Origin of the sequence: Streptomyces sp. NPDC058198 (genome assembly GCF_042882605.1) — a bacterium.
Classification (GTDB): Bacteria; Actinomycetota; Actinomycetes; order Streptomycetales; family Streptomycetaceae; genus Streptomyces.
The window spans coordinates 547963-602787 of record NZ_JBHVVP010000004.1; the positions used below are offsets into that span (position 1 = coordinate 547963).

Annotated in this window: 60 protein-coding genes (1 of these 60 only partly in view); 29 read left to right on the forward strand and 31 right to left on the reverse strand. The window is 70.2% G+C overall.

Features of this window, described 5'->3' with window-relative positions:
- Positions 1 to 698 precede the first annotated feature (698 nt).
- Positions 699 to 1040, forward strand: a complete 342-nt coding sequence (locus ACFVWW_RS18630; RefSeq protein ID WP_386878541.1) for a hypothetical protein — start codon at positions 699 to 701, stop codon at positions 1038 to 1040.
- A 19-nt stretch (positions 1041 to 1059) separates the two neighbouring features.
- On the opposite strand, the gene ACFVWW_RS18635 is transcribed toward ACFVWW_RS18630, so the two are convergent.
- Together ACFVWW_RS18635 and ACFVWW_RS18640 are read right to left on the reverse strand one after the other, a co-directional pair.
- The gene (locus ACFVWW_RS18635; RefSeq protein WP_386878540.1) at positions 1060 to 2187 is read right to left on the reverse strand and encodes a hypothetical protein; all 1128 of its coding nucleotides are present in this window, start codon (positions 2185 to 2187) and stop codon (positions 1060 to 1062) included.
- A gap of 137 nt (positions 2188 to 2324) precedes the next feature.
- A complete protein-coding gene (locus tag ACFVWW_RS18640; RefSeq protein ID WP_384185243.1) occupies positions 2325 to 3119 on the reverse strand; it encodes a TetR/AcrR family transcriptional regulator in 795 nt (264 codons plus the stop codon).
- A 135-nt stretch (positions 3120 to 3254) separates the two neighbouring features.
- On the opposite strand from ACFVWW_RS18640, the gene ACFVWW_RS18645 reads away from it, so the two are divergent.
- Complete coding sequence (locus tag ACFVWW_RS18645; protein ID WP_384185240.1) at positions 3255 to 4220, forward strand: ATP-binding cassette domain-containing protein; 966 nt, start codon at positions 3255 to 3257, stop codon at positions 4218 to 4220.
- 82 nt (positions 4221 to 4302) lie between these two features.
- The gene (locus ACFVWW_RS18650) at positions 4303 to 5028 is read left to right on the forward strand and encodes an ABC transporter permease (protein ID WP_384185237.1); all 726 of its coding nucleotides are present in this window, start codon (positions 4303 to 4305) and stop codon (positions 5026 to 5028) included.
- A 4-nt stretch (positions 5029 to 5032) separates the two neighbouring features.
- Here the strand turns inward: ACFVWW_RS18650 and ACFVWW_RS18655 are convergent, their stop codons facing one another.
- The 3 genes from ACFVWW_RS18655 to ACFVWW_RS18665 form a co-directional block, all read right to left on the reverse strand.
- The gene (locus ACFVWW_RS18655; protein WP_386878539.1) at positions 5033 to 6286 is read right to left on the reverse strand and encodes a GNAT family N-acetyltransferase; all 1254 of its coding nucleotides are present in this window, start codon (positions 6284 to 6286) and stop codon (positions 5033 to 5035) included.
- Between the two features lie 66 nt (positions 6287 to 6352).
- Positions 6353 to 7315, reverse strand: coding sequence for an asparaginase (locus ACFVWW_RS18660; protein ID WP_384336714.1), 963 nt, complete (start codon positions 7313 to 7315; stop codon positions 6353 to 6355).
- Positions 7316 to 7378: 63 nt separating this feature from the next.
- Entirely contained in the window at positions 7379 to 8005 is a 627-nt protein-coding gene (locus ACFVWW_RS18665; protein ID WP_384185229.1) for an ABC transporter substrate-binding protein, read from the reverse strand.
- 167 nt (positions 8006 to 8172) lie between these two features.
- On the opposite strand from ACFVWW_RS18665, the gene dtd reads away from it, so the two are divergent.
- On the forward strand, positions 8173 to 8610 hold the full coding sequence (gene dtd / locus ACFVWW_RS18670) for a D-aminoacyl-tRNA deacylase (RefSeq protein WP_384185225.1): 438 nt from the start codon (positions 8173 to 8175) through the stop codon (positions 8608 to 8610).
- Positions 8611 to 8641: 31 nt separating this feature from the next.
- On the opposite strand, the gene ACFVWW_RS18675 is transcribed toward dtd, so the two are convergent.
- From ACFVWW_RS18675 to ACFVWW_RS18700, 6 genes are all read right to left on the reverse strand, one after another.
- Positions 8642 to 9622, reverse strand: a complete 981-nt coding sequence (locus ACFVWW_RS18675) for a YgfZ/GcvT domain-containing protein (RefSeq protein ID WP_384336712.1) — start codon at positions 9620 to 9622, stop codon at positions 8642 to 8644.
- 10 nt (positions 9623 to 9632) lie between these two features.
- A complete protein-coding gene (locus ACFVWW_RS18680) occupies positions 9633 to 10070 on the reverse strand; it encodes a Fur family transcriptional regulator (protein WP_386878538.1) in 438 nt (145 codons plus the stop codon).
- Positions 10071 to 10092: 22 nt separating this feature from the next.
- Entirely contained in the window at positions 10093 to 10665 is a 573-nt protein-coding gene (locus tag ACFVWW_RS18685) for an FABP family protein (RefSeq protein ID WP_384185217.1), read from the reverse strand.
- 321 nt (positions 10666 to 10986) lie between these two features.
- Positions 10987 to 11979 carry a hypothetical protein gene (locus tag ACFVWW_RS18690; protein ID WP_386878537.1) on the reverse strand — a complete coding sequence of 331 codons (993 nt, stop codon included), beginning with the start codon at positions 11977 to 11979 and terminating at the stop codon, positions 10987 to 10989.
- Positions 11976 to 12884: a hypothetical protein gene (locus ACFVWW_RS18695; protein ID WP_386878536.1), complete on the reverse strand. Its 909-nt coding sequence runs from the start codon at positions 12882 to 12884 to the stop codon at positions 11976 to 11978. Before ACFVWW_RS18695 ends, ACFVWW_RS18690 begins: the two co-directional genes overlap by 4 nt.
- Positions 12881 to 13648: a hypothetical protein gene (locus tag ACFVWW_RS18700; protein WP_386878535.1), complete on the reverse strand. Its 768-nt coding sequence runs from the start codon at positions 13646 to 13648 to the stop codon at positions 12881 to 12883. Before ACFVWW_RS18700 ends, ACFVWW_RS18695 begins: the two co-directional genes overlap by 4 nt.
- 131 nt (positions 13649 to 13779) lie before the next feature.
- On the opposite strand from ACFVWW_RS18700, the gene ACFVWW_RS18705 reads away from it, so the two are divergent.
- Entirely contained in the window at positions 13780 to 14148 is a 369-nt protein-coding gene (locus ACFVWW_RS18705; protein WP_384185206.1) for a DsrE family protein, read from the forward strand.
- Between the two features lie 45 nt (positions 14149 to 14193).
- Here ACFVWW_RS18705 and ACFVWW_RS18710 read toward each other — a convergent pair whose 3' ends face one another.
- From ACFVWW_RS18710 to ACFVWW_RS18745, 8 genes are all read right to left on the reverse strand, one after another.
- Entirely contained in the window at positions 14194 to 14508 is a 315-nt protein-coding gene (locus tag ACFVWW_RS18710; protein WP_384185203.1) for a DUF3099 domain-containing protein, read from the reverse strand.
- A 122-nt stretch (positions 14509 to 14630) separates the two neighbouring features.
- Positions 14631 to 14918 carry a DUF1416 domain-containing protein gene (locus ACFVWW_RS18715; RefSeq protein ID WP_014047432.1) on the reverse strand — a complete coding sequence of 96 codons (288 nt, stop codon included), beginning with the start codon at positions 14916 to 14918 and terminating at the stop codon, positions 14631 to 14633.
- Between the two features lie 29 nt (positions 14919 to 14947).
- The gene (locus ACFVWW_RS18720; protein ID WP_384185200.1) at positions 14948 to 15787 is read right to left on the reverse strand and encodes a sulfurtransferase; all 840 of its coding nucleotides are present in this window, start codon (positions 15785 to 15787) and stop codon (positions 14948 to 14950) included.
- Between the two features lie 135 nt (positions 15788 to 15922).
- On the reverse strand, positions 15923 to 16003 hold the full coding sequence (locus tag ACFVWW_RS18725) for a putative leader peptide (protein WP_350203226.1): 81 nt from the start codon (positions 16001 to 16003) through the stop codon (positions 15923 to 15925).
- A 270-nt stretch (positions 16004 to 16273) separates the two neighbouring features.
- Positions 16274 to 17023 (reverse strand): DUF2993 domain-containing protein, encoded by a 750-nt coding sequence (locus ACFVWW_RS18730; RefSeq protein ID WP_384336702.1) that lies wholly within the window; start codon positions 17021 to 17023, stop codon positions 16274 to 16276.
- A gap of 180 nt (positions 17024 to 17203) precedes the next feature.
- Positions 17204 to 18544, reverse strand: coding sequence for a hypothetical protein (locus ACFVWW_RS18735; protein WP_386878534.1), 1341 nt, complete (start codon positions 18542 to 18544; stop codon positions 17204 to 17206).
- Between the two features lie 10 nt (positions 18545 to 18554).
- Positions 18555 to 18809: a MoaD/ThiS family protein gene (locus ACFVWW_RS18740; protein WP_383914363.1), complete on the reverse strand. Its 255-nt coding sequence runs from the start codon at positions 18807 to 18809 to the stop codon at positions 18555 to 18557.
- An 88-nt stretch (positions 18810 to 18897) separates the two neighbouring features.
- Positions 18898 to 19737: an alpha/beta hydrolase gene (locus ACFVWW_RS18745; protein WP_384336698.1), complete on the reverse strand. Its 840-nt coding sequence runs from the start codon at positions 19735 to 19737 to the stop codon at positions 18898 to 18900.
- A gap of 276 nt (positions 19738 to 20013) precedes the next feature.
- On the opposite strand from ACFVWW_RS18745, the gene ACFVWW_RS18750 reads away from it, so the two are divergent.
- The gene (locus ACFVWW_RS18750) at positions 20014 to 20853 is read left to right on the forward strand and encodes a winged-helix domain-containing protein (RefSeq protein WP_386878533.1); all 840 of its coding nucleotides are present in this window, start codon (positions 20014 to 20016) and stop codon (positions 20851 to 20853) included.
- A gap of 24 nt (positions 20854 to 20877) precedes the next feature.
- Entirely contained in the window at positions 20878 to 21900 is a 1023-nt protein-coding gene (locus tag ACFVWW_RS18755; protein WP_386878532.1) for a LacI family DNA-binding transcriptional regulator, read from the forward strand.
- A 34-nt stretch (positions 21901 to 21934) separates the two neighbouring features.
- On the opposite strand, the gene ACFVWW_RS18760 is transcribed toward ACFVWW_RS18755, so the two are convergent.
- The gene (locus tag ACFVWW_RS18760; RefSeq protein WP_386878531.1) at positions 21935 to 22477 is read right to left on the reverse strand and encodes a GntR family transcriptional regulator; all 543 of its coding nucleotides are present in this window, start codon (positions 22475 to 22477) and stop codon (positions 21935 to 21937) included.
- A gap of 125 nt (positions 22478 to 22602) precedes the next feature.
- On the opposite strand from ACFVWW_RS18760, the gene ACFVWW_RS18765 reads away from it, so the two are divergent.
- From ACFVWW_RS18765 to ACFVWW_RS18775, 3 genes are all read left to right on the forward strand, one after another.
- Entirely contained in the window at positions 22603 to 23655 is a 1053-nt protein-coding gene (locus tag ACFVWW_RS18765) for a S1C family serine protease (RefSeq protein ID WP_386878530.1), read from the forward strand.
- 111 nt (positions 23656 to 23766) lie between these two features.
- On the forward strand, positions 23767 to 24579 hold the full coding sequence (locus ACFVWW_RS18770) for a response regulator transcription factor (protein ID WP_386878529.1): 813 nt from the start codon (positions 23767 to 23769) through the stop codon (positions 24577 to 24579).
- Positions 24576 to 25988, forward strand: coding sequence for a sensor histidine kinase (locus tag ACFVWW_RS18775; RefSeq protein ID WP_386878528.1), 1413 nt, complete (start codon positions 24576 to 24578; stop codon positions 25986 to 25988). Before ACFVWW_RS18770 ends, ACFVWW_RS18775 begins: the two co-directional genes overlap by 4 nt.
- 81 nt (positions 25989 to 26069) lie before the next feature.
- On the opposite strand, the gene ACFVWW_RS18780 is transcribed toward ACFVWW_RS18775, so the two are convergent.
- Both ACFVWW_RS18780 and ACFVWW_RS18785 read right to left on the reverse strand, forming a co-directional pair.
- On the reverse strand, positions 26070 to 26984 hold the full coding sequence (locus ACFVWW_RS18780) for a phosphatidylinositol-specific phospholipase C (protein WP_386878527.1): 915 nt from the start codon (positions 26982 to 26984) through the stop codon (positions 26070 to 26072).
- Between the two features lie 191 nt (positions 26985 to 27175).
- Complete coding sequence (locus ACFVWW_RS18785; protein WP_386878526.1) at positions 27176 to 29002, reverse strand: bifunctional metallophosphatase/5'-nucleotidase; 1827 nt, start codon at positions 29000 to 29002, stop codon at positions 27176 to 27178.
- Positions 29003 to 29580: 578 nt separating this feature from the next.
- Here ACFVWW_RS18785 and ACFVWW_RS18790 point away from each other — a divergent pair.
- The 12 genes from ACFVWW_RS18790 to pstB all read left to right on the forward strand — a co-directional run bounded on the left by ACFVWW_RS18790 (position 29581) and on the right by pstB (position 41697).
- On the forward strand, positions 29581 to 29799 hold the full coding sequence (locus ACFVWW_RS18790) for a hypothetical protein (RefSeq protein ID WP_386878525.1): 219 nt from the start codon (positions 29581 to 29583) through the stop codon (positions 29797 to 29799).
- Positions 29800 to 29957: 158 nt separating this feature from the next.
- Complete coding sequence (gene mshD, locus ACFVWW_RS18795; RefSeq protein ID WP_386878524.1) at positions 29958 to 30878, forward strand: mycothiol synthase; 921 nt, start codon at positions 29958 to 29960, stop codon at positions 30876 to 30878.
- Between the two features lie 147 nt (positions 30879 to 31025).
- Positions 31026 to 31424, forward strand: a complete 399-nt coding sequence (locus tag ACFVWW_RS18800; protein ID WP_384185158.1) for a GntR family transcriptional regulator — start codon at positions 31026 to 31028, stop codon at positions 31422 to 31424.
- Positions 31421 to 32338, forward strand: coding sequence for an ABC transporter ATP-binding protein (locus tag ACFVWW_RS18805; RefSeq protein WP_386878523.1), 918 nt, complete (start codon positions 31421 to 31423; stop codon positions 32336 to 32338). Before ACFVWW_RS18800 ends, ACFVWW_RS18805 begins: the two co-directional genes overlap by 4 nt.
- The gene (locus ACFVWW_RS18810; RefSeq protein ID WP_386878522.1) at positions 32335 to 33273 is read left to right on the forward strand and encodes an ABC transporter permease; all 939 of its coding nucleotides are present in this window, start codon (positions 32335 to 32337) and stop codon (positions 33271 to 33273) included. Before ACFVWW_RS18805 ends, ACFVWW_RS18810 begins: the two co-directional genes overlap by 4 nt.
- Before the next feature lie 233 nt (positions 33274 to 33506).
- Positions 33507 to 35735, forward strand: coding sequence for an RNA degradosome polyphosphate kinase (locus tag ACFVWW_RS18815; RefSeq protein WP_384185150.1), 2229 nt, complete (start codon positions 33507 to 33509; stop codon positions 35733 to 35735).
- Positions 35722 to 36741, forward strand: coding sequence for a CHAD domain-containing protein (locus ACFVWW_RS18820; RefSeq protein ID WP_384185148.1), 1020 nt, complete (start codon positions 35722 to 35724; stop codon positions 36739 to 36741). Before ACFVWW_RS18815 ends, ACFVWW_RS18820 begins: the two co-directional genes overlap by 14 nt.
- 20 nt (positions 36742 to 36761) lie before the next feature.
- Positions 36762 to 37187 (forward strand): NUDIX hydrolase, encoded by a 426-nt coding sequence (locus ACFVWW_RS18825; RefSeq protein ID WP_384185145.1) that lies wholly within the window; start codon positions 36762 to 36764, stop codon positions 37185 to 37187.
- Between the two features lie 353 nt (positions 37188 to 37540).
- Complete coding sequence (gene pstS, locus ACFVWW_RS18830; RefSeq protein WP_384185142.1) at positions 37541 to 38674, forward strand: phosphate ABC transporter substrate-binding protein PstS; 1134 nt, start codon at positions 37541 to 37543, stop codon at positions 38672 to 38674.
- A 124-nt stretch (positions 38675 to 38798) separates the two neighbouring features.
- A complete protein-coding gene (pstC, locus tag ACFVWW_RS18835; protein ID WP_384185140.1) occupies positions 38799 to 39791 on the forward strand; it encodes a phosphate ABC transporter permease subunit PstC in 993 nt (330 codons plus the stop codon).
- Positions 39788 to 40867, forward strand: a complete 1080-nt coding sequence (pstA, locus tag ACFVWW_RS18840) for a phosphate ABC transporter permease PstA (RefSeq protein ID WP_386878521.1) — start codon at positions 39788 to 39790, stop codon at positions 40865 to 40867. The genes pstC and pstA overlap by 4 nt, the downstream gene beginning before the upstream one ends.
- 53 nt (positions 40868 to 40920) lie before the next feature.
- Positions 40921 to 41697 (forward strand): phosphate ABC transporter ATP-binding protein PstB, encoded by a 777-nt coding sequence (gene pstB, locus ACFVWW_RS18845; protein WP_386878520.1) that lies wholly within the window; start codon positions 40921 to 40923, stop codon positions 41695 to 41697.
- 156 nt (positions 41698 to 41853) lie between these two features.
- Here the strand turns inward: pstB and ACFVWW_RS18850 are convergent, their stop codons facing one another.
- Both ACFVWW_RS18850 and ACFVWW_RS18855 read right to left on the reverse strand, forming a co-directional pair.
- Positions 41854 to 42852: an anion permease gene (locus tag ACFVWW_RS18850; RefSeq protein WP_384185132.1), complete on the reverse strand. Its 999-nt coding sequence runs from the start codon at positions 42850 to 42852 to the stop codon at positions 41854 to 41856.
- Between the two features lie 5 nt (positions 42853 to 42857).
- Positions 42858 to 43478, reverse strand: a complete 621-nt coding sequence (locus ACFVWW_RS18855) for a DUF47 domain-containing protein (protein ID WP_384185130.1) — start codon at positions 43476 to 43478, stop codon at positions 42858 to 42860.
- A 199-nt stretch (positions 43479 to 43677) separates the two neighbouring features.
- On the opposite strand from ACFVWW_RS18855, the gene ACFVWW_RS18860 reads away from it, so the two are divergent.
- The gene (locus ACFVWW_RS18860) at positions 43678 to 44031 is read left to right on the forward strand and encodes a metal-sensitive transcriptional regulator (RefSeq protein ID WP_384185127.1); all 354 of its coding nucleotides are present in this window, start codon (positions 43678 to 43680) and stop codon (positions 44029 to 44031) included.
- A 61-nt stretch (positions 44032 to 44092) separates the two neighbouring features.
- Here the strand turns inward: ACFVWW_RS18860 and ACFVWW_RS18865 are convergent, their stop codons facing one another.
- Both ACFVWW_RS18865 and ACFVWW_RS18870 read right to left on the reverse strand, forming a co-directional pair.
- Positions 44093 to 44311 (reverse strand): hypothetical protein, encoded by a 219-nt coding sequence (locus ACFVWW_RS18865; RefSeq protein WP_384185124.1) that lies wholly within the window; start codon positions 44309 to 44311, stop codon positions 44093 to 44095.
- A gap of 139 nt (positions 44312 to 44450) precedes the next feature.
- On the reverse strand, positions 44451 to 45278 hold the full coding sequence (locus ACFVWW_RS18870; RefSeq protein WP_384185121.1) for a hypothetical protein: 828 nt from the start codon (positions 45276 to 45278) through the stop codon (positions 44451 to 44453).
- Positions 45279 to 45406: 128 nt separating this feature from the next.
- Here ACFVWW_RS18870 and ACFVWW_RS18875 point away from each other — a divergent pair, with 128 nt between their 5' ends.
- From ACFVWW_RS18875 to ACFVWW_RS18890, 4 genes are all read left to right on the forward strand, one after another.
- Entirely contained in the window at positions 45407 to 45595 is a 189-nt protein-coding gene (locus tag ACFVWW_RS18875; RefSeq protein WP_384185119.1) for a hypothetical protein, read from the forward strand.
- Between the two features lie 47 nt (positions 45596 to 45642).
- Positions 45643 to 47235 (forward strand): FAD-binding oxidoreductase, encoded by a 1593-nt coding sequence (locus ACFVWW_RS18880; RefSeq protein WP_386878519.1) that lies wholly within the window; start codon positions 45643 to 45645, stop codon positions 47233 to 47235.
- 138 nt (positions 47236 to 47373) lie between these two features.
- Positions 47374 to 48219 (forward strand): hypothetical protein, encoded by an 846-nt coding sequence (locus ACFVWW_RS18885; protein WP_386878518.1) that lies wholly within the window; start codon positions 47374 to 47376, stop codon positions 48217 to 48219.
- Positions 48220 to 48263: 44 nt separating this feature from the next.
- Positions 48264 to 48890 carry a sortase domain-bontaining protein gene (locus ACFVWW_RS18890; protein ID WP_384185111.1) on the forward strand — a complete coding sequence of 209 codons (627 nt, stop codon included), beginning with the start codon at positions 48264 to 48266 and terminating at the stop codon, positions 48888 to 48890.
- 9 nt (positions 48891 to 48899) lie between these two features.
- On the opposite strand, the gene ACFVWW_RS18895 is transcribed toward ACFVWW_RS18890, so the two are convergent.
- From ACFVWW_RS18895 to ACFVWW_RS18915, 5 genes are all read right to left on the reverse strand, one after another.
- Positions 48900 to 49628, reverse strand: a complete 729-nt coding sequence (locus ACFVWW_RS18895) for a phosphatase PAP2 family protein (RefSeq protein WP_384185108.1) — start codon at positions 49626 to 49628, stop codon at positions 48900 to 48902.
- A 279-nt stretch (positions 49629 to 49907) separates the two neighbouring features.
- Positions 49908 to 50888 (reverse strand): NlpC/P60 family protein, encoded by a 981-nt coding sequence (locus ACFVWW_RS18900; RefSeq protein WP_386878517.1) that lies wholly within the window; start codon positions 50886 to 50888, stop codon positions 49908 to 49910.
- Positions 50889 to 50994: 106 nt separating this feature from the next.
- Positions 50995 to 51609 carry a hypothetical protein gene (locus tag ACFVWW_RS18905; RefSeq protein WP_386878516.1) on the reverse strand — a complete coding sequence of 205 codons (615 nt, stop codon included), beginning with the start codon at positions 51607 to 51609 and terminating at the stop codon, positions 50995 to 50997.
- On the reverse strand, positions 51606 to 53462 hold the full coding sequence (locus ACFVWW_RS18910) for an alpha/beta hydrolase (protein WP_386878515.1): 1857 nt from the start codon (positions 53460 to 53462) through the stop codon (positions 51606 to 51608). Before ACFVWW_RS18910 ends, ACFVWW_RS18905 begins: the two co-directional genes overlap by 4 nt.
- A complete protein-coding gene (locus ACFVWW_RS18915) occupies positions 53459 to 53920 on the reverse strand; it encodes a hypothetical protein (protein ID WP_386878514.1) in 462 nt (153 codons plus the stop codon). The genes ACFVWW_RS18910 and ACFVWW_RS18915 overlap by 4 nt, the downstream gene beginning before the upstream one ends.
- Before the next feature lie 289 nt (positions 53921 to 54209).
- On the opposite strand from ACFVWW_RS18915, the gene ACFVWW_RS18920 reads away from it, so the two are divergent.
- Both ACFVWW_RS18920 and ACFVWW_RS18925 read left to right on the forward strand, forming a co-directional pair.
- On the forward strand, positions 54210 to 54638 hold the full coding sequence (locus ACFVWW_RS18920) for a hypothetical protein (RefSeq protein WP_386878513.1): 429 nt from the start codon (positions 54210 to 54212) through the stop codon (positions 54636 to 54638).
- Positions 54635 to 54825: the 5' portion of an alpha/beta hydrolase gene (locus tag ACFVWW_RS18925; RefSeq protein ID WP_386878512.1), read on the forward strand. The gene runs 1702 nt beyond the window's last position; 191 of the gene's 1893 nt are visible here — the first part of the coding sequence; it begins with the start codon at positions 54635 to 54637; the stop codon falls past the right edge of the window. The genes ACFVWW_RS18920 and ACFVWW_RS18925 overlap by 4 nt, the downstream gene beginning before the upstream one ends.

A 54825-nucleotide genomic window follows, 5' to 3' on the forward strand; every position in this document is an offset into this window, starting at 1 on the left:
GTTGGACACCCTGCTGCCGATGTGGAGGTACGAGTTGGACCGGCGACGCTTCCTCTCGGCCTCCGCCTACTCCGTGGCCGCGGCCGCCCTGCCCCTCTCGTACGTGCGGGAGATCGCCGGCCGGACGGCGGCCGCCCGCACCGGCCGGACCGTGGGGATGGCCGAGGTCGCCGCGGTCCGGGACATGGTGCGTGTCTTCTCCGAGATGGACGAACGCCACGGCGGGCAGCACGGACGCACCGCCCTGATCCAGTACCTGCGCGACGACGTCGCGCCGCTGTGCCGGGGACGGTTCCGCACCGAGGAGGCTCGCCGTCTGATGCTCTCCGCCGCCAGCCGCGGCGTGCATCTGGCCGGGTGGAAGGCGTACGACGTCGGTCAGCAGGGCCTGGCCCAGCGCTACTACCTGCAGTCGTACGCGCTCGCCGTCGAGTCCGGCGTCACGGGTCATGACGGGTTCGTGATGCGCACGATGGCCATGCAGGGCCTCAAGCTGCACCGGCCTGAACCTGGCCAAGGGCAAGGTCGACACGCAAACCGAAGCCCTCTTCCGGGTCGTTCACGCGCACACGCTGGCCAAGGCCGGGCACCGGAAGGCCGCCGTCGCCGAGGCCGACCAGGCGCGCGCGCTGCTGGCTGCCGATCGTGGGGACGAGGTGCCGTTCTGGGCTCTTGCCTGGGGGCCGCCGACCGCGTCGGTGCATTCGCGGACCGCGAAGGTTTTCGAGACCCTGGGCGATCACCGGGCCGCGGCCGAGCAGTACGCGCGCGCTGCGGCATCCCGCCCCGGCGACACCTACGCGCGGATCGTCGCGCTCGATCTGGTCGCCGGGGCCGAGATGCAGCTCAAGCGCGGGAGCATCGAGGAGGCGTGTGCCACCTGGGGGCGGGCCATGGACCACGTGGACGGCGTGCGGTCCGTCCGTACCCGCAAGGCCGTCACCACCATGCGCGCCGAGCTCGCCCGCTTCCGGGCCCGCGGGGTGCGGTGTGCGGGCGAGCTCGACCGGCGGGCTGTTGACTTCCTCGCCGGGGTCTGACGCGCTTCGGGTGGGGTCGTCAGTGCGGGGTCGTCGTGGGGGAGACCGTTGTGGAGCGCTCGATCAGGCCGTTGACCGTTTGGTCACCGTTTCCGTTCATCGGCGTGGAGTAGTCGCCGACGGCCCAGAAGTCACCGGAACTGCCGACCGGTGCCAGGTCGTAGAAGGAGTAGCTCGGCCACTGGGTGGCGCCGTCGGGCGCTGTCGCTCCGGGCTCCTTGGTCCAGGTGGTGCCGTCGTAGTGCCAGAAGACCGGTCCGGAGTCGACCGGGGAGGTCTTGTCGGTGCCCGTGACCCACAGACCTCCGCGGCCGTCGGAGTTGATCGCGTGGAGGTAGAGGTCGGTGAGCGAACCGGTGACGTCGGTCCAGGCCGTACCGTTCCAGTGCGCGACGCTCGGGATGGGCGGGTCGGCGTCGGGGCCCTCGGCCCACCCGGCCACGTACACGCTGTCCGGCGCGTCCACCGTGATCTTGGCGGTGTCCGTACCGGCGCGCACCGGGGGCTGGTCCATCAAGGTCCAGGTCGTCCCGTCCCAGTGGTAGGTCACCGGGTGGCCGCCGCGCACCGGGTACTTCATGCCGGTCGCATAGGCGTCGTCCGCCGACAGGGCGTCGATGTCCCGGATGTCGACGAGGTCCGGCAGCGAGAAGGTCTGCCATGCGCCGTCCGCGTAGGTGTACAGGGCCTTGCCGCCCTTGAAGAGCCGCCCGGGGACGGCGTCGAGCGGGACCTCCGGCCAGGAGTCGTCAAAGGCGCCGGTGGTGGGAACGGTGGTCCAGCGTGTGCCGTCGTAGTGCACGAGAGCCTGGCGCCTTTCCACCGTGCCGTAAGCCCAGACGTCGTCGGCCGAGACGGCGCTGACCGCCGACCACTCCCACACGTCGGGGAGCCCCGGGGCGGTGTCCTTGCTCCATCTCTCGCCGTTCCAGCGCATGATGACGCCGTGTTGGGCCTTTCTGCCGACCGCCCAGGCCAGATCCTCATGGACGGAGGAGATCGACTTCAGGGATCCCACCGGGGTGTTTCCGGAGAGGGAGACCTCCCAGGTGGTCGTGGTGGCGGCCTCGGCGCCACTGGCTGTGAACAGGGTGGCGGCGAGAGTCAGCGAGGTAGCGGCCGTGCGCAGCAGGTGCCGTGCGTGCATCGGTGCGTTTTCCTTCACAGTGAGAGCCTCTGCCCTGGTGAAATCCGTACAGACGGAGGGCAGTTGGACGACGAGCCAGACTCTCGGCAGCGTTGGATGGTTGTGTGCCCGGGGGCCATTGGGGCCGTTGGGGCCGTTCAGGCGGTTCCCGCGCCGCCACCGCAACCGCCCGGGTCCGCGCCGGCCCGCCTTCGTACCAGCACTTCCACGCCGTCCAGCAGACAGTCCAGGCCGAAGGTGAACTCCGCGTCCGGGGCGTCCTGTTCGTTCATCACGCCGGCGCTCAGCAGTTCGGCGACCGCCGGGTAGCGGGCCGGGTCGGCGAGCCTTCGTAGGGTACGGCCGTAGCCGGCCATCACCTCCTGGGCCGAGGCGCCGCTCGCCTCGATGGCCGCGGCCATGTCGGCCATCAGCGTTGCCTCATTCCGTACGTAGCCGCTGACCAGCAGAATCACCGAGATCTTGGCGCCGTCGTCCAGCCCGGTGCCGGCCAGGGCCATCAGCCCGCGCTCCCACCACGCCACCGAGTTGGGGGTGGCGGGCGGGCCCGAGATCGGGATGCGCAGCGCCCACAGATTCCGGTGGAACACCACGCGCTGCGCCCACGCCCACTGCGCCAGCGCCTCGCGCCAGCCGGTGCCGGGCTCCGGCGGGGCGGGCGGTTCGCCCACGGCCTCTTCCTGCATCAGGATGTACAGCTCGTCCTTGGCCGCGACATACCGGTACAGCGACATCGTGGAGACACCCAGCTCCTTGGCGACCCGCCCCATGGAGACCGCGCCGAGGCCCTCGGCCTTCGCGACGCCGACCGCCGCGTCCACGATCCCCCGCAGGCTCAGTCCGGGCTTCGGCCCCTTCGCCGTGCGTTCGCGCAGCCCCCAGGCGGCCTCGATGCTGGCAGGCAGCCCCGTACCGCCGCTGTTGTCCGTCATCGTCTCCGCCTTTCGCCCGCGCCCCACTTGACGCCCATCCTAGTAATGCGTAACCCTTACGCAATAACGCGTATGACATACGCAGTAGCGGAGCGGCAGGGTCCGCGTATGACGACAAACGAAGGAGCGGCGGCCATGACCACACAGCCGGCCATCGAGGCCACCGGCCTCGAAAAGTCCTACGGAAGCGGAAAAGCGCGGGTGACAGTCCTGCGCGGGATCGATCTCCGCGTCGAACGCGGCAGCGTCTTCTCCCTCCTCGGCCCCAACGGCGCGGGGAAGACGACCACCGTACGGATCCTCGCCACGCTCGCCACCGCGGACAGCGGCTCCGCCCGGGTCGCCGGGTACGACGTCGCCGCCGACCGGAGCCGGGTGCGGGGCGCCATCAGCCTGACCGGACAGTTCGCGGCCGTCGACGAGAAGCAGACCGGCGAGGAGAACCTCCGCATGATGGGCCGCCTCGGCGGCCTGTCCAGGACCGGCGCCCACCGCCGCGCCGCCGAACTCCTCGACCGGTTCGACCTCGCCGCCGCCGGCCGCCGCCTGGCCGGCACCTACTCAGGCGGCATGCGGCGCCGCCTCGACCTCGCCGCCGGCCTGGTCGGGAACCCCGAGGTCGTCTTCCTCGACGAGCCGACGAGCGGCCTCGACCCGCGCAGCCGCCAAGAGCTCTGGCAGGTCGTACGGGACCTCTCCGCGCAGGGCGCCACGGTCTTCCTGACCACCCAATACCTGGAAGAGGCAGACCAGTTGGCTGACCGGATCGGGGTCGTCGATCACGGCCGGCTGGTCGCGGAGGGCACGGCGGACGAGCTGAAGAGGCAGGTCGCGGGCCATCGGCTCGATCTCGTACTCACGGACGCGGCGGCCTATCTGCGCCTCGCGTCCCGGGCCGTGCACCACTCCCCCGAGACCCTCACCCTCGGCCTGCCGACCGACGGAAGCGCCACCCATGTACGCGCCCTGCTCGACGAGATCGACCCGGACGGTACGGACGTGACGCGCTTCGCCGTCCACAGCGCCACGCTCGACGACGTCTTCCTCGTGCTGACAGGCGAGCGCCGCGGGGACACCACGAAGGAGCCCACCCATGTCTGATGTCTCCGCCGTCCCTGCCCCCTCTGCCGTCTCCGGCGTCTCAGGCGTATCCGGCGTGTCCGGCGTGTCTCAGGCGCTCACGATGGCCGGCCGCAGCATCCGCCTCAGCCGGCGCAACACCGACGCCGTCATCACCTCGATGATGCTGCCGGTCATGCTGATGCTGATCTTCGTCTACTTCTTCGGCGGGGCCATCGACACCGGTACGGAGTACGTGACCTACGTCGTCCCCGGCGTCCTGCTCCTCTGCGCCGGCTTCGGCTCCTCCACCACCGCGGTGAGCGTCAGCGAGGACATGAAGGGCGGCATCATCGACCGCTTCCGCTCGGTGGACATCGGCGGCGGTCCCATCCTCGCCGGACACGTCACCGCGAGCGCCGCCCGCAATCTCGTCTCCACGGCGCTCGTCCTCGGCGTCGCCTTCCTGATCGGCTTCCGCCCCTCGACGACCCCGGCCGCCGCACTCGCGGCGGCGGGCATCCTGTTCGCCTTCATCGTCGCGATCTCCTGGCTCTCGGCGGCGGCCGGACTGCTCGCGAAGACCCCCGAGGCGGCGGGCGGGTTCACCTTCTTCATGATGTTCCTGCCCTACCCGAGCAGCGCCTTCGTCCCGATCGACACCATGCCCGGCTGGCTCCACGGCTTCGCCGACCACCAGCCGGTCACTCCGGTGATCGAGTCCCTCCGCGGCCTGCTCCTGGGCATGCCGGTGGGCTCCACACCCTGGGTCGCACTCGCCTGGTGCGCCGGGATCCTGGCCGTGGCGCTGGGAATGTCCGGCGTGCTGTTCCGGATCCGGACGGCGTGAGCGCTCAGAAGGTGTCCGGGCACCAAGGGCGGCGCGGCGTACGGAAGAGCGCGTCCGCGACCGCCGCGGCGCCCGGCCGCTCCTCGGTCACGGTGCCCAGCGCCACCAGCCGTGCCGCCGACTCGTCGCCCAGGTACAGCGTGCCCAATTCCCTTACGTCCAGGGCGAGACCGGGCGCGTCCGTGGTCGGGGTGCAGGTGGCCCCCGCCGGCGAGGCGTCGAGGCGGAAGCGGCCGCCCGCCAGGCCGGCGCCATCGTGGATCTCCAGGACCAGGGCGCCGGGGACGGCGTACGTACGGGCCTCCAGGGCCCGTACGGTGTCGAGGATCCGCACCCACAGGAAGTCGGCGGCCGTCACGATCCGGGCCGCGCGGGGGTCAGGAAGCAGCTGCGGCAGCAGATCGTCCGGGGCGCGGTATCCCGACCTGACCGTCGTGATCCAGTCGATCGAGCAGACGAAGTGCCACAGGGCGCGCTCCGCGGCCGGGGTCACCGCGGTCAGCCATCGCACGGACGCGGTGTTCATCGGCTGCTTGCCGTCGCCCCACGTGCTGTCGGCGGTGTAGGAGACCAGGCCCTCGACTTCGCCCGCCGCCGAGCGGTACGCGGCGTGGAAGGGCTCGGTCCGGGGGAGGTCGCTGGGCGCCCGGCCGGTGCTCCGCTCCCACCAGCGCTCGTCGCGGTTGATCGCGCCGGGCTGGAGCACCCGGAACCGGTCGTGGAACTCGGCGCCGAGTTCGGGTACGTCCGCGATGTCGACCAGGTCGATCCGTCCGCCGCACACCGGGCCCGCCCAGCGCGGGTCGAGGCCCGCCCGCGTCACATCGACCGCCCACTCGGTGGTCCAGGTGGCGGGGCCGAAGCCGTACCTCCCGTAGATCGGGTACTCCGCCGAGATCAGCGTGGCGACGGCGTCACCGCGCTCCTTCGCGACCGCCAGATCCGCGGCCATCAGCCGGCTGAGCAGCCCGCGCCTGCGGTGCGTGGGCGACACGGTCACATTGGAGATCCCGTCCGCGCTCAGCACAGCGCCGCCGGGCACCGTGAGCTCCTGGGCGAGGGACCGGAAGGTCGCGACACAGCGGCCGTGGTCGAACGCCCCCCACGTACGGTCCAGATCGGTGGAGGCGAGCCGGTACGCCAGCACCTGGTCCGAGGTGACGGGCGGGCGCAGAAAACCGGTGTCCAGCGCGCGGGTCCAGTCGGGAAACTCGGATTCGGTGATGGTACGGACCTCAAGGCTCCTGGTCATGGTCATCACGCTATGCCGTGCCCTGGCCCGGCCGCACGCGCGTTTTCCACCCGCGCCCCGACCCCCCCACTCTCAGAACGCCGCGCGGATCCCGCCGACCTCCACGCCGCCGCCCAGCAGCGGCGCCCGCCCGATCCGGAACAGCGCCTCGGCCTCGACGCCCAGCAGTTGGAGCGCACGCGCCAGCACCGGGCCCAGCGCCCGCACCCCGCCGTCGTCGATCTTGAAGGCCAGCGCACGGCCGTCCGCCAGTGCCACCGCCTGGACGCCCTCCGCGCCCATCTTGGAAAGCGTGCCCGGCACCTCGCTCATCAGCCAGGTGTCGATACGGCGCGTGCCCGCCACATACTCGGGGTGCTCGCGCATCGCGTCCGCCACCCGCCGCTCCGCCGTACCCGGCGCGGCGAGCACGAAGTGGCGGAAGGAACGGGCGAGTCCGGTGAGGGTGAGCGCCATCAGCGGGGCGCCGCAGCCGTCCGTACCGACCGCGGGAACCCGCTCCCCCGCCGCCTCCTCGACCACCATGCGGACGAGTTTCTGCAGCGGATGGGCCGGGTCCAGATAGCTGTCCTTGGGCCAGCCGTTCAGGGCGCACGCCGCCAGCATCGCCGTGTGCTTGCCCGAGCAGTTCATGACGACCCGGTCGCGCACCCCGCCCCCCGCGAGATACGCCTCCGCCTCGACCCGGTCCAGCGGAAGATCCGGCGGCGTCCTGAGGTCGTCGGCCGTCAGCCCGTGCTCGGCGAGCATCTCGCGTACGAGAGCGAGGTGGAAGCCCTCGCCCGAGTGGCTCGCGGCCGCCAGGGCCAGCCGCTCCCCCGACAGACCGAGACCGGCCCGCAGCACGGCGGCCGCCTGCATCGGCTTGTTGCTGGAGCGGGGGAAGACGGGCACCTCGGGATCGCCGAGCTCCAGTTCCACACTGCCGTCGGCCGCGAGCAGCACCAGCGTCCCGCGGTGCAGGCCCTCGACGAATCCGGACCGTACGACCTCCGCGAGAACCGGAGACACGGCGGCGCTACCTGAGGTCATCATCAGCCTTCCGGGGCGGGACGACCCGCTCCGGAAGGCATCAGCGGCATAGGGCGTGTCCGGCCGTTACGTGAGCAGGTCGTCTACTTGTGCTTCACCTTCACGGTACCTGCGGGTGATCTCGGCGCTGCAATCGTCGACGGTCCGTTGCAGCTGGTGACGGCGGCGCGAGATCTGCTGCTCATTGCCGACCAGCCGTGCCATCGCCGAGCCCAGCTCCTCGTCCGTACGGGCCTCCAGGTCCGACAGCTCCACCTCGGCGAGCGTCTCCGCGGCCAGCTGCCGGTACTCCTCGCCGCGCGGCGTGGAGAGCGTGACATGGCGGGCGGAGGAGCGGTGCCGCGAAGGGGCGTCGGTGAGGATCTCGGAGAGCCGGTGGACCACCGGCGTCTCGGGGGCGGTACGGCGGGCCAGCTCGGCCCGCAGGATGTCGATACGCCCCTGGAGCAGCCGGCGCAGATAGCTGAGATCGGCCTCGTCGCGCTGCGAGTCACGGCGCAGCGTGCGCAGCTCGGGCAGTTCCAGCACCCCGAAGTCGTACGGCCTGGGCGCGGGCAGCGACCCCTCGGCGCCGAGTCGCTGGACGGGTGGCCGCTTCCCCGCGGGGCCCGCCGCGGCGCCGCTGCCGGTTCCGCTGGTCGTACGGGTCGTCGGTACGGGTCCGGGCGGTTGCCCGGCGCCAGATGTGGTCATCGCGTGTACTTCCCCTCACTCCGCTGGGGAGACCCCGTCCCTCGCTCCGCTGGGAACCCCCATCCCTCGACCGGTGCGCGAACGCACCGCCTCCGTGCATCGTGCCACTCCCGCACCCGCGCAGGGGGGCACTCTGCACCCGTTCGGCCCCCGATAGGTTGGTCTGTATGCGTGCAGTGGTGCAGAGGGTCGACGGCGCGAGCGTCGTCGCCGTGACGGAGTCCGGGACCGAAACCGTCGGGGAGATCATCGGGGAGGGGCTGTGTGTACTGGTGGGAGTCACCCACGAGGACACGAAGGAACAGGCCGAGCGGCTCGCCCGCAAGCTCTGGTCGATACGGATGCTGGCGGACGAGAAGTCCTGTTCAGAGGTGAACGCCCCGCTCCTGGTGATTTCGCAGTTCACTCTCTACGGGGACGCCCGCAAGGGGCGCCGCCCCACCTGGAACGCGGCCGCGCCCGGCCCGGTGGCCGAGCCGCTGGTCGACGAGGTGGTGGCGCGGCTGCGCGCGCTGGGGGCGCATGTGGAGACGGGCCGGTTCGGAGCGGACATGCGCGTCTCGCTCACGAATCACGGCCCGTTCACGGTGCTGCTGGACATGTGACGCGCGCGTCACATGTCCAGGACCTGGTCTCTCAGGCCTCCACGACCACTTCCTGCGCCGCCGCCGTGTCCCCCGCCAGCAGTTCCGCGTCCAGCGGCACATTGCGCTTGACCAGGGCCAGTGCGATCGGACCCAGCTCGTGGTGGCGGGCCGAGGTGGTGATGAAGCCCAGCTGGCGGCCCTCTGCGCCGTCCGCCGCGAGACGGACCGGGGTGCCGTGGCCCGGCAGATGGACGTCGCTGCCGTCCAGATGCAGGAAGACGAGCCGACGCGGCGGCTTCCCCAGATTGTGGACGCGCGCCACCGTCTCCTGGCCGCGGTAGCAGCCCTTCTCCAGATGGACCGCCGTGCCGATCCAGCCCAGCTCGTGCGGGATGGTCCGGTGGTCGGTCTCGAAGCCGAGGCGCGGCCGGTGGCCCTCGATGCGCAGGGCCTCGTACGCCAGGATCCCCGCCAGCGGCCCGTGCGCCGTGGCGTACGACTCCAGGTCGGCGCGGGGCAGGAAGACATCCCGGCCGTACGGGGTCTCCCGTACGACGACGCCCTCGGGCGCCTCGGTGATGGAGCCGGCCGGCAGATGGACGACCGCGAAATCGTCCGTACGGTCCGCGACCTCGACCTGGTAGAAGAACTTCATCGACTCCAGATAGCCGATGAGCGCCTCCTGCGTCCCCGGCTCGACATGCGCCCAGACCGTCTCGCCGTCGTCCACGAGATACAGGGCGTGTTCGATGTGGCCGTGCGCGGAGAGGACCAGTGCCTCGGTGGCCTGTCCGGCGGGCAGCTCGCTGACATGCTGCGTGAGCAGCAGATGCAGCCAGCTCAGCCGGTCGGGGCCGGTGACGGTGACGACCGCGCGGTGCGAGAGGTCGACGAGACCGGCGCCCTCGGCGAGGGCGCGCTGTTCACGGAACAGGTCGCCGTAGTGCGCGGCGACACCTTCGTCCTGGCCTTCGGCGGCGACGGCTCCGGGCTGGGAAAGCAGAGGGCTGATCGTTGAATGTCGCTGCATACCGATCAGCCTACGACTCGCCGTTCGCCGCGCGGGCGGTGCAGCTCCCGCAGCGGCCGAAGATGGCGAAGTGCTTCATGTCCGTCGTGAAGTCGAAGGTCTCGCGCAGCTTGGCGGTGAACTCCGCGGCGATCTCGATATCGGCCTCGATGACATTCGTACAGTCCCGGCAGACCAGGTGGATGTGGTGGTGGCGGTCGGCCAGGTGGTACGTCGGGGCGCCGTGCCCGAGATGGGCGTGGGAGACCAGCCCCAGCTCCTCCAGCAGCTCCAGCGTCCGGTAGACGGTGGAGATGTTCACCCCGGAGGCGGTCCTGCGCACCTCGCCGAGGATGTCGTCCGGAGTCGCGTGTTCCAGGGAGTCGACGGCTTCGAGGACAAGCTGGCGCTGCGGGGTCAGCCGGTAGCCGCGCTGCCGCAGATCGCTCTTCCAGTCGGTGCTCACCACGCCCCCAGTGTAGGCAGGCGACCTACTTGAAGAAGGCGATTCCGTCGTCCGGGAGGTCACCGAGGTCCTTGGCCCATGCCGCGACCTGATCCGGGGAGACGACCTTCTTCAGATGCGCCGACATGTACGGGCGCAGCGGGACCTCCGGGGTGGCCTTCTCGCCCACCCACATCAGGTCGCTCTTCACATAGCCGTAGAGCCGCTTGCCACCGCTGTACGGACCGGAGGCCGCGGTACGCGCCACCGCGTCGGTCACCAGGTCGATCTGCGGCTTCTGGGCGGCCAGCTCGCCGTACCAGACCTCCACGACGCCCTGGTCGCGGACCATCACGACCTCGACCTTGCGGTCCTTGTCGATCCGCCAGTAGCCGGCCTCGGACTCGATCGGCCTGATCTTCTGGCCCTCGGCGTCGAGCGCCCAGGTGTGCGAGACGTACTCGATGAAGTCCCTGCCGTCATGGCTGAAGGTGACTTCCTGGCCGAAGTTGGCCTTCTCGTCACCGGGGAAGTCGAAGACGCCGACGCCCTCCCACTTGCCGAGGAGAAAAAAGAGGGGGACAAGGTCCGGGTGCAGGTCGGACGGAATCTCGATCATGAGAGCAGCTCAGGCGATCTGTAGGGGTGAGGTGACCGGCGTGACGGACTGGCGCTGGCCCTGGTACTAGCGCTGGCCCTGGTACAGCTTCTTCACGGTCAGACCGGCGAAGGCGAGCGTGCCGACACAGACGAGGACCAGCAGGGAAGTGAAGAAAGCCTCAAGCACGGGGTGCTCCTCGGATGAGCGGGATGAGCGGTAAGGGCCGGGCCCCAGCCTAATGGGTGGGAGCCCGGCCCTCTCGGTGAGGTGCTCGCGGGCGCTTGCCGCCCCTTCGCGGGCACTCTCCGTCGCTTCCGGCCGCTGCCGGCCGCTTCCCGCTCAGCCGAGCAGCTGGTTCTGCAGGGTCAGCGTCTGATGGAAGGCGACACGGGACGCGCCGCCCTTCTTCTCGTGCACGACCAGCGCGAGGGTGTCACCGGCCAGGACGTACGCCTGACGGACCTGCGTCGCGCCGTACGGCTTGGGCTCCGTGAACACATACGTCGAGGTCTCCGGTACGCCCCCGGAAGAGGAGGCCGGCCAGCTCTCGTCCAGCTCGGTCGTGGGAGCGCCGGCCAGCGGGGCGCCCGCGGTCAGCCCGGCGAGGATCCCCCTGTCCTTGAAATCCTCCGCCAACGCGACCGACTGGAAACGCAGCAGGTAGACGCGTGAGGTGGTGCCGTCCGGCATCGTCCAGCCGCGGGCCGCGATATGGCGTACGGCCTCGTCGCGCAGGCCCTGCCGCAGATCGGAGCGCCTGTCCTCGGCGTACTCGGACAGATACTGGTCGGTGCTCACCCAGCCACCGGTCAGCTTCTTGTCGGCGGTCGCTCCGGCAGGGGCGGGCAGCAGCAGCTCGCGCAGGTCGGCGTGGTGGATCTCCGCCGCGTTGCCCTCGGTGAAGGGGCGCGGTGAGCCGGCCGGCAGGGCGGGCAGGGAGAGCCGCGGATACTCCCAGCGGCCGTCGCTCTGGGTGGCGAGCCCGGGTACGTCGGTGCGCTCCATCGCGCTGATGCCGTAGGCCGTGCCGGCGCCGAGGCCGCCGCAGACGAGCACGGCGACGGTCCAGCGGGCGACCGCGCGCAGCACCCGGCGGGGCGGCCGGGGCTGCTGGGGCATCAGCGGGGGCTGGAGGGGTGCGTGGGGAAGGCCGGCGGGCGGTGCCTGCCACGGGTTGTCCGACGACGGCATGGCGGACGGCATGGCGGGCGGCTGCTCGGGCGGCGGCGGCACGGCAGATGCCGCGGGTACGGGCGTGGGCTCCGGCGCAGGCGTGGGCGTGGGTGCGGGTGCGGGCGTGGGCTCCGCCGGAGGGGTGGTCTGCTCGGTCATACGTACTTCCCCGGGGATGCGATGTGGCCGAGCTGATCCTTCATCAGTTCGGCTACGGCGGACGAGTCGAACGGCTTCGGGCCGTGCGCGATGACGTTGACGGTCAGCTCACCGTCGTACGCCACGCACTCCATCGCTTCGAGATCGACCTTGCTGTCCTTGGGCGCCAGGAAGCACTTGGCCTTCTTGTGGCCCTCGACGGCCGGTCCCTTGCGGGCGCCGGGACGCTGCGACTGCGTCTTGTACCAGTTGTGGACGGCCTCGCGGTCCGTCATCCGTACGAGATAGACCTCGACGACGAGATCGTTCGCGTCGGCGGTGTACGAGCGCGCGGCGAGGCCCTTGATGCCGAGCTTGTCGATCTCCTTGTTCAGCGCGCGGCGCAGCTTGCCCGAGAGGCCTTCGCCGACGGACTTCATGAGCGCCGTCGCCTGCTTGGAGGTCAGCTCACCGTCGTTGCCGAACTCGGCCGTGTCGGGGCCGAGGCGGTAGCCCTCGGGCACCGGCAGCAGCTTCCGGCTGAGATCGGTGTTCGTACGGCCCTTGCCGATGTCCCCGGCCGGATCCTTGCCCGGCTTGGCGTCCGTCTTCTTCCACACGGTGGTGGGAGCGGTCTTGTCGGCCGCGTCGACGGTGGTCTTGGTGTACGCGATCCCGCCACCGATGGCGCCGAGGACGAGGACGGCGGGCAGTACGGTGCCGAGGAGCCGGCGCGCGAGAGTGCTGCGCGGGGCGGCCGGGGCCACGGGCGTGGTCTCTTCCGCAGACGTTGTCTCTTCCGCCGACGTGGGCTCTCCCGCGGGCGGCTGTTCCGCCGTCAGCTCCGGTGCCTGACCGGCCGTCGGCTCCGGCGCCTGACCGGTCGTCGGCTCCTGCGGCGTCGGGGTGTTCGGGTCGTCGTTCACAGGCGCTCCAGCTGCCGCTCGGCCAGCGTCCGGATGTCCTTCTTGCTGATCGGCTTGACGTCGAAAATGTTGATGTCGACCATGACGTCGCCCCGCTGGGCGATGGCACGGGCCCGGTAGAGCGGCATGTAACCCGCCTCCCGCTTGACCTTGTACAGGTAGTAATGGCCGTTGCCGCTGCCCTTGATCGGCTCGCCGTTGTTACCGGCGCCGTCCTCCGCGTCCGGCATGTAGGAGTGCTGGCTGTCCGCGTGATCGAAGGCGCCCAGGCTCGAGTTGGCCTGGAACTGGACGAGCGTGATGTTCGTGTCGCGGTACTGGCCCTGTGTCCAGGCCACGGCCGCGACCCGGCGCAGATCGGTCCTCGCCAGCTCCTCGAACATGTAGTCCTCGCTCTCGAAGTCGAGGGCATAGGAGTTGAGCGAGACCCATCCGTCATTGATCCAGGGCGCTTCGGTCTTCCGTGCGCCGGAGGGCTTGCCGACCAGCAGCTTGCGCAGATCACCGTCCGTCTTGACCCGGCCGTCCTCCTTGGCGGACAGCGGCTCCACGCCCTTCCCCTTGGGCAGGGACTTGGCGGGATACGCCAGGCCCGGCTGGGACAGGGCCGCCAGCGGCGTCGGCGGGCGGTCGGCCTGGATCGTATAGCCGGTGGCGATCCCACCGACGATCCCGAGCACCGCGGCCGCGGCGATGATCAGCGTCGTACGGCCACGTCTGCGCGGCGGCCGGGCCGCGGCCGGCTGAGGCTCCGCAAAGCCCACCGGCTCCGGAGATGGCTGAGTTTCCAAAAAGTCCCCCCACGAGACCTGAGGCGCAGATTCCGTTACCTGCGCACACACCTGACCCATGAGAGGAGGGGGTGGTTGTACCGCGGCGGATTACAGTTCGGCATATGCAATCGGCGAAGAAGCTCGTGATCAAAGTGACCGCCGGGGCCGACGCTCCCGAGCGGTGCTCCCAGGCCTTCACGGTGGCGGCGGTCGCCGTGGCCAGCGGAGTGGAGGTCTCGCTGTGGCTGACGGGTGAGTCGGCGTGGTTCGCGCTGCCGGGCCGCGCGGCGGAATTCGACCTGCCGCATTCGGCTCCGCTGCCGGATCTCATCGAGTCGATCCAGGCCGGGGGCCGGATCACGCTGTGCACGCAGTGCGCCGCCCGCCGCGACATCGCGGAGAAGGACGTGCTCGACGGGGTGCGTATCGCCGGCGCGCAGGTCTTCGTCAGCGAGATCATGGCGGACGGCGTCCAGGCACTCGTCTACTGATCCCGCCACCGGATCCCGGCTACGGACCCCAGTTACAGACCCCGGCTAGAGATCCCGGTGCCGGTGTTCATCGGTGGGCGGCTGAGGCGGCCGGGGCGGCGGCTGGGGGCGCTTCTTGCCGTCCAGCTCGTCCCACCACTCGTCGGACTTGGGGTCTCCCGACGGATCGTCCCACCAGCGGTCGTCCTTGCCGCGCGCATTGCCCACCATGGCCGCGATCGGCGGAATGACCATGGCCACCACGCACAGCGCGACCGCGGCCGGGACCGACCAGAGCCGTACGAATGCCCACGCGGAGATGAAGAGGAAGAGGCACCCGCTCATCAGCACGAAATAACGGCGACGGCGTCGCGTGTACATGCCTCCAGCGTACGACTTTCCCGGCCCCCGGCACCCGCCCCCGGACGGCGCGAAGGGCCGCACCCCTTCCAGTGAGCGTCCAACCCCCTGGGGTGCGGCCCTTCGGCCGGTGAGAAACGGACTCAGACCGCGATGGCGACCTCGGAGAGGCCTCCGGTCTGGGCGACGACCGTGCGGTCCGCCGTGCCGCCGGGGACGAGCGCGCGGAGCGTCCAGGTGCCCTCGGCCGCGTAGAAGCGGAACTGTCCGGTCGCCGAGGTCGGGACCTCCGCGGTGAACTCGCCGGTCGAGTCCAGCAGGCGTACGTAACCGGTGACGGGCTCGCCGTCACGGGTCACGGAACCCTGGATGGTGGTCTCACCGGGCTTGATCGTCGAAGCGTCGGGGCCACCGGCCTGTGCTCCACACATACTGTTCAGTCCTCCAGGTCGGGGCGTGATTACTTGTTGGCGCCGAGCTCGATCGGCACACCGACGAGCGAGCCGTACTCGGTCCACGAGCCGTCGTAGTTCTTGACGTTGTCGACACCGAGCAGCTCGTGCAGCACGAACCAGGTCAGCGCGGAGCGCTCACCGATGCGGCAGTACGCGATGGTGTCCTTCGCCAGGTCGACCTGCTCGTCGGCGTAGAGCTCCTTGAGCTCGTCGTCCGACTTGAAGGTGCCGTCGTCGTTGGCGTTCTTGGACCACGGGATGTTGCGGGCGGACGGGATGTGGCCCGGACGCTGCGACTGCTCCTGCGGGAGGTGCGCCGGAGCGAGCAGCTTGCCGCTGAACTCGTCGGGCGAGCGCACGTCGACCAGGTTCTGCGTGCCGATCGCGGCGACCGCGTCGTCACGGTAGGCGCGGATCGAGGTGTCCTGGGCCTTGGCCCGGTACGAGGTGGCGGCGCGCTCCGGGACGGCCTCGACCAGGTCGCGGGAGTCGAGCTCCCACTTCTTGCGGCCGCCGTCGAGCAGCTTGACGGAGTCGTGCCCGTACAGCTTGAAGTACCAGTAGGCGTAGGACGCGAACCAGTTGTTGTTGCCGCCGTAGAGGACGACGGTGTCGTCGTTGGCGATGCCCTTGGCCGACAGGAGCTTCTCGAAGCCCTCCTGGTCGACGAAGTCACGGCGGACGGGGTCCTGGAGGTCGGACTTCCAGTCGATCCTGACGGCGTTCTTGATGTGGTTCTTGTCGTAGGCCGAGGTGTCCTCGTCGACCTCGACGATGACAACCTTCGGGTCGTCGATGTGGGCCTCGACCCAGTCGGCGTCTACCAGGACGTCACTGCGGCTCATTCTGTTCTCCTCCGGGGCAGTATGCGGCGGGATGATGCGGGGGCGGCTTCCTGGCACGGCGGGAGGCCTGCGTACGTCGCGGGGTGGCCCTGAGATACTCGAAGGGCCGGGAAAAACGGGACGCGAAAGTCCCGCTCAGACAGTGCGACAGAGCATGGCGGCGACGCGGCACAGGTCTACTGCCCGCCGCTTCGTGAGGTCCGCCTGTCGCTTCATACGTCCGATCGTAGGGACGTCCCGGCGAACATGTCACCGGTGTGTCGCATGGTGAGACGCGATCATCCACGAGGTGAGACGAAAGTATGGTCGGCCCGGTATTCACCGGCCGTACGCGTGCCCCCGCCCCGCATTCCAGCTGCGGAACGGACGCCGCCGTCTCACCATCCGGCCGTACGGCGTCCCGAGCTACGGAATCGCCCCGTTTCCGCGCGACTTTCTCCCGCCTCTTTCCGCCGCCCGGAACCGTCCGTGGCGCGGTGGGTCGCCTCAGCCCGCGAGCGAGACGTCCGTCCCCGTGCCGGAGAAGCGGAGACCGTCCTTGCCCGCGACGACCTTGTCGAGCTTGATGCTCGACGGCAGTCCGTCGATCTTGAGGTCGTAGTTGATCAGGTCCCGCACCTGGTCGTTCAGACCCGGCACCGGCAGCTCGGGAAGCGACTCGGCCCGCAGCCGGACCGTGTCCGCGCCGTCCAGCGTCACCGAGCTGTACGCGGTGACGTTCCGGCCCTCCAGCAGGACCTTGACGGTGGCGGGCACCTCGATGCCCGCGCCCTCCAGCACGTCCGCCAGCGGGCCGGAGACCTTGACCTGCCCCTTGGCCGCCCGGTCAGGTCCCGCGTAGCCGACGGTCGCGCCCTTCGGCGCCGACTGGGCCAGATCCGCGTACGAGATGTGCGCCGAGCCGCTTGCCCGCGCGGCGGTCGCGGACGAGAAACTGCTGTTGATCTTGACGTCCTTGAGCTCGGCCTTGACCTCGCTCACCCGGACCGCGTGGCCGTCCGCGCTGGCGCTGACACCGTCGAGGCTGATGTCGACCTCGTCCAGCGAGGATGCCAGCACCTGGGTCAGGAAGGGGAAGCCCTTGATGGAGACCTCGGGCGGGGAGCTCAGCCCCTGGCTCGACCTGACCTTCTCGGCGACCTGCCCCTCGGCGAAGTACACCGCCGCCCGGTCGGCGGCGACGAACAGCCCGCCGAGGACCACGACGAGTATCAGCAGTATTCGCAGTGCGCGCATTGCTCGGTGTCCCCACCCTGGTCGTTCCGGCCCCCTGACGACCGTGAGCGTAACGCCAGTGGGGATGCCGCGTGGCGGAGTGATCGACGTTCGGCGGAGGCGTACGGTTCCCGGCCCCCGCCGTGCTCCCGGTCACCACGCGGGTCGCGGCGCCGGTAGAAGCGCCGGTCGGAGCGCCGGTCAGGACAGCACGCGGCCCAGCAGATAGACGGCGGGCGCGGCGGCCGTGAGCGGCAGCGCCACCCCGGCCGTCATGTGCACGAAGCGCGACGGATAGTCGTAGCTCGCCGCCCGCAGCCCGATCAGCGCGCAGACGCCCGCGCCGATGCCCAGCAGCGCGCCCTGGGCGCCCAGGTCCGTCAGTCCGCCGGCCACGAACCCGGCGCCCGCGCCAGCCAGCAGGGCGACGACGACGGACACGATCCCCGGCAGCGGCAGCGCACGCGCCACCGTCGCCGCCGCGACCGCCAGCGCGCCGACGACCATCGCGTCCGGCACGGCCGCCAGATGTCCGGTGGCGAGGATCGCGAGCGCCGCGGAGGCGACGGTGGCCATCAGGCCCTGCATCCGCTCGTCGGCGCCGGCGCGGCTGCGCAGTTGCAGGACGACGGTGAGCAGCACCCACACGCCGAGCGTGCCGATGATCGCGGCGGGGCCGTTCTCCTCGCCGACGGCGAGCAGGGCGATATCGGCGGCGATCCCGCCGAGGAAGGCGAGCGCGATGCCCTGCCTGGCCGGCCACATCCCGTTCAGCCGGAACCAGCCGGCCGCGGTGACGGCCTGGAGCAGGACGAGCGGGACGAGCAGCGCGTAAGGACCGATGGCCGCGCCCCCGGCCAGCAGCAGGCCCAGCACGGCGGTCAGCCCGGCCGGCTGCATGCCCGGCGGGATGATCGGCGACCGGCCCTCGGCGCGGGCGCGCTGGGCGTCGGTGATGCGGGCGTTGCCCATGGTGGTGGGCGCGTTGTACCCGTCGACGGGGGCGGCGGCCTGCGCGGCGGCCGGTGCCGGGGCTTCGTACGGAGGCTCGTGCGACGCGGTCACGGGGGCCGGTACCTCCGGGGGCAGCGGATAGGCGCCCTGCGGCGGCAGATACGCGGCGGGGGCGGCGGCGGACTGCTGCCCGTGCCGGGCCGGAGCCTGGCCCTGGGGCTGGGACGGCTGCTCGTGGTACGGCACCTGCTGCTGGTACGGCACCTGCTGCGGCTGCTGCTGGTACGGCACCTGCTGGCCCGGCTGGAACTGCACCTGGGGCTGGTACTGGGTGTCCCAGGTCTGGCCCTCCCAGGTCTGCGCACCGGCGTCCTGGTGACCCTGTCCCGAGTGCGCGGGCTCGGACCAGCCCTGGGACGCGCCCGCGTCCTGGTACGCGTCGTAGGGCGACGGCTGCTGCGGCCGCCCGTACTGGTCGTACTGGCCCTGCTGCTCGCCCTGCTGACTCTGCCGGCCCTGCTGACCGTGGTCCCCGTGCTGACCGTGGTCCCCATGCTGACCGTACGGATACTGCTGATCGTTGCTCATGCTGTGCGGTTCACCCTCCTGCGAACGGCGGGAGCACCTCGACCGTGCCGCCCTCGGCAAGCCGTACGGTCTCATGGCCACGGGTTCCCACAGGGTCACCGTCGACGAGGAACGAACACCTCTGGAGTACGCGGACCAGCTCGCCCGGGTGCCTCACCCGCGCGGCGTCCAGCGCGCCGGCCAGATTCTCCGCGTCGTACGGCTCCTCCGCGATCCCCGCCGCGGCCTTGGCCGCGGCCCAGTAGCGGATCGTGCCCGCTGCCATAGCCGCACTCCTTTCGTCGGCTCCCATGATGGCCGACGCCCCGCGCGGCCCGGAGACCCCCCGGGCCCTCTGTGCCCTCCGTGCCGCGTCAGGCCCTCTGAGCCGCGTCCACCAGCCAGTCCGCGAGACGGGCCAGCAGCGGCTCGTCCGCGGCGTTCTCCGCGTGGCCCATGCCCGGCTCCAGCCACAGCTCCGCCGCTCCGGCCGCGGCCAGCATGCGCGGATGGTCCAGCGGGAAGTACGGGTCGCGGTCGCCGTGCACGACGAGCAGCGGCGTCGGCGCTATCAGCGGGACCGACTCGACCGGCGAGAGCGGCACCGGATCCCAGTCCCGGTCATGGATGCGGGTACGGAATCCGTACCGCCCGACGAACCGTCCGGTGGGGCGGGTCACGACCCAGTGCAGGCGCCGCATCGGAGCCGTCCCCCGGTAGTACCAGCGCGCAGGGGCGCTCACGGACGCCACCGCGTCGGTTCGCGCCTCTGTGCGCCCCCTGTGCAACGCCGCGTGGCGCAGCGCCACCGAGCCGCCCATGGAGAACCCCACCGTCGCCACACCCGGATGGCCCAGGGAGCGCGCCCATTCCACCGCCGCCGCCAGATCGAGGACCTCACGGTCCCCGACCGTGGAGCGGCCACCCGAGCGGCCGTGCCCGCGGAACGAGAACGTGACGACGGCCGCACGCTGCGCGAAGACCCTCGCGGCCCGTCGTACGGCGGGCCGGTCCACCGATCCGGTGAAGCCGTGGGCGACCACGATCGCGGTGCCGCCGGCCGCCGGGGAATTCCCCGCGAAACCCGCCGTACACGGCTCGTACACCGCCTCGACAAGGACGCCGTCCGCGGTCCTCAGCACCCGGCGCAGGGCGCCCGGTGAGAAAGTGGAAATGGGTGATCTGCGGGATTGACCCTCTGACGCGGAGCACATGTGGGTTATTCTGCTGCGAAGAGGATCCGGGCACCGTAGCCCCCGGGTCCTTTTGTGTTTCCCGTCCGTTGTTACAGACAGATGACACAGACGGAAGACACAGACAGAAGGAACAGAAGGTAAACGCGGACCCCAGGGACGGGGCCCCGTAAGCATCACCGCAGTACAGCAGTGCAAGCAGTGCCGCATACGTCCTCGCAGGGACCGAGGAGGAACCGACGTAATGGGCAAGCGAACCGTGTACGACCACAGCCCCACCCAGGCAGGTGAGCGGCGATGAGTTCTCTGCTGCTCCTGACCAATGCCCTCCAGCCCTCGACGGAGGTGCTTCCCGCGCTCGGGCTGTTGCTCCACAACGTGCGGGTGGCCCCCGCCGAAGGGCCCGCTCTCGTCGACACCCCTGGTGCCGACGTCATTCTGATCGACGGCCGGCGCGACCTCCCCCAGGTGCGGTCGCTCTGCCAGCTGCTGCGGTCCACCGGACCCGGCTGCCCACTGCTCCTCGTCGTCACGGAGGGCGGCCTCGCGGCCGTCACCGCGGACTGGGGCATCGACGACGTGCTGCTCGACACGGCGGGTCCTGCCGAGGTCGAGGCACGGCTGCGGCTCGCGATGGGCCGCCAGCAGATCTCGACCGACGACTCCCCGATGGAGATCCGTAACGGCGATCTGTCGGTCGACGAGGCAACGTACAGCGCGAAGCTCAAGGGACGGGTCCTCGACCTGACCTTCAAGGAATTCGAGCTGCTCAAGTACCTCGCCCAGCACCCGGGACGGGTCTTCACCCGGGCCCAGCTGCTCCAGGAGGTCTGGGGCTACGACTACTTCGGCGGTACGCGGACGGTCGACGTCCACGTACGGCGGCTGCGCGCCAAGCTCGGCCCCGAGCACGAGTCTCTGATCGGGACCGTACGGAACGTCGGCTACCGCTTCGTCACCCCGGAGAAGCCCGACCGGGGCGCCGAGGAGGCCAAGGCGAAGGCCGTCTCCGGGGCGCACCGAACGGACCCCCGGCAGGACGCCCGGCCGGAGAATGCCAAGCAGCCGGAGGACGACCGGACGGCCGCCGGACTGGACGCGGCACACGAAGCCGCCGGGCGGCCTACCAAGCGGTAGATCACCACGCGTAGACTGCCGCGCGTGGCCAAGGTGACGCGGGACGATGTCGCACGACTGGCGGGTACGTCGACCGCTGTTGTCAGCTATGTCATCAACAATGGACCCCGGCCGGTCGCACCGGCCACGCGCGAGCGGGTGGTCGCCGCGATCACGGAGCTGGGCTATCGGCCCGACCGGGTCGCTCAGGCGATGGCTTCGCGGCGGACCGACCTCATAGGGATGGTTGTGCCCGACGCCAGGCAGCCGTTCTTCGCGGAGATGGCGCACGCGGTCGAACAGGCCGCGGCCGAGCGCGGGAAAATGGTCCTCGTCGGCAACTCGGACTACCGCGACGAGCGCGAGGTCCATTACCTGCGGGCCTTCCTCGGCATGCGGGTCTCGGGGCTGATCCTGGTCAGCCAGGGTCCGAGCGAGCGCGCGGCCGCCGAGATCGAGGCCTGGGACGCGCGGGTCGTGCTGCTGCACGAGCGGCCCGAGGCGATCGACGACGTCGCTGTCGTCACGGACGACATCGGCGGCGCCCAGCTCGCCACCCGCCATCTGCTGGAGCACGGCCATCCGTACGTTGCCTGCCTCGGCGGAGTCGAGTCCACGCCGTCGGTGGGCGACCCGGTGGCCGACCACGTCGAGGGCTGGCGACGCGGAATGCTGGAGTCCGGGCGGTCCGTGGAGGGCCGCCTCTTCCAGGCCCCGTACAACCGCTATGACGCCTATCTCGTCGCGCTGGAACTGCTCGCGGGCCCCGACAGGCCCCCGGCGATCTTCTGCTCCACCGACGACCAGGCGATCGGCGTACTGCGGGCCGCGCGCGAACTGCGGCTCGATGTCCCGGGCGAGCTGGCGGTGGCCGGCTTCGACAACGTCAAGGAAGCCGGCCTCACGGACCCCCCGCTGACCACGGTCTCCTCCGACCGGCCGGCGATGGCCCGGGCGGCGGTGGACCTGGTGCTGGACGAAGGCCTACGAGTGGCGGGCTCACGCCGGGAACGGGTGAAGCAGTTCCCGTCCGCACTGATCGTGCGCAGGTCGTGCGGCTGCGCTTAGGCCCTGTCCGGCCCGTCTTCGTGGGCCGGGGTCGTCATCCGATCCTCATCTCGTAGCGCAGCCGCTGCCGGTGTGCGGGCATGGTCATCTTGTCGAGCTGGATGGGCCGGTCCTTCAGGTCGAGAGTGACGCGGGTCAGGCGAAGCACCGGCTCGCCGGGCTCGATGCGCAGGGCTTCGTGCTCTTCCTCGCCGGGCATCCGGGCGGACACCTCCTCCCGGACGCGTACACCGACGTATCCCAGCTCGGCGAGGAGCGTGACGGCTCCACCGGGGATCTTCGCCGTCCCGGCGAGACGTGTGCCGCGCGCGATGGACGTGGGGTAGTACGTGTCCGTCAGCTCACAGGGCAGGTCCTCCAGGAACATCACCCGCCTCCGCACCACGACCGCCTGACCCGGGGCGAGCTCCAGCAGTTCCGCCACCTCGTCCGACGCCGCCACCTCGCCCGCGCCGACGATTCGCTGCCCGCCCCGCCGCCCTCGCTCGGCCAGCTCCTGTCCCCACGCGTCGGGTTGGCCCTCACCGCGCGGTGTCAGATACGGCATCGAGGTGCTGACCCATTCGCCGGCGCTCATGACGTCCTCCTGTGCTGCTGGTCTGGTCTTTATCTGCTGGTCTTTATATGGGGCATACACGGTTTTGTTGCCCTTCTCAGGGCGTCCTCAGGCTGTTCTCATGCGCGGCGCCGACAGTCGTTTCCATGACCGACTACTACCGCGGCAGCGGCGACGCAGACAGCACGCAGCAGCACCCCACCCAGGGGTTCCAGGGCCCGGCGTACCCGCCGCCGCCCCCGTACGGTCCCAGCATTCCCGCGGCGCCGGCCACCTCGCACCGTCGCGCCAAGCGGCCGGTGGCGCTGCTGGCCGCCGTGGCCCTCGCCGCCGCGGTCGTCGGGGGCGGGTCGGCCGTGCTGGTCGGGCAGTACGCCGACAACGGTACGAGCGGCGGCGGCACCGTCGTCAGCGGGACGACCGTCTCGCAGAGCAGCAAGGGCACCGTCGCCGGTGTCGCCGCGGCCCTCTCCCCGGCCATCGTGGAGATCAACGCGACCGCCAACGCCGGCGAGTCCACCGGCTCCGGCGTGATCATCACGTCCGACGGCGAGATCGTCACCAACAACCATGTGATCGCCGGGGCCTCGTCGATAAAGGTCCAGCTCAGCACCGGCAAGACCTACACCGCGCAGGTCGTAGGCACCGACGCGGACAAGGACCTCGCGCTGATCAAGCTGGAGGGCGCGAGCGGCCTCAAGACGGCCACGCTCGGCAACTCCGACCAGGTGAGGGTCGGCGACCAGGTCGTGGCGATCGGCTCGCCCGAGGGCCTGACCGGCACCGTCACCAGCGGCATCATCTCGGCCCTCGACCGGGATGTCACCGTGGCCAAGGACCAGGACCAGGGACAGCAGCAGCAACAGCAACAGCAGGGCCAGGGCGGCTGGCCGTTCGAGTTCGGCGGGCAGCAGTTCAACGGCGACACCGGGTCCTCGAAGACCACGTACAAGGCGCTCCAGACCGACGCCTCGCTCAACCCGGGCAACTCCGGTGGCGCGCTGATCAATATGAACGGTGAGATCATCGGCATCAACTCCGCGATGTACGCGCCGAGTTCGGCGGCCGCCGGCGCCGGATCCAGCGCGGGCAGCGTCGGTCTGGGCTTCGCCATCCCGGTCAACACCGTCAAGGCGGACCTCTCCGCCCTCCGCTCCGGCGGCAACAACAGCGCCGGCAACAGCGGCAGCAACAGCTGATCCGACGCGTGCCGCGCGCCGCCGCACCGGGGCCGTGCGACGCTGATAGCACCGGAGCACCACTGGCGCACCGGCTCACCCGTTCCGCCGAGCTGACGAGGTAGAAGCGACATGAGTCCCGCCGAAGGCGATCCCCAGCGGATCCTGATCGTCGACGACGAGCCCGCCGTGCGCGAGGCCCTCCAGCGGAGTCTCGCCTTCGACGGATACGGGACAGAGGTCGCCGTCGACGGACTCGACGCCCTCACCAAGGCCGCGGCCTACGACCCGGATCTGATCGTCCTCGACATCCAGATGCCGCGGATGGACGGCCTGACCGCGGCCCGCCGGCTCCGGGCCGGCGGATCGAAGGTACCGATCCTGATGCTGACCGCCCGCGACACGGTCGGCGACCGGGTCACCGGACTGGACGCGGGCGCCGACGACTACCTGGTCAAGCCCTTCGAGCTGGACGAGCTCTTCGCCCGGATCCGCGCGCTGCTGCGCCGCAGTTCCTACACGACGGCCACCGGCCAGCCGCCCGAGGACGACGTCCTCGCCTTCGCCGATCTGCGGATGGACCTCACGACCCGCGAAGTCACCCGCGGCAACCGGCGGGTGGAGCTGACCCGTACCGAATTCACCCTGCTGGAAATGTTCCTGGCGCACCCCCGGCAGGTGCTGACCCGGGAGCAGATCCTCAAGGCCGTCTGGGGCTTCGACTTCGAGCCGAGCTCCAACTCCCTCGATGTGTACGTGATGTATCTGCGCCGGAAGACGGAGAGCGGCGGCGAAGCACGGCTGGTGCACACGGTGCGGGGCGTGGGGTACGCGCTGCGCTCCGACGCGGGAACCGGCGGGAGCGGCGGGACAGGCGGCAGCGGCGGCACCGGCACCAGTGGGGGAACCGGCGTCGGGGCGGGCGGAAGCGGAGGCCCGGAGTGACCGGTCCGGTCAGCCGCTTCCGTACGCTGCCGCTCCGGTCCCGGCTCGCGCTGCTGGTCGCCACGGCGGTCGCGGTCGCCGTCGCCGCGGCGGCCGTCACCTGCTGGCTGCTGACCCGTGCCCAGCTCCGGAGCGAGCTGGACAACTCACTTCAGAACACGTCCGTCCTGGGCGCCGAGGTCCAGGCGGCGCTGCGCAACTGCGCCACGGGCAGCAACCCCGAGACGACGACCACCACCGCGTACCTCTTCATCCAGGTGGTCGACACCAACGGCAACCGCTGCGTCTTCCCCTACTCGGAGCCCGTGAAGGTCCAGGCACAGGACATCTCGGTCGCCCGGCACGTCACCGACGAGTCCCTGCACAACAGCACCACCGAGAAAGGTGCCGCTGTCCGCGTCCACACCGAACGTGTTTTCGTCGGTCCCGGCGCCCAGGCCGCCGTCTCCGTATCGCGTCCGCTCGCCGAGATCGACGCCTCCCTGAACCGGCTCGCCCTGCTGCTCACCGCCGTCGCGGGCCTCGGCGTCGTCGGGGCGGGCGCGGCCGGGCTCTGGGTCGCCAGGGCGGGGCTGCGGCCCGTCGACGGGCTGACTCTCGCGGTCGAGCATGTCGCGCGGACCGAGGACCTCACCGTCCGTATCCCCGTCGAGGGCGAGGACGAGATCGCCCGGCTGTCCCGCTCCTTCAACTCCATGACCGCCGCGCTCGCCTCCTCCCGGGACCGGCAGTCGCAGCTGATCGCCGACGCCGGGCACGAGCTGCGGACCCCGCTCACCTCGCTCCGTACGAACGTCGAACTGCTCGCGCGCAGCGAGGAGACGGGCCGGGCCATCCCGCCCGACGACCGCAGGGCGCTCATGGCCTCCGTCAAGGCGCAGATGACCGAACTGGCCTCGCTCATCGGGGACCTCCAGGAGCTGTCCCGCCCGGACGCCACCGACCCCGGGCCGCTCCAGGTCGTCGCGCTCCACGCCATCGTGGACAGCGCACTGGAGCGGGCCAGACTGCGCGGCCCCGATCTCGGCATCACGGCGGAGCTGCGCCCCTGGTACGTACGGGCCGAGCCGGCCGCCCTCGAACGCGCGCTGGTCAACGTCCTCGACAACGCGGTGAAGTTCAGCCCGCCCGGCGGGTCCGTGGAGGTCGCGCTGAGCGAGCACGGCGAGCTGACCGTACGCGACCACGGCCCGGGTATCCCGGCCGAGGATCTGCCGCATGTCTTCGAACGGTTCTGGCGCTCGCCGTCGGCCCGCGCGCTGCCGGGCTCCGGTCTCGGTCTCTCGATCGTGGCTCGCACCGTCCAGCAGACGGGCGGCGAGATCGCGCTGCGCCCGGCCGCGGGCGGGGGCACGGTGGCGGCGATCCGTATCCCGGGGGCGCCGACCCCGCCGCCGGAGGCCCCCTGAGCTAGACGAGTCATTCCGAAGTCCCGCGGTCCGGAGCGCAGGGGCGACGGGGGGTGTCCCTTCCGCCGCCCCTGTCCCCCGTCAGCCGTTGTGGCGGATCAGCGACTCGACCAGTCCGGCCCGGGTGGCGGGGAAGTCCAGCGGTACGATCCCCAGCCCGCGCCAGCCGCTCGCCTCCGACCCGTCGAGGAAGGTGTGCACCTTCGGGTTGAGCTGGTCGGAGTTCCAGCGGGGCGGCAGCAGCGCGGCCGTACTGACGTAGTTGATGTACATCTTGCCGGGCTGCTGGGCGGCCTTGCGGAAGTGGGCTTCGATCTTGGGGTACTTGGCGCCGGGCTCCGCCTGGTAGTCGTCCTGGATGTCGAACAGCCCCGCGTCGCCGTACCGCACCCCGGGCAGTCCCCCGTTGTCCGCGAGCAGCACGACCCGCCCGCGCGCCTCTCCGAGGGTGGGCAGACCGGCGTCGAGCCGGAAGAGGGAGCGCCAGCCCTTGCCGTCAAGGTAGGTATCGAAGATCCGCCGGAACTCGGCGTCGTTCTCCTCGGAGTACTCCTGCTTGACCCGCATCAGCACGGTCTCGGAGGGGTGTGCCTGAAGGAAGTCCCGGCAGGGGCGCAGCACATCGTCGAAGTTGAGGTTCTGGTAGTAGGCGGCGTGGTGGATGGTGAACGCGTTCTCGAACGCCCGGCAGCGGACGTCCAGGAAGCGGATGCCGCTGTTCAACTGGTCGGCGATGCTGGTCTCCTGGCAAGCCACCCAGAGCCCGCCGACCCGCGCGCCGGAGTTGTGCGTACCGGGGATGGTCAGCCGCTGCACGGGCGTGGTGTCGGCGAAGCCGCCCATCCAGTCCTGCGGGGCGAGCGCACGGCGGGTGGCGGCGGAGGCGGGCGGCGCCGTGCCGATGAGCGCGGCGCCGGAGAGCGCGAGGGCGCCGGCGAGAAAGCCGCGGCGCGTTGCGGAGTGTGTGCCGGGATGTGTGCCGGGGTGCGGACTCATGTGGGGGGTGCCTCCGTGGCCGTGGGGGGTCAACTGGATCAGCCCCAGGATTATGACCCGTACACATCACACGCGGAAGGCTGCCCAGGGGCGCCGGGCAGCGAGGGGGCGGCGGGCATGCGAAAGGGCGGTGGGCTCGACGCCCACCGCCCTCCTTCGCCTGACCGGCCGGGCCTTACGGCCCACCCGCCCTACTTGATGATCGTGATCCGGTTCGCGGCCGGCGGGGCCAGCGGAGCCTGCGCCGTGGAGTTCGCCGCCAGGTACGCGTTGAACAGGTCCAGGTCGGACGGGCCCACGAGCTTGTTCTTGCCCTGGCCGAGCACCGCGAAGCCGTCGCCGCCGCCGCCGAGGAACTCGTTCATCGCGACCCGGTACGTCTTCGCCGGGTCGAGCGCCTCACCGTTCAGCCGCACCGAGTCCGTGACCACCCGGGCCGCGCCCGTCTTGGTCATGTCCAGGGTGTAGGTGAAGCCCTTCGAGACCTGAAGGATCTTCGGGGAGGCCTCGTTGGATCCGCTGACCTGCTGCTGCAGCGCCGTGACGATCTGAGCACCCGTCAGGTCGAGCACGTTCATCATGTTGGTGAACGGCTGGACCGTGAAGGCCTCGCCGTAGGTCACCACACCGGCGCCCTCACTGCCGGACGCCGCGTAGACCAGGTCGGACCTGATGCCGCCCGGGTTCATGAAGGCGAGCTGCGCGCCGCCCTTGTCCGCCGCCGTGGTGCCCGCGAGCTGGGCGTCGGCGATCAGATCGCCGAGCGGGGACTCCGGGGTCGTCGCGCCCCGGCCGTTGATGTCCGCGGAGATGAAGCCCTGCGGGGTGTTGGCGATCGGCGCGGCCGTCTTGTTCCAGCGCGCGATCAGGTCGGTCATGTCCTGCGCCTTGGGCTGGTCACGGCTGACGACGTGGTTCGCCGACTTGACGCTCGTACGCACGATGTCGTTGGTACGGCGGTCGTAGGTGAGCGTGGTGTCCGTGTACAGCTTGCCGAACGACGACGCCGACGTGACCAGACGCGGGTTGCCCGCCGGGTCCGCGATCGTGCAGGCGTACGCGTTGTGCGTGTGGCCCGTGACCAGCGCGTCGACCTTCGGCGAGATGCCCTTGGCGATGTCGACGATCGGACCGGAGATACCGCCGCCGACGGCCGGGCTGTCACAGTCGTAGTTGTACGAGGAGGAGGCCGGCAGGCCGCCCTCGTGGATCAGCGTGACGATCGACTTGACGCCCTGCCGGTCCAGTTCCTTGGCGTACTTGTTGACCGTCTCGATCTCGTCGTGGAACTTGAGTCCCTTGACGCCCTCGGCGGTCACGATGTTCGGCGTGCCCTCCAGGGTCACTCCGATGAAGCCGACCTTGACGCCGTTCTTCTTCCAGATCGTGTACGGCTTGAGTATCGGCTTGCCGGTCTTCTCCGACGTCACGTTGGCGGCGAGGTAGGGGAAGTCCGCGCCCTTGAACTTCTTCCCCTTCTCGTAGCAGCCGGCGGTCGGGTGGCAGCCACCGTTCTGAAGACGGGCCAGCTCGACAGCGCCCTCGTCGAACTCGTGGTTGCCGACGGTCGTCACATCGAGGTCGATCTTGTTGAGCGCCTCGATGGTGGGCTCGTCGTGGAAGAGGCCGGACAGCAGCGGGCTCGCGCCCACCAGGTCACCGCCGGCCGCCGTGATGGAGTACGGGTTGCCCTTGCGCGCGGTGCGCAGCGAGGTCGCCAGGTACTCGACACCACCGGCGGGAATCGCCTTGACCGTACCGTCGGCCTGCGTCTCGTTGACGTTCCCGGCCGAACCGGCCGGCGGCTCCAGGTTTCCGTGCAGGTCGTTGAAGGAAAGCAGCTGTACGTCCACGGTGCTCGGCTTGTGCTGGCCGTGACCGCGGTCCTTGCCGTGTCCATAGCCGGAGCCATGGGCAGCGGCCGGCATCGCGGCGACAAGCGCGCCCACGGTGGCCAGACCGGCGGCGGCGGCGAGCACCCGCCGTGCCGCGCGGTTCTTCTGTGGTGTCGCTGACATCGGTCCCCTTGTGAATGGTGCGTGCGCGTGCGCGCGGAGGGTTTGAGAGTCCTGAAAACTCCGGAGCCTGATGAAGGCTGCGAGCGGCAGCCTAGAGTCAACGCGCGTAGCGCACCAGTGGCTGCCGGGTTAACAATGCTTTGCATGAGAACTCGTGACCTTCGGCCGTGAAATGAAGCGCGGCGACGCATTGGTGGCGAGGACCAAGAAGAGCAAAAAACTCCCGCGCGTGATGAAATGGTAACCGATTGTAATACAGTCGCGCTGTGCAGCTTCGCCCGTAAGAGGGCGTACGAGTCAGGGCTGCCGTATGTGACGTCGAGCGAGCTGTCCAAGTTGCACATCACGCAAGCAAAACGCACCGGGGAACGTTCATGGCTCGCCGAGGTATCGGCGGTGGCGCTCCAGCAGTCCCTTCGCGATCTTGATTCCGCCTACAAGAACTTCTTCGACTCGGTCAGAGGCAAGCGCAAATTCCTACGTCGCGCCGAGAAGAAGCTCAAGAGGCTCCAGCGCGACTTTTGCCGGAAGGCCAAGGGATCGAAGAACCGGGCCAAGGCCGGCATCAAGGTCGCGCGGTGTCCGGCCTCGCACGCACCTGGCTCGCCAAGTCCGTTTATGACGCCGGATGGTCAACGTTCGTCGCCATGCTGGAATACAAGGCTGCCAAGCACGGCCGGTACTTCGGGAAGATCGGCCGGTTCGAGCCGACCTCCCAGATCTGCTCCGTGGACGGAGAGGCCAACTGCCTGTGGAGCGCGGATAAGACCGGGAGGCATCTCGGCACAGCGCGATGAAGCAGGAAGCCACCGAGACGGTCGGACGACCGTGGCAGGAAACCCCGGCTCTCCGGCCGAGGTAGCGCGTCAAAACCTGGTTGCCTTTGAGGGTGGCCCGTCTGTCGTCGCCCCGTCCATACTCCGCTCTCGCCGCGCCTCCGCCGTACCCTCGACGCATGACTGACGCAGCAGCCCGCGAGACCGGCCGGCAGATCCTGACCCTCGACGCGCTCACTCCCGAGCAGGCCGGGGCCGTCCTCGGGCTGCTCGCGGACGCCCATGCCTCGGACGGGGTGCAGGCCGTCTCCGAGCAGGGCCGGCTCCAGTTGCGCGGTGGGCATCGCGAGGGCGTGCGGCACTTTCTGCTCAGCGTCGACGGTGAACTCGTCGGGTACGGGCAGCTGGAGGACACCGACCCCGTCGAGGCGCCGGCCGCCGAGCTGGTCATCGATCCCGCGCGCCGGGGCCGGGGTCACGGCCGGGCGCTGGGGACCGCGCTGCTGGGGGCGTCCGGGAAGCGGCTGCGGGTGTGGGCGCACGGCGGCAAGTCGGCCGCCCGCCATCTGGCCCAGGTGCTCGGGCTGACGCTCTTCCGTGAACTGCGCCAGCTGCGCCGTCCGTTGAAGCCGGCCGCCATCGCCGAGCCGGTCCTGCCGGCCGGGGTCACCGTCCGTACCTTCGTACCGGGTCAGGACGACTCCGCCTGGCTCGCCGTCAACGCCGCCGCCTTCGCCCACCACCCCGAGCAGGGCACGCTGACGCAGCGGGACCTGGACGACCGCAAGGCCGAGCCGTGGTTCGACCCCAAGGGGTTCTTCCTCGCCGAGCGCAACGGTGAGCTGATCGGCTTCCACTGGACCAAGGTGCACGCCGAGGAGCAGCTCGGTGAGGTGTATGTCGTCGGCATCAGCCCCGACGCGCAGGGCGGCGGTCTCGGCAAGGCGCTCACCGCGATCGGGCTGCGCCATCTGGCGTCCCAGGGGTTGCCGACCGCAATGCTCTATGTCGACGCCGACAACACGGCCGCGGTGACGGTGTACGAACGGCTGGGCTTCAGCACGCACGAGGTGGACCTCATGTACCGCACGGAGTCCTGAACCGGCCTGCACGTCGGTAGACCGGCCGACACGTCCGTCGACCGGTCGGCAAGTCCGTAGATACGTGACGTAAGGGGCGGCGATCTTGACGCCGCCCCTTCCTTGCAGCACCCTTTCACTACTTCCTTAGTGAAAGGGTGGTTGCGGGTGATCGAGTACCGCATCGACCGGCGCAGCGGGGTGGCCACCTACCTCCAGATCGTCCAGCAGACCAAACAGGCCCTGCGCCTGGGCCTGCTGGAACCTGGCGACCGGCTGCCCACGGCCCGCGAGGTGGTGGAGGCCACCGCCATCAATCCCAACACCGTGCTCAAGGCCTACCGGGAGCTCGAGCGCGAAGGACTGGCGGAGGGGCGGCGCGGGCTCGGCACCTTTGTCCGGGGCACCCTCGGCCGCGGCTCCGCCGACAGCGCGCTGCGGGCGGAACTGGCCGCCTGGGCCGACCGCGCCCGCGCCGAGGGCCTGGACAAGGACGACGTGACCGCGCTTTTCACATCCGTGGTCGAAGAACGCTTCGAAGAAAGCTTCAAGGGGGACGACGCATGACAGCGGCGGCGATCGAGGCGACCGGCCTCGGCAAACGGTACGGAAGATGGGGAGACGGAAAGCGCTGGGCGCTGCGCGACTGTTCGTTCCGGATACCCGCGGGGCGCGTGTGCGCGCTCGTCGGCCCCAATGGCGCCGGCAAGTCCACGCTGCTCGCCCACGCGGCCGGGCTGCTGGTGCCCACGGAAGGTTCCGTACGTGTCCTCGGCACCGACGACCCGGCGGCGGCCCGCACACGCCTCGCGTATGTCGCCCAGGACAAGCCCATGCACCCGCAGCTGACGGTCGGTGAGACACTGCGGATGGGCCGCGAGCTGAACCCCGGGCGCTGGGACGCGGAGACGGCCGAGCGCGTGATCGAGGGCGGCGCGCTCGACCACGGCCTCCGGGTCCGTACGCTCTCCGGCGGCCAGCGCACCCGCGTCGCCCTCGCGCTCGCCCTGGGCAAGCGCCCGGACCTGCTGCTGCTCGACGAGCCGATGGCCGACCTCGACCCGCTGGCACGCCATCAGCTGATGGGCACGCTGCTGGCGGACGCGGCGGTGAACGGCACCACCGTGGTGATCTCCTCGCACATCCTCACCGAGCTGGAGGACGCCTGCGACTATCTGCTGCTCGTGGACGGCGGACAGGTCAGGCTCGGCGGTGAGATCGAGGACATCCTCACCGCGCACACCCTGGTGACCGGGCCCGTACGCGACCTGGCACCGCACACCGTCGTCGAGTCGCGGGCGACGGGCCGCGGGCTCACCGCGCTGATCCGGCCCGACGGACCGCTGGACGACGCCTGGCAGGCGGCCGATCCCTCACTGGAGGAACTGTTGCTGGCGCATCTGCGCTCCCCCGGCGCGCCGGTCCTGTTCACCCCGAGCGCGGAGCTGCCGGGCCGCGACCGTACGGAGGTGACGGTATGAGCGCGCTGACCTTGCGCGGCCCTGTGTGGGTGGCGGTACGCCAGCACCGGCGCGCGCTGTGGGCGGGGCTGGCGCTCCTGGTGCTCACGATCGGCGTCCAGGCCGCGGCTCGGGTCTGGGTGAGTTCGGCGGAGGTAACCGGCAGCTGCGACGCGGAGTGGGGCGCGGCGTGTGCCGCCTATTCGAACGCGGCCGGCTGGTTCGGCTGGGCGGAGACCTATGGCGGAGCGACCGTCGTCCTGCTGCCGCTGCTCGTCGCGGCGTTCGTCGCGGGCCCGCTGATCGCGCGGGAGCTGGAATCCGGGACGTACAAACTGGCCTGGACCCAGTCGGTGCCGCCCGCCCGCTGGCTCGCCTCGAAGCTCGCCGTGTCCGCCGCTGTCACCGTTGTGGGCACGGCCGTCCTCGTCATCACGTTCCGCTGGACCAGGTCGTATGTCCGGGCCGACTGGGTCTTCCCGCGGGGCTGGTACGACGGCGGCTACCCCGCCCTCGGTCTGACCGCCATCGCCCATGTCCTGCTGGCGGTCGCCGTCGGCGCGCTCGCCGGCCTGCTGGTGCGCCGTACCGTCGTGGCGATGGCCGTCGGTCTGCTCGCCACGGGAGCGGTCGTGGCCGTATCCGCCTTGGTGCGGCCCTTCCTGTGGCCGGTCGTCACGGCCTCGGGCAGGGCGCGGCTCCCGGATGACGTCTGGCGCGTACAGGACGGCGTCACCTTCGCCGACGGCAGCCGGATGACCTTCGAGGAATGCTGGGACATCGGATTCTCGAAGTCGCCGTGCGCGACGCCCCCTGGAGATGCGGCGCGCTTCTACGACTACCACCCCGCCTCCCATTTCTGGCCCCTCCAGCTCATGGAGACCGGCATCGTCCTGGCCCTGGCCGCGATCGTCACCGCCGTCGCGTTCCAGGTCCTTCGCCGCCGCCACGCCTGACCCACCCGTCCCGAATCCGGCTCCCCGGGGGTGTCGTACCGCCCCCGGGGAGCCCCGCCCCGCTTTCCTCCACGTCATGTCTCCGTTACCGGCCATTCAGACGACCTTGCGACCCTCTCTGAATGCAGCCCGCTGTGCCCCCCACCCCGAACGGCAGGACCCACGGCAGGATCCACCTCGCCCCTGCTCTCTCCGACGCGCCTGTCGACCCTTCGGCGCGGAAGAATGGGGACATGAGCAAGCAGCCCGCCGAGGTCCCGGTCCAGCACTCCCAGCCGTCCGTCGGTTTCATAGCCGCCCACCGGCCGAACACGGTCGCCACGGGCGGGTCCGACCTTGAGCCCGATCTCGACGCCGACCTCGACGCGTACGAGGAGGACGCCGGCCCGGACGGCGCGGAACTGCCCCTGGGGCGGTTCCTCGACCGTGAGCGCAGCTGGCTCGCGTTCAACGAACGGGTCCTGGAGCTCGCCGAGGATCCCGCGACCCCGCTCCTCGAACGGGCCAACTTCCTCGCGATCTTCGCGTCCAACCTGGACGAGTTCTTCATGGTCAGGGTGGCCGGCCTCAAACGGCGTATCGCGACCGGGGTCGCCACCCGCTCCGCGTCCGGCCTCCAGCCGCGCGAGGTCCTCGACCTGATCTGGACCCGCTCGCGCGAGATCATGGCCCGGCACGCCGCCTGCTACCAGCAGGATGTCGCCCCGGCGCTGGCCGACGAGGGCATCCACATCATCCGCTGGCCCGAGCTGACCGAGAAGGAGCAGGCCCGCCTCTTCACGCTCTTCCGCCAGCAGATCTTCCCGGTCCTCACGCCGCTCGCCGTGGACCCGGCGCACCCCTTCCCGTACATCTCCGGCCTCTCCCTGAACCTTGCGGTCGTCGTCCGCAACCCGGTCAGCGGCCACCGTCACTTCGCGCGGGTCAAGGTGCCGCCGCTGCTCTCCCGCTTCCTGGAGGCGTCGCCGCAGCGGTACGTGCCGCTGGAGGACGTCATCGCCGCCCACCTGGAGGAGCTGTTCCCCGGGATGGAGGTCCTGGCGCACCACATGTTCCGGGTCACCCGCAACGAGGACCTGGAGGTGGAGGAGGACGACGCGGAGAATCTCCTCAAGGCGCTGGAGAAGGAGCTGATGCGGCGCCGCTTCGGGCCGCCGGTCCGACTGGAGGTCGAGGAGTCCATCGACCCGTACGTCCTCGATCTGCTGGTCCGCGAGCTGAAGGTGTCCGACGCGGAGGTCTATCCGCTGCCGGGGCCGCTGGATCTGACGGCGCTCTTCGGGATCTCGGCGCTGGACCGGCCCGAGCTGAAGTTCCCCAAGTTCATCGCGGGCACGCACCGCGATCTCGCCGAGGTGGAGTCCGCGTCCGCGCCCGACATCTTCGCCGCGCTGCGCGAGCGTGACGTGCTGCTGCACCACCCGTACGACTCGTTCTCGACGTCCGTGCAGGCCTTCCTGGAGCAGGCCGCGGCCGACCCGGACGTGCTGGCCATCAAGCAGACGCTGTACCGCACGTCCGGCGACTCCCCGATAGTGGACGCGCTGATCGACGCCGCCGAGTCGGGCAAGCAGGTCCTCGTGCTCGTCGAGATCAAGGCCCGCTTCGACGAGCAGGCCAACATCAAATGGGCGCGCAAGCTCGAAGAGGCCGGCTGCCATGTGGTGTACGGCCTGGTCGGGCTGAAGACGCACTGCAAGCTCTCGCTGGTGGTCCGGCAGGAGGGCGAGAACCTGCGCCGCTACAGCCATGTCGGCACCGGCAACTACCACCCGAAGACGGCGCGGCTGTACGAGGACCTCGGCCTGCTCACCGCGGACCCGCAGGTCGGCGCGGACCTCTCGGACCTCTTCAACCGGCTGTCCGGCTACTCGCGCCGCGAGACCTACCGCCGGCTGCTGGTCGCCCCGAAGTCCCTGCGCGACGGGCTCGTCTCCCGTATCAACAAGGAAGCCGCGCACCACCGCGCCGGGCGTCCCGCCTATGTCCGTATCAAGGTCAACTCGCTGGTCGACGAAGCGATCATCGACGCCTGCTACCGGGCCGCCCAGGCCGGTGTGCCGGTGGACATCTGGGTGCGCGGCATCTGTGCCGTACGCCCCGGGGTCGCCGGCCTCTCCGAGAACATCCGGGTGCGCTCCATCCTGGGGCGCTTCCTGGAACACTCCCGGGTCTTCGCCTTCGGCAACGGCGGCGAGCCCGAGGTCTGGCTCGGCAGTGCCGACATGATGCACCGCAATCTCGACCGCCGTATCGAAGCGCTGGTACGGCTCACCGACCCGGCGCACCGCGCGGCCATCACGCGGCTGCTCGAGGTCGGGATGTCCGACAAAACGTCCTCCTGGCACCTGGGCGCGGACGGCAACTGGACCCGGCACGCCACCGATGCGGAGGGCCAGCCGCTGCGGCATGTACAGGAAATGCTCATAGACGCCCGGAGGCGCCGGCGTGCAGCACCATGAAGTGGACACCGACCGGCTTACGGCGGGCGAGGTCCTGGCCGGGTATTTGCACTCCCGCGCCGGTGATTTCCTACGCGGCCTGCGGCTGTACGGCGAGAGCGGCTCGGACACCGCGGCTGCCGAGGCTGCGGCCCGTTCGCTGCGCGGCGCGGCCCGCAGGATCGGCGGCGGCCTGCATACGTTCCGGCCGCTGCTCGACCCGGTCTGGGCCGACCAGCTCCGTACGGAACTGGGCTGGCTCTCCGGCACCCTGGCCCAGGAGCAGGCCTGTACGGCACGGCTGCACCGGCTCGTCGGAGCGCTGGCGCGGCTCTCCGGGCCGCCCCCCGGCCCCGTCCCGGCGCGCGCGGAAGCGGGGTCCGGCGGTCAGCCGCCCGGCACGCTCACCGTCGGGGCGTCCCGCGCCGGCGCTCTGCTGGAGCGGCAGCTGACGCTCGCCAGGACCCGCGCGCACTCCGCCGCGCTCCAGGCGCTCGGCTCGTCCCGCTTCCACGCGGTGGCGGACGCCGTGGCCGTGCTGGCGTCCGAAGTGCCCCTGGCGCCGGTCGCGGCCGCCCCCGCCATCGAGGTGCTGGCCGGTCCCGGCGACAGCACCGAGCGGCAGCTGCTGGACGCGGTGGCCGGGCTGCCGCTGGCGCGCGCCGCGCATCCGTACAACGCGGAGGCCCTGGTCCACGGGCTGGCCACCGCGTCGGACGGCGAGGCGCAGGACGCCCCCTGGCACCAGGTGCGCCAGCTGCTGCGGCTGCACCGGTACGCGCAAGAGGTGTGGTGCGCCGGCGGCGCCCCCGATCCGGTGCTGATGGCCGCGGGCCAGGCCCTGGACCGGCACCGCGACGCGGCCGAGGCGGCCGCGGCCGCGGCGAACGCGGCCCGTACGCCGCGGATCGCGCCGACGACGGCGTACGCGCTGGGCGTGCTGCACGCCGACCAGCGCCACGAGGTGGAGGCGGCACGCTTCGCCTTCCAGCAGGTGTGGCAGCGGGCGGCGGCGACCGCGCCGTGACGGGGAACGGGAGCGGGTCCATGCGTGGGGGCGGCCGGCCGGACGTGGTGCTCGCGGCGGGCTGTGTGCTCTGGCGCCGCTCGGCGTCCGGCGACGGAATCGAACTGGCCCTGGTCCACCGTCCCAAGTACGACGACTGGTCCCACCCGAAGGGCAAGCTCAAGCGCGCGGAGGACGCCTTGGCGGGGGCTCTGCGCGAGGTGCTGGAGGAGACGGGCCACCACTGCGCGCCCGGGGCCCGGCTCGGTACGGTCCGCTATCTGGCCCAGGGCCGCCCCAAAGAGGTCAGCTACTGGGCGGCCGAGGCGACGGACGGCGCCTTCATCCCGAACGACGAGGTCGACCGCATAGCGTGGCTCGTCCCGCCGGCGGCCCGCGACCGCCTCACGCAGCCCCGCGACCGCCTCCTGGTGGACGCCCTGCTCAACGCGCTGCACGCGACGTAGCGGCCCCGGCGACAACCCGGGCACCGCACGCGACGAAGCGCCCCGGCGACCGCCCGACGTCGCACGCGACGTAGCGCACGCAACGTAGCGTCCTGGCGACAGTCCGTACCGATCGGCCGTCCGCACCCCCGTCCCCGCACGCCCCTTTCACCACCCGCACCCCGCCGGAGGCGCCCCCGCACCCAGCTGTCCGGCGAGGTTCACCTTCCGTTCACCCCCCTCCGTCGGCGGCTTCACCTGATCTGCCTAATTTCGGCCTTACACGGTGACCGGCACAGTGCCGCACCAGCCACCCCGACGCACGCCGCCGTAAGACTTCTCGGACCGGCGGCTCTTGGAAGGAAACACCCGAAGTGAAGCTTCAGCGCAAGAACGGGCTGCGCGCCACAGCGCTCGGTGCCCTCGCCGTCTCCGGCGCCCTGGTTCTCACGGCGTGCGGTTCGGACAACAACGCCGGCGACCCCGGCGACACGGGTACGAAGGCCACCGCCGCCTCCAGCGCGGTGTGCAAGGACGCCAAGGGCCAGCTGCTCGCGTCCGGCTCCAGCGCGCAGAAGAACGCCATGGACCTCTGGGTCAAGAACTACATGGCCTCCTGTACCGGCGTCGAGGTCAACTACAACAGCTCCTCCTCCGGTGAGGGCATCGCCAACTTCACCCAGGGCACCGTCGGCTTCGCCGGCTCCGACTCGGCGCTCAAGCCCGAAGAGGTCGCCGAGTCGAAGAAGATCTGCTCGGGCGGCCAGGGCATCAACCTGCCGATGGTCGGCGGACCGATCGCGATCGGTTACCACCTGGAGGGTGTGGACAGCCTCGTCCTGGACGCCCCCACGCTCGCCAAGATCTTCGACAGCAAGATCAAGAGCTGGGACGACGCGGCCATCGCGAAGCTGAACCCCGACGCCAAGCTCCCGAAGAAGCCCATCCAGGCCTTCCACCGCTCCGAGGACTCCGGCACCACGCAGAACCTCGGCAAGTACCTCGCCGCCACCGCCGCTTCCGACTGGAAGTACGAGGCCGAGAAGAAGTGGCCCGCCCCCGGCGGCCAGTCGGCGTCCGGCTCCTCCGGTGTCGCCACGCAGGTGAAGCAGGTCGACGGCGCGATCGGTTACTTCGAGCTGTCCTACGCCACCTCGCAGCAGATCTCGACGGTCTCCGTCGACACGGGCGCCAGCGCCCCCGTCGAGGCGTCGTCCGAGAACGCCTCCAAGGCCATCGCCGCCGCCAAGATCAAGGGCACCGGCAGCGACCTGGCCCTTGAGCTGGACTACGCCACCAAGGCCGACGGCGCCTACCCGATCGTCCTCGTGACGTACGAGATCGCCTGCGACAAGGGCAACAAGCCCGAGACGCTGGCCACGGTCAAGTCCTTCCTGACCTACACCGCCAGCGACGAGGGCCAGAAGCTGCTCTCCGACGCCGGTTACGCGCCGATCCCGGCCGAGATCAACGCCAAGGTCCGCGAGACGGTCGCCTCCCTCTCGTAGTCCCTCAGCTCAGCAGGTGACGGCAGGCCGGCCCGGTGCACCCCTCCGGGCCGGCGGGCCGTCCACCCATCCGGTGCACCGCCGCCAGGGGAGCCCTCACTCCCCCACACAGACCGGAAAGACCATGGCTTCCACCACACCCACAGACACACCGCCCGCCCCGTCGCTCAGCCCCAGGTCGGGAACCTCCACGGGCCGCGCGGGCGACACGATCTTCTCGGGCCTCTCGCGGGGCTCGGGCATTCTGCTGCTCGTCGTCATGGCGTCGATCGCGGGGTTCCTCACCTACCGCGCCGCCATCGCCATCTCCAAGGACGAGGGCAACTTCCTCACCACCTTCGACTGGGACGCCTCCGCCACCCCGCCGGTCTTCGGCATCGCGGTCCTGCTCGTCGGTACGATCGTCAGCTCGATCGTCGCGATGGTCATCGCCGTCCCGATCGCCGTCGGCATCGCGCTCTTCATCTCGCACTACGCGCCGCGCCGGCTGGCCGCGCCCCTCGCCTACGTCGTGGATCTGCTGGCCGCCGTGCCGAGCATCATCTACGGCATCTGGGGCGCCATCGTGCTCGTGCCGTACCTCGCGGGGCTCAACCTCTGGCTCGACCAGTACTTCGCGTGGACGTACATCTTCGACCAGACCCAGCCCGGCGTCGCCCGCAACATGCTGACGGTCGGGATCCTGCTGGCGATCATGATCCTGCCGATCGTGACCAGCGTCAGCCGGGAGGTCTTCCTCCAGGTTCCGCGGATGAACGAAGAGGCGGCCCTCGCCCTGGGCGCCACGCGCTGGGAGGTCATCCGGCTCTCCGTCCTGCCGTTCGGACGCTCCGGCGTCATCTCGGCCTCGATGCTGGGACTCGGCCGGGCGCTCGGCGAGACGATGGCCGTCGCCACGGTCCTGTCTCCCAGCTATCTGATGTCGCTCCATCTGCTCGACCCGGGCGGCGGCACGTTCGCCCAGAACATCGCGGCGAAGTTCGGCGAGGCCAATCCGCTCGGGCGTGACGCCCTGATCGCCTCCGGCCTGGTGCTCTTCGTCCTGACTCTGCTGGTGAACGGTGCGGCCCGGCTGATCATCGCGCGCCGCAAGGAGTACTCGGGGGCCAACGCATGAGCCACACAGCCGTACAGCACACGCAGGCCCCGCTGCCGCCCGTGGGCGAACAGAAGAGCCTCAGCCACCGCGGTCTCCCCCGCTGGGCGCCGGCCGGCTTCGCCCTCGTCGGCATCCTGCTCGGCACGGGCATCGGAGCCGCCGCCGGCCTCGACAGCAAGGTCCAGTGGGGCCTGATCGCCGTCATCGCCTTCCTCGCCGTCTCGTACGTCACCACCTCGGTGGTCGAGAACAAGCGCCAGGCCAAGGACCGCTTCGCCACCAGCATCGTCTGGGTGTGCTTCGTCCTCGCCGTGATCCCGCTGTTCTCGCTGCTCTGGACCACCATCAGCCGCGGTGTGAAGGCGCTCGACCCGTACTTCCTGACCCACTCCATGGCCGGTATCCCCAGCGCGGAGCAGGGCGGCGGTGTCTACCACGCGCTGATCGGCACGCTGGAGCAGGTCGGCATCGCCACCGTGATCTCCACGCCGATCGGTCTGCTGACGGCCGTCTACCTCGTCGAGTACGGCAAGGGCGCGCTGGCCAAGGCGGTGACGTTCTTCGTGGACGTCATGACCGGCATCCCGTCCATCGTCGCGGGTCTGTTCATCCTGTCGATCGTGCTGATGTTCAAGATCGAGCCGTCCGGCCTGCTGGGCTCGCTCGCCCTCACGATCCTGATGATGCCGGTCGTGGTCCGCTCCACCGAAGAGATGCTCAAGCTCGTCCCGAACGAGCTGCGTGAGGCGGCGCTCGCCCTCGGCGTGCCGAAGTGGCGGATGATTCTGAAGGTGGTCCTGCCGACCGCGATCGGCGGTATCACCACCGGTGTGATGCTCGCCATCGCGCGTATCGCCGGTGAGACCGCGCCGATCATCCTGCTCGTCTTCGGCAGCCAGCTGATCAACACCAACCCCTTCGAGGGTGCGCAGTCCTCGCTCCCGTTCTACATCTACGAGCAGTACAAGGCCGGCGAGGTCGCTTCGATCGACCGTGCCTGGGCCGCGGCCCTGGTGCTGATCGCGTTCGTCATGATCCTCAATCTGGTGGCGCGCGGCATCGCCCGCTGGAAGGCCCCGAAGACCGGCCGCTGAGGCCTCGATATCCGGCTCCGCCGCGCGGGGCCACGAAAGAAGCAGTGATTGACATGGCCAAGCGAATCGACGTCAGCGGACTCTCCGCCTACTACGGCTCCCACCGGGCGATCGACGACATCTCGATGACCGTGGAGCCCCGCTCCGTGACGGCCTTCATCGGCCCGTCCGGCTGCGGCAAGTCCACCTTCCTGCGCACGCTGAACCGGATGCACGAGGTCACCCCCGGCGGCCGGGTCGAGGGCAAGGTGCTCCTGGACGACGAGAATCTGTACGGCGCGCATGTCGACCCGGTCGCCGTGCGCCGTACGGTCGGCATGGTCTTCCAGCGCCCGAACCCGTTCCCGACGATGTCGATCTTCGACAATGTCGCGGCGGGGCTGCGGCTCAACGGCAAGGTCCGCAAGAGCGAGCTGTCCGAGGTCGTGGAGAAGTCCCTCAAGGGCGCCAACCTCTGGAACGAGGTCAAGGACCGCCTGAACAAGCCCGGTTCCGGTCTCTCCGGCGGCCAGCAGCAGCGTCTGTGCATCGCCCGCGCCATCGCGGTCGAGCCGGAGGTGCTGCTGATGGACGAGCCGTGCTCCGCCCTCGACCCGATCTCCACCCTCGCCATCGAGGACCTGATCGGGGAGCTGAAGGAGCGCTTCACGATCGTGATCGTGACGCACAACATGCAGCAGGCGGCGCGTGTCTCGGACCGTACGGCCTTCTTCAACCTCTCCGCCGTCGGTCAGCCCGGGAAGCTCGTCGAAATAGACGAGACCGAGCGGATCTTCTCCAACCCGTCCGTGCAGGCGACCGAGGACTACATCTCCGGCCGCTTCGGATAGGGCGAAAGCCGTCCTGCGGTGCTGCATGGCGGTGCCACCGCAAGGCGAAGGGCCCGCCCCCTCTCTCAGGGGGGCGGGCCCCATTGCGTTTCCCGGCCGGTCAAAAGGTCATGCGGTTACACACTCACGCGGTCGTGGGCGTGGGCGTGGGCGTGGTCAGCCGAAGGCCAGGTTGACGATCCAGAAGCTCACCGCGGCCACCAGCGCGGCGGCCGGCATCGTGATGAACCAGCCGAGAATGATGTTCTTCGCCACGCCCCACCGCACCGCGTTGACCCGCTTCGTCGCCCCGGCGCCCATGATCGCCGAGGTGATGACATGCGTCGTCGAGATCGGCGCGTGGAACAGGAACGCCGAGCCGAACATGATCGACGCGCCGGTCGTCTCCGCCGCGAATCCCTGCGGCGGGTCCAGCTCGATGATCTTCCGTCCCAGCGTCCGCATGATGCGCCAGCCGCCCGCGTACGTACCGAGGGACAGCATCAGCGCGCAGACGATCTTCACCCAGACCGGGATCGCGTCGCCGGAGTCCTCCACATCGGCGATGACGAGGGCCATCACCACGATGCCCATCGTCTTCTGCGCGTCCTGCAGACCGTGCCCGAGGGCCATGCCCGCCGCCGAGACGGTCTGGGCTATCCGGAAGCCGCGCTTGGCCTTGTGCGGGTTGGCCTTACGGAACATCCACATGATCGCGACCATCACCAGATAGCCGACGAGCAGGCCGACGAGCGGCGAGACGAACATCGGGATGACGACCTTGTCCAGCACTCCGGACCAGATCACCTCGGTGCCGCCGGCCAGCGCCGCGCCCACCATGCCGCCGAACAGCGCGTGGGAGGACGAGGACGGAAGTCCGTAGTACCAGGTGACCAGATTCCAGACGATCGCGCCGACCAGCGCGGCGAAGAGGATGCCCATCCCCCTCGCCCCGTGGGGGGTGGCGATCAGACCCTCGCTGACGGTCTTGGCGACCCCCTGGCCGAGAAAAGCGCCCGCGAGGTTCATCACCGCCGCCATGGCGAGGGCGGCGCGGGGGGTCAGTGCCCGCGTGGACACCGAGGTCGCGATGGCGTTCGCGGAGTCGTGAAAGCCGTTGGTGTACGTGAAGCCGAGCGCGACACCGATGGTCACGATCAGTGCGAAGGTGTCCACGAGGTTCAGGACTCCTTGACCGCGATGGTCTCCACCGTATTCGCGACGTGCTCGAACGCGTCGGCGGCCTCTTCAAGCACATCAACGATCTGCTTGAGCTTGAGCACCTCCATCGCGTCGTACTTGCCGTTGAAGAGATGGGCCAGCAGCTTGCGGTGGATCTGGTCGGCCTGGTTCTCGAGCCGGTTGACCTCGATCCAGTACTCGGTGAGGTTGTTCATCGTCCGCAGGTGCGGCATGGCCTCGGCCGTCAGCTCGGCCGCCCTGGCCAGGACCTCGATCTGCTGCTCGACTCCCTTGGGCAGCTCCTCGACGTTGTACAGAACGACAAGGTCGACGGCCTCCTCCATGAAGTCCATGATGTCGTCGAGCTGGGACGCGAGGTTGTAGATGTCCTCGCGGTCGAAGGGCGTGATGAAGGAGGAGTTGAGCTGGTGGAAGATCGCGTGGGTGGCGTCGTCGCCCGCGTGCTCGGCTGCCCGCATCCGCTCAGCGATCTCGGCCCTGGCGGAGGAATCCGCCCCGAGGAGTTCCATGAGGAGCTTGGAGCCCGTGACGATGTTGTCCGCGGATGCGGCGAACATGTCGTAGAAGCTCGTCTCCCTGGGGGTCAGACGAAATCGCACGTGGGTTCCTCGGGTTACATGGGATTCGGTCAGGCTGATGCTAGGCGCATCATCCGGCCACGACTAACCGGCAAGTTCCCAGTGTCGCCCATGCGACATGGTGATATGCACAGGGCCCTGCCCCAAGGCTCACAGACAGGTATCATATACCCACGAGGGGTATATAGCCCTCTTTCGGACAGCACAACGGGAGGACGCGATGACGACCACCGAGGCGGCCGGCGCGGCGACGAGCGACGCGCCCTCCGTCACCACCGATCACGACCGCGGGGTGCACGGCTACCACAAGCAGAAGGACGAGCACCTCAAGAGGCTGCGCCGGATCGAGGGCCAGATCCGGGGCCTGCAGCGGCTGGTCGACGAGGACGTCTACTGCATCGACATACTCACGCAGGTCTCCGCCTCGACGAAGGCCCTGCAGTCCTTCGCACTCCAGCTCCTGGAGGAGCACCTGCGGCACTGCGTGGCCGACGCCGCGGTGAAGGGCGGGGAGGAGATCGACGCGAAGGTGGAGGAAGCGACCAAAGCGATTGCCCGTCTGCTCCGCACCTGACGGCCCCGGCAAAGCGAGCGCCGCGCCGACGGACGACCGGGGCGCGGCGGGACCGCGCCCCTCAGGTCCTGTCCGGCGGACACTCGCGGCGGCACTCCGTCTGACGGGGAGGCCGGGGCGGGACGGGACGCTCGACCGTGACGTTCAGCACCTCGTCGATACGGGCCGGACTGAGCCGCTCCCCGTCCGCGGCCGACGCCGCGATCATCAGCTCGCCGCACCACTCGATCTCGGCGAGGGCCACGTGGTCCTGAACGGTCGGCGTACGCAACGGAGCCACGTGCTATCACCTCTTCCTGCCGGTGTCGACTTCCTAGGGTAGGGAGCGTGATAGACCCCGCGCATGGCACGTCCGGACCATTTCCGCCTTGGTCCTCCATGGTTACGGCTTGATTTGATCTTGTTTTGATCCGGCGGGCTCACGCTTTGATCTTCCCGGTGAAGATATCGCCCCGGGGAGGCAGCGTGACGCTGACCCGAATACCGAACGCGTACAGCAGCGTCGTCGACGCGACAGCGACCGTACGCCCCTGGTTGAGATAGCTGAACTGGTGCCGGACTTTGCGCAATCGGCCCGATTCGTCCAGATACGCGTCGAACGGTACGGCGTCCTCGCTGAACCCTTCGGCCGCGGCGGCCAACGCCCCGCGCGCGTACGGCAGCGCCGCCTTCGCGGCCTGCCGGATGTCCGTGACCCCGCGGTAGTGCCACACCCTGGTCCCGGCCAGATCCTGTTCCGCGACAAACATCACATTCCGCGCGGTACGCAGCAGTTCGGCCGCGGCCAGCGGATCGGTCACCCCGCCCGTGACCAGATTCCCGTCCTCCAGGGCGGTCGAGTCCACCCTGACCCACTTGTCGGCCGGCACCCCGGCCCCGCGGTTCTTCATGTACAGCGCGCCGGGCGACAGCAGTTCGGTGATGGGCCGGTGCTCGCTCGCGCCCGCGGGGTCCTTGGGCAGGACGACCTTGAGCTGCCCCATCCGCTTGCCGAAGTCGTACGTACCCTCCCCCCGGATGGTCACGCGCGTCCCGCCGGCCGCCATCTCCATGGACGTACGGGCCTTCGAACTGCCGGACGCGAGCAGCACGTCGGCCGCCTTCCGCACCGCTCCCGGGTCACGGCCGGGCCGGTCGTCGGCCGCGGCGCCACTGCCCGCGGCGCATCCGCCGCTCGTGGCCACGAGCCCCGTCATGGCCATGGCGGCGAACGCCACGCCCCTGCGTCTGTGCTGCTGCACCACCATCGCCTGCCAACCCCCAACACCCGACCGCCGCTTGTCCGAAGCCCCACCCGTCCCGCATAACGACGCCCCGCGTTCCCCGTCACGCCGGGCCTGGTTACGGGGCGCCGACACCCCGGTACCGTGGAGGTGTGTGCGAGCAAGACACCTCCGGTCCCCCCACCGCCGCCTCACCCCGCACGGCGGCACCCCACACCACCTCCACCGTCGAACGCGGCTCGTTCTGCCTGGCCCGCTGCACCTGCGGCTGGACGGGCGCGGCCCGCAGATCACGCGACCGCGCCCGTACCGACGCGAACTCCCACGCCGCGTCGCGCTGACGCGGACCGCCCCACCGCGGCGCGGGCCGCCCTCAGGAGGTCGTCATATGGAACGGCGCAGACTGCTCACCGCCGCGGCCGCCGCCGTCACGGCCGCCACCGCGGCCGCCTGTTCCGGTGGCGGTACGGGAAAGCCGGCGGACGGAGCGCCTCCCCACGACGCCGCCACACCGCCCCGCCGCACCCCGCCGGCGAGCGGCTCCCCCGGAGCGAGCGGCTGGAGCGCGCTCGCGAAGGGGCTGGACGGAGAGCTCGTACGGCCGGACGACGCCGCGTACGCGACAGCCAGGCAGCTCTACAACACCCGGTTCGACACCCTGAAGCCCGCGGCCGTCGCCTATGTCGGCGGCGAGGACGACATAAGGGAGTGCCTCGACTTCGCCCGTACCCACCGCACCCCCGTCTCCATCCGGGGCGGCGGCCACTCCTACGCGGGCTGGTCCAGCGGCAACGGCCGTCTCGTCATCGACATATCGAAGCTCGACTCGCTCAAGAACGCCGCCTCGGACGGCACCATCGGCGCCGGCGCCAAGCTCGCCGATGTCTACCGCGCCCTCTCGGATCATGGACGTACGATCCCCGCCGGATCCTGCCCCACCGTCGGCGTCGCCGGCCTCACCCTCGGCGGCGGACACGGCGTCGCGGCCCGCGCGTACGGCCTGACCTGCGACAGCCTCATCTCGGCCACCCTCATCACGGCCGACGGCAAGCGACTGACCGCCGACGCCACGCAGAACCAGGACCTCTTCTGGGCGCTGCGCGGCGCGGGGAACGGCAACTTCGGTGTCGTCACCGAGCTGCGCTTCCGTACGCACCCCGCGCCCACCGGCGTCACCGCCTTCCTCAGCTGGCCCTGGCCGAAGGCGGCGGCCCTGCTCGACGCCTGGCAGAAGTGGGGCCCCGACCAGCCCGACGAGATCTGGTCCTCGCTCCATCTCTCCGCGGGGCCCGGCGGTGTCGCCCCGACCGCCACTCTCTCCGTCTTCTCCCTCGGCGACGAGGCGGATCTCCATAACGCCGTCGACCGCCTCGCGGACGGCGTGGGCGGGCCCGGCCCCGCGAGCTCCGTCTCGCTGCGCCGCCGCGGCTACGAGGACGCGATGCTGGTGTACGCGGGCTGCTCCGGATTCACCGAGGAGCAGTGCCGGCTGCCCGGTACGACTCCCGGCCGGAGCGCCGGGGGCGCGCTCCGGCGCGAGACGTACGCGGCCGCCTCGGACTTCTTCGACCGGTCGCTCTCCCCGGCCGGCCTGCGCGTCCTGGTGTCGGCCGCCGAGGAGTTCACCCGGATCCCGGCGGCCCGGGGCGGCGGCGGCTCGCTCGTCCTGACCGCGCTCGGCGGCGCGGTCAACCGCGTGGATCCGCTCGCCACGTCCTTCGTCCACCGGCGGTCGCGGATGCTCGCGCAGTACATCGCCGCCTGGGAGCCCGGGACCTCGGGACCGGAACAGCGGGCGTGGCTGAAGCGCACCCACGCGTCGATGCGGCGGTACGCGTCGGGCGCGGCGTACCAGAACTACATCGACCCGGCGCTGACCGGCTGGCGTACGGCCTACTACGGCGCCGCCGCCGACCGGCTGACCCGGCTGAAGAAGCAGTACGACCCCGACCGGCTGTTCGATTTCCCCCAGGCACTGTGAAGGTCGTTTCCCCGCAGGCGCCGTGACGGTCCTTGTCGCCCGTACGGCCCACAGAAGTGGCCGTACGGGCCGCCTGACGATGCTCTGTACATAGCGAAAACAGAACGGGGGGCAGAACCGACTCGCAAGGGCGGACACATGGACCGAACCGGACCCCGAATAGCCGCGCTCGCCACGGCCACCGTTCTCCTTCTCACCCTCGCCACCGGCCGCGCCGCGGCGGTGGACAAGCCGACCGAGCCCGGTGAGCTGACGCTCATCACCACCGACGCGGGCAAGGTACTGGCCGACAAGAAAGGCAACCCGCTCTACCTGCGGGACGCCGACAAGCGGGACGTATCGGACTGCGCGGCCTCCTGCGCCACCAGCTGGCCCGCCGCGATCGGCTATCCGACCAAGGCGCAGGGCGTCACCGGCGAGACCTCACAGACCGTGCTGAACGCGGTGAACAGTGACCATCCGCAGGTGATCTACAACGCGCACCCGCTGTACTACTACCGCAACGACCGGCCCAACCAGCCCAAGGGACACCGGATGCCGGGCTTCAGCCTGGTCGCCCCCGACGGCACGGCCATGCCGGACACGGGCTCGACGCCGACCGCGGCCTCGACGAAGGCGCCGAGCCCGGCGAAGTCGGCGCCGGCGTCCGCGAAGGCTTCGGCCAAGGCGACGGCCACAGCTACGGCGAAGGCGCCCGCCCAGACGGCGGACGCGAACAAGATTCCCGCGCCGCCGGCAGTGGCGACGAACAGTGCGGCGGCCACGGCCGGGACCGGCGCCGTCTCCCCGTCGGTCGGCGTTCTGCAGATCACCCCGTCCGGTGCGGCGAAGGGAGGCGCCGATCACCTGACCGCCGCCGACTCCTCAGGCCCGTCGGTCATGGCCGGACTCGCCCTCACCCTCGGGGCCACCGCCGCGGCCGCCGTCGGCACGATCCTCGTGGTGCGTCGCCACCAGCGCCGCGCCACGGGTGGCCGGCGCTGACCGGGAAGGCGGGTCGCTCGCACGGGGCGGGCGGGTGGCTCACGGTGGATACGGCGGTCAGGGGCCTCTCCGCCTTCGCGGCGCTGTGCATTCTGATCGCCGTGGCGCTCAACCTGTTCCCGCAGCGGCCCGCGTCCTCGTCGGCCAACGCCGAACCCCGCGTCGTGCGTGTCACGGACGCGCCCACCGCTCCCGTACGGCTGCACGTCCCGGCGCTGGGACTGGCCGCGGACGTCCTGCCGCTCGCGCTCGACGCCCAAGGCGCCCTGGACGCACCCGCCTTCCGGGACGCGATGAAGGTCGGCTGGTACGCCCTGGGCCCGCGCCCCGGCGAGCGCGGCCCGGCCGTGCTGGTCGGCCACCGGGACGCCCCCGCCGACTCCGGCAGCACCGTGGTGCGGACCGGCCGGGACACCATCCGCAACGCGGTCTTCGCCAAGCTGGGCCGGCTGCGCCTCGGCGATGTGGTCGAGACGGAGCTGGGGGACGGGCGCCGGGTGCCCTTCCGGGTGACGGCGGTCGATACGTACCCGACGAAGGACTTCCCCACGGCGCGGGTCTACGGTCCGGTGCCCGGCCCGGAGCTACGGCTGATCACCTGCGGCGGGGTGATCGACGCGAACGGCCACTGGGACTCGAATGTGGTGGTCAGCGCGGTAGCGGTGACCTGATCGAGAGCCTCAGGCGGCCAGGTTGTTGTCGTCGGGGCGCGGCTCGGGGATACCGAGCGGCCGCGTCCCGCCGACGGCGCCGGAGCCCGCCGTACCGTCCGTCTCACGCGCGGCCCGCGACCGTACGAGCCACCCCACCCGCGCCGAGCGGGAGATCGCCGACACCAGCGGTGTCAGCAGGGCGAGCGCGAGGGGCGTGAGCAGCAGGGCGACCGCCGTGCCGAGCGCGAAGCCGCCGATCACATCGGTCGGGTAGTGGACGCCCATGTAGACCCGGCAGAAGCCTTCGAGCAGCGCGAGCCCGAGCGCGACGAAACCGAACTTCCGGTTGGCGACGAAGACGCCGACACCGATGGCCATCGCCATCGTGGCGTGGTCGCTGACGAACGAGAAGTCCGTCTTCCCCGCCACGAGGACCTCGAGGCCCTTGTGATCCATGAACGGCCTCGGCCGTTCGACGAACCCCCTGATCGGGATATTGATGAGCAGCGCCACCCCCGCGGCGAGCGGCGCCCAGACGAGCCCGGCGACGGCCGTGACCGAGTCCTCCGCCGACCCGCGCTTGCGCACGCTCCACCAGCACCAGAGGACGACGAGCACCATCGCGAGCATGATCCCGAACTCACCGACGAACTCCATGCCGCGGTCGAACCACGACGGAGCGTCCTTGGCCAGTCCGTTGATGTCATAGAGCAGGCTGACGTCGGGGTTCGACCCATCCAGTACGAGTCCAGCCATCTGCTGCGGCCCCTTGCCTTGTGTCCTGCCGCGCCACATCACCGTGGGCGCCGCCTCTACCAACCCCCGTGGTCAGTACGGCACATGCTGCGCGATCAATACGCAGCTGTCGTCCAGGGAACGGCCTACTCGCCGCGTACGTTCCACTCTCCACCGAACGATCACCATGACGTTATCGAAGAGTGACACATCGTCGCAGCTCAGGGCCTCGGCCGGACGGACAGTTCCGGCCACTCGACAGCTTTCGGCAGGTCCGTTTTCAGACGGCCGGCCGACTCCTCAGACGGCCGGCCGGCTCGCCGGGAGGTTCGTCGGCAGCGATTTGGCGCCGTCCTCGGTGACCCGGGTGGCTCCGAAGTAGTCGGGTGTATCGATCTTGTCGAACCGGATCACGGCCCCGGTGTACGGCGCGTTGATCATGTACCCGCCGCCCACGTACAACCCCACATGCCGGATCGCCCGCGAATTGGTCAGATCGTCCGAGAAGAAGACAAGGTCACCGGGGAGCAGCTCATCCCGCGAGGGATGCTCGCCGGCGTTGTACTGATCATTGGCGACCCGCGGCAGCTCGATCCCCACGGTCCGGTACGCGGCCTGCGTCAGCCCGGAACAGTCGAACCGCCCGTCCTGCTCGGGCGTCCCGTTCCCGCCCCACAGGTACTTCGTACCGAGCTGCTGCTGCGCGAAGTAGATCGCCCCGGCGGCCTGCCGCGACGGCTCGACCCGCCCGATGGGCCGGGCGAAGCTCTTCTCCAGAGTCCGGATGATCTTGACGTAATTCTGCGTCTCCCGGTACGGCGGCACGCCCGCGTACTTGATGACGGCGTACGCCCCCGCGTTGTACGAGGCCAGCATGTTGTTGGTCGCGTCCCCGGGCACGTCCTTGACGTATTCAGCCAATTCACAGTCGTACGAGGCGGCCGACGGAATCGCGTCAGCCGGATCCCAGATGTCCCGGTCCCCGTCCTTGTCCCCGTCGATCCCGTGCGCGGCCCATGTCCCGGGGATGAACTGCCCGATCCCCTTGGCGTCGGCGGGACTCTGGGCGGAGGGGTTCCAGCCGCTCTCCTGGTACAACTGCGCGGCGAGCAAGGCGGGGTTGATGGCGGGACAGAGATTGCCCCACTTCTGCACGAGCGGCTGATACGCCGCCGGCACGGCCCCCTTGGCCAGCCCCACCCGCCCGCCCCCACCGGCTCCCCCGATGAGCCCGGCGGCGGCGGAGTAGGTCCCGACGACAAGCAGAGCGACGAAGCTCATACACAGCCCACCGACAGCGGCCGCGACCAGCCATGCCTTACGCACCGTCAAACACCCCTCATGTCAGGGCCACCGTCTGCGCCAGTGTAGGCGCGGAGGGCCCTGATCAGGGGGCAGATGACGAGGACGCCGAAAGAGGCGCCCCGGATGACCAGAAGTCGTCGTGCACATCCGGGCGCTGGGGGTAGTCGCCCTCGCGCTGCGGGGTGTTCGGCTCGGTCGCCGGGTCGGACACGGCGGATTCGGTGAAGCACGGGGTGGTGATGGAGAAGAAGAACTGACCTCCTCCTCCAACGGCCACCCTTATACGGAAGTCGTCCGGCGTCGAAGCGTAGACGGCAGGCAATTCGCGACTCGCTCGCACGCTGGTGATCCGATATCCCCGAGCGTTCCAGTCGCGCTCCACGACTCCGAGCAAACTTCCACGCCGCTCTTTGGAGACAACAGTCATGACGGAAATTCTGCGTTTTACTGAACCGGTCCCCAGGGAGTCATTCTTGGAGTCGGTACAGATACTGTCGTTCGAAGGCCCGTGATTCCATCGAAGCTCCGGCTTAATCGCCGACAGCGTCCGCTGCATGATCGCGTCGGCCTTCGCAGCGGCCTGCTGCATATCCATGTCAGATGTTTTCCCTTCTGGGGGAGCAGCATCGGATAGAGCGCCGCATCCAGTCGCCATCACAAGAAGGAGCGCAGTGAGGACGAGACGTGGATTGGTCATCGGTGCTCCTGAGTACTGATCTCGCGACCTCGTCCGGCAACAATCAAGGCGATATTATCGGCAGATTCCTCGTCTTCCGCAGGATTGAAGTAGTTGGAGTGCGCCGCAAAGCCTCCGCCGTCTCCGATCGGACGTGGCCCGTCCCCCACTCGGAAACGCTGGGCACCGAACGCCTCGTGCGCCGGATCCGTCCCGTACCAGATCTCTCTGTCGTCTGCCTGCGCGTCTTGTGCGAAGTACGCGGCCGCGCCCGCCCCGACACTTCCGACCGCCGCGCCGACCGGACCCCCCATCGCCATCCCCACCGCCGCCCCACTGCCCGCGCCCATCGCCATGCCACGTGCTTCGACCTTGGCGGGCATCGCCGTCACCGGGTCGTTCTCCGCCGCGCCGACGAACACATGTTTCCTACCCACGCCCAAGTCGTCCGCCGAATCCGCGCCAGTACCGGGGCTGCCGAGCAGAACAATGTCGTCGGCGCCCGGAATACCGCCCGGCCGCTGTGCGGCTTGACCGACGGTGAGCGAGCCATAGGAATGCCCGATGGCGGTGACGTGCGGATCCTCGTTCTGATTCGTCGCCGAGATGCCGGACATGAATTCGTTGTATTCGGTGGCCCCGACCTGCGCCTGATCGGCAGACATCACATCCGCGTTTCCCGTGATGTCGTCAGCGGAAAGCTGCGGAGCGTCGTATCCGAGCCACACGATCGCCGCGCTGGAGGGATCGTACTCCCGCGCACCGACGGCCGTGTCCCGCGCGCGCTTCAGATCGTTCTTCGCGAAATCCTCGTCCAGCGCCGTCCCCAGCCCCGGCACATACGCCGAAACATTCCTCGCCGTATCCGGATTCCCGTACGCGACAATCGCCCGACCATTCCCCTCGTCCCCAATGCCCAGCAGATACATCGGCGGATTCCCCCCTGCCCGCAACTGCTCGTCGATCGATCTCAGCCCCGCCAGCCGCGTCTGCGACTTCTCGTCCCCTTGTCCCTCCAGCTTCCCCATCAGCAACTGCAGGTTGTCCCTGTTGGCCGCGTCCCTCACCTCCGCCGGGATCCCGTCCACGTTCCCGATCCGGTCCGGGTAGACCGCCAGGTACTCCTCCCGTTCCTCCTGCGTCAGGCCGTCCCACCACGCCTTGCGTTCCGCAGGGGTCTTGTCCCCGGGGATGGCGTCCGCCAGGTAGACCGACGCCAGGCCCCGCACCGCCGTCGCGTCACCGCTCGCGTCCGTCCACATCGCGTCGGTGACCTTGAGGCCGTCCTGTGCCGTCAGCTTGCGCAGCGTCCCGGTGTACTGGAGGTCGACCGCCCTCGCCTCGCTGACCGCCCGCGCGATGCGGTCGGCGATGTCCTGGGCCTTCGCCGCGTTCGGGTTGGGGCTCGGGCCCGTGAACGCCGGCGGCGGGGCCAGCAGGGGCGGCACCGCGCTGCCGGCGGCCTTGCCGCCCGGCAGCTCCTCCCGCGTGAGCGCGTTCTCGCCCCCGGCGGGAAAGCTCACCGAACCGTCCTCGTGGACCGTGAACTTCAGGACCTCCGCGTCATCCAGCGCGTCCACCAGCTTGCGCTGCGTTCCCCGCAGCTCGAACGCGAAGCTGTTCAGCGTCGTACGGACCAGCCCGCACTCGGTGTAGACGTACTGGAAATTACGGCTCAGCTCCCGCAGCCGCGTCACCGCGGCCTCCGCCGCCTCGCCCTCCTGCGAGGCCGCGAGACCCGCCAGCAGCTGCTTGTCGATCCGGTCCCGCGCGGCATCCGCCCGGTTGCTCGCCCTGCCCCAGCCGTCGGCCGCGTCCTCCAGCTCGGAGCACTTCACCTCACGTAACTGAGCCCACGTCAGCACCCCGCTCACCGCCCACCACCGGCGCCGACGCCGGACCCGGCGCCAGGCCCGACCCCCGTCCCTGCGGAGGACCCCGCGGAGGGCCCCGCGGAGGACCCCGGGAAGGACGACCTGAAGGACGACCTGATCGCCGCCTCGACCTCGCCCTGGTCCTTCGCGACCGCCCGCAGCTTCCCCGCCAGGCTCCCGCACTCCCTCGCCGCGGTCTCGATGCGCCGCTCCCACGACGTACGCACCGTCCGCAGCACCGCCCCGGCCCGCAGGCCCGCCGTACCGGACGCCAGCCCCTCGTGCGCGGCCCCGAAGTCACCCTTCACCTGGCCCATGTCCGTACGCAGCGCCTCGGCCGCTCCCGCCGCCCGGGTCCACGGACCTCCGTTGTGCTTCAGGCGCCCGCCGTGCGGAGCTGGAACCCCGCCGCCGGCCATATCAATCAACTGCTGCCAGCTGTCCGAATACCCCGTCATGCCGCACGCCCCTGTTCCTCAACCCTCTCAACCGCACTGTCCCAAAGGCGGATACGCGGCATTTCCACCCGCCAGTGGGGCGCGAGAGGGGGCGCATACGGCGAAGACACCCGCAGGCAAAGGCATGCGGCCGATGGACCGACCGCACGACGGGGGCGCCAAGTTCACCCGTACGAAAGAGGTCGGCACAGGCACAAGCACCAGCAGCAGTCGGCTTGTTCGACGATCAGATCGGCGGTCGGCTAGGTTCCCGGAAGCATTTTGTTGGCTCGCTACGGGGGACAGGCGCATGGCGCTCAACGAGAAATGGGCGGAGCTGTTCGGCCACGACAGCCCCGGCACCGGAATGAACCTGGCCTCGGCCGCGACGCCGGTCGACGGCGGCGGAAGAGGCGGAAACAGCGGAAGCGGCGGACCGGACCTCAAGGTCGGCCAGGGCCCCTGGACCACCGCCTCCGCCGTCGCCAACGGCCTGCACACCTCCTCCGCCACCGCCCTGACCGACATGAACACCGCCTCCGAAGGCGTCACCGGCGCCACGGAAGGCTTCACCAGCACTGCCGCGCTGAACGAGATACGCACCTCCTGGAAGGAACGCCTCTCCGCCGTACGCGACGAATGCGCACGGCTCGAAGGCACCCTCAAGAGCGCAGGCAAGGAGTTCGGCGAGCAGGAGGCCAGGACCAAGCAGCGCTTCGAGGGCGAGGGCCCGAAGTGACCACCTGGCAGCAGCTGCGCGATGTGAAGCGTTCGGAGTACGAGGACGCGGCGGACGGCTGGGGCAAGGTCTCCGGCCGGGCCAACGCCGCCAAGGACCGCGTCGACAACGAGATGCTCGGCACGCTCCGCGAGACCCAGAAGGGCGAGACCGCCACCAAGGCCTTCGGCGACCTGTCCCAGTTGAG

Excerpts from the sequence above, each read along its gene's own strand:
- ACFVWW_RS18650 (WP_384185237.1), top strand. The coding sequence starts at position 4,303 with ATGGCCGGCCGCAGCATCCGCCTCAGCCGGCGCAACACCGACGCCGTC.
- ACFVWW_RS18660 (WP_384336714.1), bottom strand. The coding sequence starts at position 7,315 with ATGATGACCTCAGGTAGCGCCGCCGTGTCTCCGGTTCTCGCGGAGGTC.
- ACFVWW_RS18815 (WP_384185150.1), top strand. The coding sequence starts at position 33,507 with ATGAGCAAGCAGCCCGCCGAGGTCCCGGTCCAGCACTCCCAGCCGTCC.
- dtd (WP_384185225.1), top strand. The coding sequence starts at position 8,173 with ATGCGTGCAGTGGTGCAGAGGGTCGACGGCGCGAGCGTCGTCGCCGTG.
- ACFVWW_RS18760 (WP_386878531.1), bottom strand. The coding sequence starts at position 22,477 with ATGAGCGCCGGCGAATGGGTCAGCACCTCGATGCCGTATCTGACACCG.
- ACFVWW_RS18920 (WP_386878513.1), top strand. The coding sequence starts at position 54,210 with ATGGCGCTCAACGAGAAATGGGCGGAGCTGTTCGGCCACGACAGCCCC.
- ACFVWW_RS18690 (WP_386878537.1), bottom strand. The coding sequence starts at position 11,979 with ATGACCGAGCAGACCACCCCTCCGGCGGAGCCCACGCCCGCACCCGCA.
- ACFVWW_RS18880 (WP_386878519.1), top strand. The coding sequence starts at position 45,643 with ATGGAACGGCGCAGACTGCTCACCGCCGCGGCCGCCGCCGTCACGGCC.
- ACFVWW_RS18860 (WP_384185127.1), top strand. The coding sequence starts at position 43,678 with ATGACGACCACCGAGGCGGCCGGCGCGGCGACGAGCGACGCGCCCTCC.
- ACFVWW_RS18740 (WP_383914363.1), bottom strand. The coding sequence starts at position 18,809 with ATGGCAGCGGGCACGATCCGCTACTGGGCCGCGGCCAAGGCCGCGGCG.
- ACFVWW_RS18685 (WP_384185217.1), bottom strand. The coding sequence starts at position 10,665 with ATGATCGAGATTCCGTCCGACCTGCACCCGGACCTTGTCCCCCTCTTT.
- ACFVWW_RS18750 (WP_386878533.1), top strand. The coding sequence starts at position 20,014 with ATGAGTTCTCTGCTGCTCCTGACCAATGCCCTCCAGCCCTCGACGGAG.
- ACFVWW_RS18715 (WP_014047432.1), bottom strand. The coding sequence starts at position 14,918 with ATGTGTGGAGCACAGGCCGGTGGCCCCGACGCTTCGACGATCAAGCCC.
- ACFVWW_RS18885 (WP_386878518.1), top strand. The coding sequence starts at position 47,374 with ATGGACCGAACCGGACCCCGAATAGCCGCGCTCGCCACGGCCACCGTT.
- ACFVWW_RS18655 (WP_386878539.1), bottom strand. The coding sequence starts at position 6,286 with ATGACCATGACCAGGAGCCTTGAGGTCCGTACCATCACCGAATCCGAG.
- ACFVWW_RS18810 (WP_386878522.1), top strand. The coding sequence starts at position 32,335 with ATGAGCGCGCTGACCTTGCGCGGCCCTGTGTGGGTGGCGGTACGCCAG.
- ACFVWW_RS18915 (WP_386878514.1), bottom strand. The coding sequence starts at position 53,920 with ATGACGGGGTATTCGGACAGCTGGCAGCAGTTGATTGATATGGCCGGC.
- ACFVWW_RS18770 (WP_386878529.1), top strand. The coding sequence starts at position 23,767 with ATGAGTCCCGCCGAAGGCGATCCCCAGCGGATCCTGATCGTCGACGAC.
- pstA (WP_386878521.1), top strand. The coding sequence starts at position 39,788 with ATGAGCCACACAGCCGTACAGCACACGCAGGCCCCGCTGCCGCCCGTG.
- ACFVWW_RS18870 (WP_384185121.1), bottom strand. The coding sequence starts at position 45,278 with ATGGTGGTGCAGCAGCACAGACGCAGGGGCGTGGCGTTCGCCGCCATG.
- ACFVWW_RS18645 (WP_384185240.1), top strand. The coding sequence starts at position 3,255 with ATGACCACACAGCCGGCCATCGAGGCCACCGGCCTCGAAAAGTCCTAC.
- ACFVWW_RS18735 (WP_386878534.1), bottom strand. The coding sequence starts at position 18,544 with ATGAGCAACGATCAGCAGTATCCGTACGGTCAGCATGGGGACCACGGT.
- ACFVWW_RS18705 (WP_384185206.1), top strand. The coding sequence starts at position 13,780 with ATGCAATCGGCGAAGAAGCTCGTGATCAAAGTGACCGCCGGGGCCGAC.
- ACFVWW_RS18900 (WP_386878517.1), bottom strand. The coding sequence starts at position 50,888 with ATGAGCTTCGTCGCTCTGCTTGTCGTCGGGACCTACTCCGCCGCCGCC.
- mshD (WP_386878524.1), top strand. The coding sequence starts at position 29,958 with ATGACTGACGCAGCAGCCCGCGAGACCGGCCGGCAGATCCTGACCCTC.
- ACFVWW_RS18825 (WP_384185145.1), top strand. The coding sequence starts at position 36,762 with ATGCGTGGGGGCGGCCGGCCGGACGTGGTGCTCGCGGCGGGCTGTGTG.
- ACFVWW_RS18725 (WP_350203226.1), bottom strand. The coding sequence starts at position 16,003 with ATGAAGCGACAGGCGGACCTCACGAAGCGGCGGGCAGTAGACCTGTGC.
- ACFVWW_RS18895 (WP_384185108.1), bottom strand. The coding sequence starts at position 49,628 with ATGGCTGGACTCGTACTGGATGGGTCGAACCCCGACGTCAGCCTGCTC.
- pstB (WP_386878520.1), top strand. The coding sequence starts at position 40,921 with ATGGCCAAGCGAATCGACGTCAGCGGACTCTCCGCCTACTACGGCTCC.
- ACFVWW_RS18780 (WP_386878527.1), bottom strand. The coding sequence starts at position 26,984 with ATGAGTCCGCACCCCGGCACACATCCCGGCACACACTCCGCAACGCGC.
- ACFVWW_RS18745 (WP_384336698.1), bottom strand. The coding sequence starts at position 19,737 with ATGTGCTCCGCGTCAGAGGGTCAATCCCGCAGATCACCCATTTCCACT.
- pstC (WP_384185140.1), top strand. The coding sequence starts at position 38,799 with ATGGCTTCCACCACACCCACAGACACACCGCCCGCCCCGTCGCTCAGC.
- ACFVWW_RS18720 (WP_384185200.1), bottom strand. The coding sequence starts at position 15,787 with ATGAGCCGCAGTGACGTCCTGGTAGACGCCGACTGGGTCGAGGCCCAC.
- ACFVWW_RS18665 (WP_384185229.1), bottom strand. The coding sequence starts at position 8,005 with ATGACCACATCTGGCGCCGGGCAACCGCCCGGACCCGTACCGACGACC.
- ACFVWW_RS18730 (WP_384336702.1), bottom strand. The coding sequence starts at position 17,023 with ATGCGCGCACTGCGAATACTGCTGATACTCGTCGTGGTCCTCGGCGGG.
- ACFVWW_RS18805 (WP_386878523.1), top strand. The coding sequence starts at position 31,421 with ATGACAGCGGCGGCGATCGAGGCGACCGGCCTCGGCAAACGGTACGGA.
- ACFVWW_RS18765 (WP_386878530.1), top strand. The coding sequence starts at position 22,603 with ATGACCGACTACTACCGCGGCAGCGGCGACGCAGACAGCACGCAGCAG.
- ACFVWW_RS18640 (WP_384185243.1), bottom strand. The coding sequence starts at position 3,119 with ATGACGGACAACAGCGGCGGTACGGGGCTGCCTGCCAGCATCGAGGCC.
- ACFVWW_RS18785 (WP_386878526.1), bottom strand. The coding sequence starts at position 29,002 with ATGTCAGCGACACCACAGAAGAACCGCGCGGCACGGCGGGTGCTCGCC.
- ACFVWW_RS18675 (WP_384336712.1), bottom strand. The coding sequence starts at position 9,622 with ATGCAGCGACATTCAACGATCAGCCCTCTGCTTTCCCAGCCCGGAGCC.
- ACFVWW_RS18710 (WP_384185203.1), bottom strand. The coding sequence starts at position 14,508 with ATGTACACGCGACGCCGTCGCCGTTATTTCGTGCTGATGAGCGGGTGC.
- ACFVWW_RS18635 (WP_386878540.1), bottom strand. The coding sequence starts at position 2,187 with ATGCACGCACGGCACCTGCTGCGCACGGCCGCTACCTCGCTGACTCTC.
- ACFVWW_RS18905 (WP_386878516.1), bottom strand. The coding sequence starts at position 51,609 with ATGACCAATCCACGTCTCGTCCTCACTGCGCTCCTTCTTGTGATGGCG.